Consider the following 56,678-nt stretch of genomic DNA (forward strand, 5'->3'; position numbering starts at 1 on the left):
TGTTTGCAGCTCTTCCGATTGGGCCTGCAGTTCCTCCGATTGGGTTTGAAGCTCTTCTGTTTGTGCTTGTGATTCAAGCAATAACCGCTCTACTTCCATTCTTCCTAGTATATTCATAATTCCAATACCTAAGGTTTCGAGAACATTTTCAACCAGTTTTTGATCTGAAGCGGTAAATTCCTTAACGCTTGCTATTTCCAGAACAGCGACAACCTCATCCTTCACCAAGATTGGTGCAATCAGCACAGATTTCGGTCTAACCTCACCTAATCCAGTTGAAATAAATCGGAAATCTTCAGGAATATTAGGAAGAACAACTATTTTCTTGTCACGCACCGTTTGCCCGATAATACCTTCACCAGCAGTAAATGTTTGTCTTCCTGCATCTGAATCTGCATAAGCAGCGACTTTTTTGAAAACAGGCTCTTTACCTGTATCATCCTGTACATAAAACGCTCCAAGGTTTGCATCTATTGCTGTAACAATTTTTTTAAGGAACTGTTCAGCAAGTGAGGTTACAGAAACATGGCGGCTGTAAAGCTTGATAATTTCCGCAGAATTGGATTGCACCCAGTTTTGCTCAGATATTTCTGCAACAAATTGCTTTTCTTTTACCGTGTAATTTTCAAGGGATGCCGCCATTGTATTAAATGCTCTCGCGATATCCCCAATTTCATCCTTCGTTTCCAGTTCAATGCGCGGCACAGACACTAAATTAGTAAAATCAACATCCTTAATGACATGAACGATGGAATTAATATTTCTAGTTGTGCTCCTAATAACCCACAGCATGACAGTGACAATCAGGATAAGTGCGACAGAAACAACCGAAATAAGGGCAATAACAAGCTGTTTATATGTTGCGTTTGCCTCATCGAGGGCATCACCCATCAAGGATTCTTGATAGTTTTTAAACTCATCTATTTTACTTAACAAATCCCTCCGGTTAGAAATCCCTTCATCATAAACCGCTTGAAGCTCTTGCTTTGTGCGATTATCATTGTACAAAGTGATCATTCTGCTTTCCATTTGAGAAAAATTCTCATATAAATTACTGATTTCTCTGAGAAGAACCTTTGATTTGTTCGTATTTAAGATAGATTCAAGTTCTGTTATTCTTGTATTTAGAAGCGAAATTTGTTCTGCTGACGATTCAACAAATTTCGTATTATTTTCCTCGCTGCTGCTGATCAAATTCAACATATTGCGGTCTTCTAAATAGATCTGCTGTCTGATTTCTGTTGCTTCATTTACTTTATGATAGCGGTCCTGCACAATCTCTAGCATATTGTCTCTAATGGACTGCATCATAATAAGTATGATTCCCATTAAGAGGACCATAAATAAAACGGTCAATCCTAAACCAAAATATTGCTTTCTTTTGTAGCCCACACGAGTTCCTTCTTTCTACTTGTCTATACCATCAACTATAACAAACTTTTTGCTAGTTTACTAATTTACATCTAAGTCTCTATGTATGTTAATAGGTATACTATTTAAGAGTTTCAATAATAATCTATTATCTTACTCTACTTAGTCGTTCCATCCAAGAAGTAATTATATCACAAAAATAATTGATATTACTTTCCTTCGCTAAATGAAAAAAGAACTTCCGCTGATTAATACTTGGGGATGCTTTAAATCTACCTGTCTATCCTTTTAAAATAGTCATAAACCTTTTGCAGCTTTTTGCTTTGTTTTCCCTTTTTGCTCTCCATATTTCCAAGTTCAAAGAATTTAACTCTTTTTATTCCGACAAAATTAAATAATGCCTTTTTCATTAGAATCTTATGAGCATTATTCAACCAAAGGAGCGGATAATGAGTAGGTCCTTTCATGGTAGAAACACAAACAACAGATTTTCCTTTTAAAAGCCCCTCCGGAAATAGCCCTTTTTTATCTTTATAAGCAAAATTAGAAGCAAACATTTGGTCAATATATCCTAAAAGCATGGCAGGCGGTCTGCCCCACCAAATCGGATAAACAAAAACCAACTTATCAGCCCATTTCACTTGCTGCCTATATTTTTCTAAGACCGGATCAATATGCATGTCTCGCCTGCGTTTTTGTTCATTGAACACTAATAAGGGATTAAAGCCTTCTTCATATAAATCAAGAACTTGGATTTCTTTAATGTTTTTATTTTCTTTACTCCCCTTCAGCACTTGTTGGAAGAACGCATAATTCAAGCTTTTATGATTTGGATATGTATATACTACTAACATCTTCATTCGAACACCTCTTTCTGTTATAAAACTTTGTTCAGCTTATCACGTTAAACAGTAATCCCTTTAATATTCTCACATTAACAATAAAAACCTTTTTTATCTTTTAATAAAGTGTTTATTATACAAATTTTGTTTTTCTTTTCTTAGGGCTTTGCGCCTCACCAACTATAAATAAGCAAATAAAATATAAGGATCTATACACGATAGCTGTAAAGGAGGAAGCAAATGTCTGTATATGCAGTTGAATATATAAAAGATGTTGAGGAAGGAGAAATGGCTGCAAAGTTATTCCTGTGCAGTGACGGAAATGTGTATATTGTAAAATTGATGTCAAACCCAAACGGAAAAAGATCGTTATTCAATGAATTAGTATCGTATCGATTAGGCGAGCTTCTAGGTCTCCCAATAGCGACAGGTAAAATAATTATCTTCTCAAAAAAGAAACTTAAAGATCCAAAATTATTAAAAAGAATGGCTATTGAAGAAGGACCTCATTTTGGAAGTTTACTAATTAAAAATGCAAGCTTGTATTCATCTGATAAGCTCTACCATTGTAATAATACTTTCACACTCCCTGAAATTATTATGTTCGACAATTGGATATCGAATTACGATCGAAGGGAAGAACGACAAAACATATTGCTATCCGGCAATAATCCATACCAATTGGCATTTATTGATCACGCTGACGCCTTTTATGGTCCTGAGTGGAGTATTGACAGTCTCAACTATTATACATGGAACAATCATGTCATCTGGGGGTCTACTTATGAAGAATTTGTACCCTTCATCGATAACGCCGACCCTTTCGGATTGGCATTAAATAAGCTTTATTCTATAAAAGATGAGGAGATTGCCGCTGCATTTGGTAAAGATATTCCTTCCGATTGGCAAGTCTCAAAGGAAGAAGTAAAAATGCTGCTGTTCCATCTGATAATAAAAAAACAACAAATGAAGAAGACAATTGCTGATTTAAGGAGTTACTTCCCGATTTGGAATTCTTCAAGACTCTAATACAGCTTTTATGTACAGATTCTCAAAAAGCAAAAGAAAAAAGTTCATTTTTGTAGTGTTTGTCCTAGAACAATTTTCTCCTTAAAGTAATATTTTATAGTAACTTATAAATTGGAGTTGATGAATATGCCACCTAAACCCCCAAAACCTCCAAAGCATCATAAAGGTCCCCATAAAAAACACCATCTTCCGCACAAGTTAAAAGGTCTTAAGGGAGTTACCGGATTAACTGGAATGACTGGAATGACTGGAATGACCGGGATGACTGGGATGACTGGGATGACTGGGATGACTGGAGTTGCCGGAATGACAGTTTCACAGAATCAGAATCCTATGACAAATGATCAAGATTATCAAACATGGATTGAAGATTTGTACAACCAGTATATTAATCCTGAAGACTAAACAACATGATTGTCTGCATCCTATAACAGGATGCAGATATATTTATATGGAGGAACGTATGATTTCAATTAGCTTATGCATGATTGTCAAAAATGAGGAAAACACACTCGGCAGATGTTTAGATTCCTTAAAAGATATGGTAGATGAAATCATTATTATAGATACAGGCTCGACAGACCGCACCATTGAAATTGCCCGGACATATACGAATAATATTTACCATTTTCAATGGATTGATGACTTTTCAGCTGCCAGAAATTTCGCCTTTGAACATGCGAGCAAGGAATATATATTGACTATGGATGCAGATGACATCTTTGATGATACAGAAAAGTTATCCCGTTTGAAAGAAACACTTCCATCAACCGTGGATGCAATCACAATGAAATACCAAGCCGCTTTTGATGAGGTAGGCAATGTTTTAGCAAGCCTGAGGCAATTTAGGCTTGTGAAACGCTCCAAACAATATAAATGGCACGGAGCAGTTCATGAATATCTAGATGTGAGCGGAGAAATCTATCATAGTGATTTAACCATTAGCCATAAAAGAATTCACCTTAATCATAATAGGAACTTGCTCATTTACAAGAACCTTCTAAATCAAGGAATTTCTTTTACGCCGCGCGACCTGTTCTATTATGGAAATGAACTATATGATAATGGCTTTTATGAAGAAGCGATTCCTGTCTATATGGATTTTATTCAGACTGAAGATCATTGGCTGGAGGATGAAAGAACTGCTTATCGCAAAATATCTGAATGCCATTCCCAAATGTCTAACATAGACCATGCTGTTGAGTATGCATTAAAAACATTTCAATGTGGATTTCCCCGTTCTGAAGACTGTTGTCGTCTCGGATTTCTTTTCCTGCAAAAGGATGATCCCAAAACAGCACTTCATTGGTTTCAATATGCGACAATTCTTCCCGAAGTAGATGAAGGCGGCATTATTTACCATGGCTGTTCTACATGGATTCCTCATTTACAGTTATGCGTTTGCCACTCTATGCTGGGGAATAGCAAGAAAGCATACCAGCATATTGTAATCGCTCACAAATTCAATCCTACCAACAGTTTAATCATAGAAAATAAATATTTGTTAGAAACGCATATTAAACAAACTCCTCTAAATTAATGGAGGAGTTTGTTCTTCTAAACACTTATGTTTTTATGTTATAAATTTTATAAAAGTACTCTTGCATTGTTAAAAACTCATAGCCTTTTTCTCGCAAATTTTCAATTATCCTAGGCAATGCTTGCACTGTCCTTTCCCTAGGCCCTCCTCCATCATGCATGAGAACAATTTTATTTTCTTTCCCGGCTCTGATACCTTCCATCACACGTTCTTCAATTTGGTCTTCCTGAGATAAATCCCAATCATTTGTATCAATATCCCATAATACTGGTATTAGTCCAAGTTCATGTATAGTCCGGTAAATCTCCTCATTAATCGCTCCATACGGCGGTCGAAAGAACTTTACATCTTGATTGGCAGTTTTCTTGAGCTCCAGATTAAGAATTTCAATTTCTTCTAGCAAAACATTCCTTGATATTTTAGTAATGTCTGGATGGTTCATTGTATGGTTTGCCACCGTATGCCCATCCTTCACTATCGCTTGAAGAATTCCAGGATATTTGTCTAGACTTTCACCTAGGATAAAAAAAGTTGCTTTTACTTGAAGTGTTTTAAGGATTTGAAGAATCTCCAGTGTATAGGGTGATGGTCCATCATCAAATGTTAAAGCGATAAAACGTTTAGAGTCAGCTTCCACAATTATCCCCTTTCTTTTGCAAAATAGTTTATATATAAAATATGCCAAATTGTTATCAATGTTTTTCCCATCTGTACCATATTTAAATTTATTTCATACAAGCCGTTTCATGTTTGTCCATCTTTTCATATATTAATAAAAAATTGCTGGTGGTGACTCCTTTTGAGAATACTCTTTATTGATAGTAATGAACTTTTAATGTATGGGTTAGCAGCCGGGTTCAGGGATGCGGGTCATGAAGTTTTGGTTTCAGGAAAAATAGACGAAAAGACAATTCCTAATTTAATTGCGAGCTTCCGGCCTCAGCTTATTTTTACTGAGGGATGGTCTGAAGAAAATGATAGTCCTTGGAAGCAGAAATTAATAAGTTCACAAGTGAAGGCTTCGGGAATACCACATATATATTGGGCTGTAGAGGATCCCCATTTCACACTTGACTTTACTCTTCCTCTGATCGCTAGAATGAAGCCAGACTTTATTTTCACCTTAAGTACAAGTTTAGTGGATTTCTACAAGAAACTAAAAATACCTGCTGCTCATCTTGATTTCGGCTTTGAGCCCAGCATTCATTATCCTGTTTCTAATGCTCAAAATATCTATGATATTGTAGTGGTGGCAAACGCCTATCCTCATATTCTTACAGAAGCTCCTGAGCATTATCGGAATAAATCCCTGCAAACTCTGATAAAACCATTAGTTGAGGAAGGTATCCGCATTGACTTTTGGGGAGCAGATTGGGATAAAATGGGCAATGTACTTGGCGTAAATATCCCAAATGATTGGATTCATGGTTATTTACCATATAGAGATGCTTATAAAGTGTACAATAGTGCAAAAATAATCATCGGACCGCAAAATTACAAATCACAGGTTACGCAACGTACGTATGAGATTTTAGGATCTGGAGGCTTCTTAATCACTTCTGACACTCCGGGGGTTAGAGAATTATTCACAGCCGGAAAAGATTTGGTTGTATCTTCTAACAAGCAGCAAACGCTTAGTTTAGTCGACTATTATTTGAACCATCCAGAAGAAAGAACAAAAATCAAAATACAAGGACATAAAACTGTTTCTAATCACTCCTATGAGAAAAGAGCTAAACAAGCTATCCAAACACTGATTAAAGAAGGAATAATTAAATAATCCTAACTCCCTCTTGTCGGTAGGTTTTCGCATTACAAAGACAGAATAACGCTCTCTCACTGAAATGTATGTATACACACTCCATATAGAAAGCTGTGAGGTCATGTATCTGTCCTTTTTGATTTTATTGGAATGAAATAGCTCCGTAGTAAATAGCTTTATAGCAGGAGGTGTTTCCATTGCTAAAAATCTTTAAAAAACGGTGGATACTCTTTGATCAAGCGGTCAGCCCTTATAAGCCTTATGTAACGGTTGATTATGGCGTCACTTCCGTATCACCTAGAGATATCATAGGCTTAAGCCATACACCAAAGGAGATTAAAAATGATGAGAAGCTGATTGAACTAAAGAGATCTGTTGAAACAAAAGGCTGGGATGATAAATTGCACGCTGATTTACACTTAGTCCGTCTTCCTAATGGGAAGTATGCTGCTGCCGGGGAAGGAAATCATCTATCTTACCTTTCCGATCAGTTAGATATTCCAAAAATAAAAGCCCATGTTTCGATCCTCATTCCAGAAGAATATATCCCAGAAAATATAAAAGCAGAGATGGAAGAGTACACAAATAAAGAATATTTGTTTGAAAAACGGTCTTCTACACTGCTTTCTCTTGCTAAATTTCTAAATTTACTCCCTAAGGAAGAAAAAGAGTAACCACTTTCCATTAAAAGTCTCTATAAAAAAACAGAGCATCCTGTGGCTGCTCTGTTTGATGATTTATGTTTTAAATACGCTTTGCACTGTAGTATTTAGATTTCCAATAGCTGTTGCTTAAACTTGTAATTGTTACGCCTTTAGTAGAATCTGCATGAATAAATTTATTGTCACCTATGTAAATACCGACATGGGAAGCGCCCTTTTTATAGGTTTGGAAAAATACCATATCTCCCTTTTTCAGCTTGCTTTTAGAGACTTTTTGACCTTTTTTGTATAGGTCAGCGGTAGTTCTTGGCAAGCTTTTGCCTGCTTTTTTAAACGCATAGTTAACAAAGCCTGAGCAATCAAAACCAGCTTTTGTCGTGCCGCCCCATTTATATTTTGTTCCTATTACCTTTTTGCCTTCTTTAACTGCTTTATCCTTATAGGAAGCAGAAGCAGCCTCTACCTTTCCTGAATCAAGTGGAGACGGAATAAATACTCCTGCGAGTAAACTTAAACTTGCCAATACTGCGATAATGGCCTTCTTCATGATGGTAACCTCCAAAATTATGTGTTTTCCATTGGCTATGTATCTCGACGTTTTAACTATCTTAGTATATCAATATATTCAGAAAAATATAGTGAATTCTCATTACACTTTCATTAAGAAATATTACGAGTATTACAAATATCGCTAGTTTTTGAAATGATAGAGGAATATTAAGGAAGGGTTGCCAATTCTAAAAAAATAACCGCCTAAAAAGGCGGTTATACTTTTGTAAGAAAGTAGTTTAGACTCTATTATTTAAACCTTCAAACTCGTTCATTTTCCCACAAATCTCTGATTGCGTGGAACTTACCACTTCTTGAGAGTTTTTGGTGACTTCACTAACCTTATTTACCTCTGTTGCTATATTTTCAATATTACTGTTTATTTTTTTAATAGCGTCTTCCACATTTCCAGCTAGTTTCCTTACTTCTGTTGCAACCACATTAAAACCACGTCCATGCTCGCCTGCTCGGGCAGCTTCAATTCCTGCATTTAATGCGAGTATATTGGTTTGTAAAGATATATTTTGAATGGATTTAGACAGTCCTCTAATTAAATCTGTTTGTTCCTGTAAGGATTGAATCGCCTGCATATTCTCCTTAGCGTTATCACTGACTATTTCACCTAGATCTAAGGAAAGATTCTTTAATAAGGAAACAAGCTCTAATGTTTTATTTTCACGCTCTGTAATATCTGTAGCTATTTTGAGTACTGCTGCTGCTTCCCCATTATCGTTTAATACAGGAATATAGGTGGCTTCCAGCCATAATAAATTTCCGCTTCTGCCAACTCGTTGGATTTTCTCCTGGAACTTAGTGCCTTTTCTTAAGTTTTCCCATAAAAGTGCATATTCCCTGCTGTTTTGCAATTCTTGTGTGCAAAACTGCTTATGAAGCATGTCTTTCAATGCATGCACACTATATCCAAGTGTATTTGCAAAATGTTCGTTTGCCCAAATGACCTTACCAGTCAAATTAAATTCAACAATTGCCAAATTAGATTCTAGTGCTGCTAATACAGAGTTGGCTTCTAACACTTGAGTACTTTTGTTGATTTCTCCAGTTGTGTTCAAGTTCGTTCTTCCTTTTTCTATTTAGTTTTTAATTACAATTTTTAGAGATACTACTAGTTCCGTACAGCTTTAATATTTATTAATCACAGTCTCTTCAATTTATATCGTTATTCTCCCTTCGGTAACCCAGCCATCGTAGAATTTCCTTAGACCTGTGGTTTTGCGTCCTTATCTTTCAACAAGTTTGCCTTTTTCTAGAGTTTGATTCTACTTCTAATTAATTTCCAGCTACTATTTATAACGGCTGTAATTCAATGTTTGAAATAGGAAATTACTCCTATATTTTATCCTATTAAAGGATGAGAACTTGATAATGTGGAAGTAAAACTACTAAGCAGTTTTTTTAGAGGAGTATTATTGAAGGAGGAGTAGAATGACCAGGCCTATAAAAAATGATGTGGGAACTATCTTTATCCCTGTTAGCGATATTGAAAAAGCAAAAGATTGGTACTGTGACTTTTTAGGTTTGCCTGCAAATGGTGAAATCTTGTTTGATCATCTGTATGTATTGCCAATGGAAGGAACAGGCATTGTGCTGGACAGCAAAATATACAAAGAAGGAAACATTATTAATACACCATTATTTCATTTTAATACAGAAGATATTAAGGCAGCATATGCGTACTCAGAAAAAAAACAAATTGAGTTAGTTACCACCATTCAACATGAACATTATTTCACTTTCAAAGACCCGGATGGAAATCATTTAATGGTTTGTAAATGTTAAATAAGAAGAGATCAGGTTAGCTGATCTCTTCAAACGGAGTTATTTGTAACAGGATTTGAGCTGCTTACTTTCTTTACTACAAAAACGAGGACGATAAAGCCCATGAAACATGTTGCTGTGCCAACACCCATTAAGCCTAAAACAAAGGCAGCTATACACCAAATGAATTCTTTAAAGACCCTCACCTTCCTCCTAATACTCTGGTCTTGATACATATGCTTTATCTGCGTATAATTTATAGCAAACTCCAAATATGGAATTTTTTAGAGGAAAAACAAATGACAATTAGTAAATATAGAAAGAAGTGATCTTGTGACTACTCATAAGGCATTAATCATCGATGATGATACAGAGCTTTGCAAACTGCTGCAGAATTGTCTAGCCACAGCTGGCACTGAAGCAGATGTTGCTCATACTGCTTCGAACGGCATATCCCTCTTCCTTAACGGCCATTATCATGTTGCGATACTTGACGTGATGCTCCCTGATATTAATGGCTTTAGTTTATTAGAACAGATTAGGCAAAACAGCAATATTCCCATTTTAATGTTGACAGCTAAAGGTGATGAGACAGATAAAGTGAAAGGCTTGCAGCTTGGTGCAGACGATTATTTAACAAAGCCCTTTGGTATTCGAGAGTTTCTGGCCAGAATTGAATCTTTAATCAGGAGAAATACCATTTTAAACGCTCATGATTCGAAGGCTTTTAATAGTAAATTAACCTTTCCTACTATTACTATCGATGCAGACAATCGCTCTGTTTTCATAGATAGTGAGTTTGTGAAACTGACAGCAAAGGAGTTTGACTTGCTGTATTTTTTGGCTTGTAACAAAGGCAGAATCTTCACAAAAAGCCAGTTATACAATCAAGTCTGGCATGATGAATATGCTTTTGATGATAACAATATCATGTCCTTTATTAGTAAATTACGAAAAAAAATTGAGAATCCCGCCAAAGGCCTCTTATTTATTGAAACTATTCGCGGAGTTGGTTATCGGTTTAATCATCATGGTTAATATTTTATCTATTATTTTTTCTGTTATTTTGCTGCTCATTGTTATTTTCCTATTCATTTACATACGTAGTATAAAAAAAGAGCTGAACGATATTACCCTTGTAGTCGATGAGATGGTGCAAGGAAATATGGACAGGCGTATCGTTATTGCTGAAAATTCCATTGCTGCAGAGTTAAGCTATAAAATAAACGAAGTTGTTATTAATGCGAAGAATGAAATTGTCCACCATAAACAATCTGAAAAAGCATACCGGCAGTTGGTTACAAGCTTGTCCCATGATATAAGAACTCCTTTAGCCTCTTTAACCGGCTATCTTGAAGCAATACAACTAGGTTTAGTTAATGATAGTGATAAAGACCATTATTTGAAGACATCCTTATCAAAAGCGCATGACCTCCATCATTTCATTGATACTCTGTTTGAATGGCTGAAGCTGGAATCAGGTGAACGGCTGTACCAACTGGATGAAGTGGAGATATTTGAATATATAAGAACAATAGTGGCTGACTGGATTCCTCAGCTGGAGGATGCTGGCATGGACTATGTTATTTCTATTCCAGAAGAAGTGCAGTATATGATAACAGATAAGACAGCATGGAAACGTATATTAGACAATCTCTTGCAAAATGTATTAAATCATAGTTCTGCTTCCTCTCTGTTCATACATATTTACATAAAAAACAGTAATGTCTATGCGGAAATACGAGATAATGGGATTGGAATTGCTGAATCTCATTTACCACATATTTTTGATAGGCTTTATAAAGGAAATTCTGCTCGTGGTGTGAAAGGCAACGGACTTGGTCTAGCTATCGTGAAGGAATTAGTTAAAGGAATCGGAGGAACGATAACCGTTGAGAGCGCTCTAAAGCAAGGTACAGCTTTTTTTATGTACCTGCCTTTACATCTCCCTTCAAGCAAACAAGAATAATTCAAGTTAACGGCAAGGTTTAAGCAAGGTTAGCCTGTTATTCTTGTAAGGAAAGGAGCTGAATGATTTGAGCGATTATATTATTCAAACGAAAAATCTGACAAAAAAATATGGAAACAATACAGTGGTCGACGGTGTACATATAAATGTACGGCGAGGACATGTTTACGGTCTGCTAGGAAGGAATGGTGCAGGCAAAACGACAATAATGAAAATGTTATTAGGATTATCCTCCATATCTGCTGGTGAAGTTCACTTGTTCGGGCAACCACTTAATAAGAATCAAAGTAAGCTGTACCCAAGGATTGGGTCTATTGTAGAAATTCCAGGCTTTTATCCTAATCTCACTGGAACGGAAAATCTGCAGATATTTGCTAGGTTGAGAGGAACGATAAAAAAAGACGCAGTAAAGCGTGCCCTTGAAACAGTGGACCTTCCTTATAATGACAGCAAAAAGTTTGCAGCCTATTCTTTAGGAATGAAACAGCGGCTTGGGATAGCAAACGCCCTTCTTAATGATCCGGAATTATTGATTTTAGACGAACCAACAAACGGTCTGGATCCAATTGGAATTGCAGAAATTCGTGCTTTCATCCGCAGCTTAAGTACAGAGTATGGAAAAACGATTCTTATATCCAGCCATATTCTTTCAGAAATTGCCTTAATGGCAGATGATATCGGCATTATTGACAAAGGTGTTCTACTAGAAGAAAGCACAATGGCAGAGCTTGAAAAGAAGAACAATAAGTATATTTGTGTTTGTGTTTCATCTCAATCACAGGCAGCACATGTTCTTGAACACAGCCTTGCTATTTCCGACTATTCCGTCGAAGCAGACAACTCTATTCGAATTTACGATACTACTGTAAATCCTGAAGAACTAAATAAGCGCTTAGTAACAGCTGGTGTGGGTGTTTCTACTATTCAAATATGCAATGATAATCTAGAAGAATACTTCAAAAAAATTACAGGGGGTGCAGGCATTGCTTAATGTTCTTGCTGCAGAATGCATGAAGCTTCGTCGCAATAAACTAATGCTAGTTTGCACTTGTCTCGCTCTTCTCCTGCCATGCCTGCTCATTGCAGATGACCTTTACCAGTACAAAGGCACAACACCTGATGATCCTGTTATGACTTGGCTCTTTAGCCAATCCTTATTGTGTCAGTTAATTATTTACCCAATCTTGAGCTCCTTTTTACTGACATTTCTGATTCAAAAAGAATATAGTGACCATACAATGATCAATACGATGACCGCACCTGTTAAACGCGAAAAATTTCTGGCTGGAAAGATAATTGTTTGGGCTGTGTGGCATATGATAATAACCCTGCTTTATCTTGGCATTATTCTTGCTGGAGCTTACTTCTTATATGGCAGTCAGTCTTCGAGCGAATCTGTCCCTGAAATGATAGAAATGGTGGGAAAAACCGGAGTATACAACTTTTGCACACTCACTCCTGTCATTTGGATAGCTGTTATGCAAAGGAAAACCTTCTACCCTTCTTTGCTATGTTCCCTTATTTTCAGTGCGATTGGATTTGCTGGGTTATACTGGCCGGAAACACTAAGCAGCATCGTACCGTGGTCTGCGGTTGCATTGTTAACCGCTCCAGGAGTAAACGTGTTTTTCGGTATAGCATATGCTTCTATAAGCATATGTGCAATTGTTGGCCTATTTATGTCCTTCTATTCCTTCAAGAATCAGGAGTTATAAGGTTAATTGGCGGGGAAAAAGAGCATTTCTCCGCTTTAGTTACTGACTTTCATATGAGGACATTTGCTAGAAAGGACTTTTATGAACATTTCCCTTTTCTCCGGTGAGATAAGAACAGAGCTGTATTTATCGTAGAAGATTTCAATTCGGTGTAAGGATAAGGCGGGGCTTGATAAGGGATTTCTTGTTTTCTTAAGAGATTGTATACGATGGAGCGGTATGGTCGTCTGGAATGGTCCATATTTAATTATTAAGCTGTCGTCTGTGATGACATAATAAGTAGCCAGCCAAAACCACAGCATAATTAGTGGTAAAATAATGGCGCCAAGCAAAACGATTATGAACACATATATACTGAATGGTTTTACCATAAGTCCATATATGCCACTGCCTATTGCAAAAATACATGCTCCCCAAATAATAAAGGTTAACCACCAGTCTTTTTTTGACTTAAACTTCACTGAAGTCACCTCCGAGAAAAGTTAGTTTATTTATTCTTTTAGACTGCAGAAATCGCAGTCTAAAAGAATAGGTATCACGCTTTTTCTTAAGTTGTTGTCAGCTTTGCATAAACAATAAAAAAGAATGTTAATTCCACTACTATTACTATTGACGAGACAGGAACAAGTAAATTAAAAATAAAGAACACTGCCAGCATGCCTAAAAACAAACCTAAGTGATAGATTTTTAGACGATGATGCACATGTCTGTACTGATGGAAAACAAATGTAGTCGAAAAGAAGTACAGCAGCACAGATCCGAAGGTGAAATATAAGCTAAAATGATAGTCAATCTCATGTAAAACCATCAGTCTGATGGATGCAGCAATTGCACTTAATGACATAAGTATAAATAGATGTCCATAAATGATTGTTTGACCGGCAGTTTGGATGGATTTATCTACTTTTTTCTCGACGTTATCAAAATACTGCCACCACATCGCAATAATCAGTAAAAATGCTCCAATCGCAAAACTGATTGATTCCCAATCTCCTTGAGTAGGCTGAATGACTGCCAATGTACTGACAAGTGACTCACCAAAGAGGATAATTGTAAATAAACCGAAACGCTCTAAAAGATGCCCTGTGTCTGTAGGTACTTTAACTAAATATTTACGGCCTAATATCGGCACAATTATATCGATAAGAATTCCTGCATACAGGATGGCATAACGAATCCACGACTCGAAAAACAGTGACAATAACGAAACGGCTATTCCTATCCAGAAATATCTTCCGAAAAATTGTGCTGCCAGCTTCCGGTCTCCCTCTTCAATCCGTTGCACGACCAAATATTGAACAGCTGTTACAGCTCTTAAGCCAATATACCCGATTAAGAAGGACAGATAATACGGATCAAAATCTACCGATAAGCTTGAAGTCATAAGTAACGCAAAAAACATTTGTAGAATTAAAAAGATTCGCTGATGAAACGCATCCTGTCCGAAGCGGTTAACAAACATCGTTTGTCCTACCCATGCCCACCAAATCGGCACAAATATCAGCACAAATTTAAACAAATATTCTGTATGTATATGTCCGTCTTCCACATGTAGCAAAACATGTGTAGCGACCGCAACTGATGCAACAAACAGTAAATCATAAAAAAGCTCTAACCATGTCACTTTCTTTTCATGCAATTTAGAATTCCTCCTCATTCCCCTTAAAATATAATTTTTCTTTTTTTATGTAAGATTCAGAATATTCCCCTGATATTCAGATAAAGAATGCTCTACAGCTTATTTTAACAGAATAAGCAACGTATAAATAGGTAATATATTGTTTTCACCTCCTTCCAAAACTACAAAAAAACTGCCAAAAGGCAGCCTCAGAAGTTTTACAGAAGAAGGGACTGATATTTCCTGCTTACTTCATCTGTTAATATATCTTTTTCATAAAAATATGTTAGATAGACACTTAACAGCATTTCATTTTCTTCTGTAATTTCCACTTGTAATAATAACGAATTGATTAAATCCAGATGTATTTCAGGGTTATGATAAATGGTATTCCAAGCACGAACTTGCATTTCTATACTGCCTTCTAAGATTGCTGCTTCTAATTCTTCTACTGCCAGCGGTTCATTAGACTGACTGTCCGGATCTTCATAAATATCGGTATAAAGAAAATCAGCTAGATGGTATTCAGCTAAGCTATATTGTGATTGGCTGTTTTTTGATGTGATAATGATCTTATTTTTTTCGAATTCAACCTTGCCATTTACGAGTTGAACGTTGTTTGTAAAGGACTGAATAGGTGAGAGTATGTCTTGTGTAATCAGCCAATATGAATGCTCTCCGTTCAGCTGCTTCACGAAGTCATTCCATGCTAAATCTTCCAGCTTTTCCTCCGCTCTAAATTGCGTGTAAATACTTGGGCGATAATAACATTCCGCATTTATATTCTCCATATGAATAGTCCATTCTGTTTCAGGACAGTCAAGCAGCACACGTAAAGCAAAACCATCTTTCGTTTTCTTTAACTCACTGTATAGCATATATTGTCCTGCCATAATCAGACAAGGATCTTCTTCTGCTGTAATATTTTCAAAATGGAAGTGTATATAAGAAGCTGTAGAAAAACCTCCTTCTGTATTAACAAAAAGATGCAACTCATTTCCCTTCCGTTCCAACCGCTCTACCACAAAATCATGTATTCCTGCTGCAAAAACCGCTTGTGCTGTTGAAGATAGTGATGCAGCGGCTTCAGTTGTTTGCATATAGGCAGCATCTAAAATATCTTCAAATTTCTCTTCTTGCTCCTTTATCCATTGCAAATAATCAGCACGGACTGTTGCAGGAAGATCAGGCTGATTTAATGTGCCATCTTCCAAATAAGGTAGAAACAACTTTGGCAAAACTTCCTGTAATTCTGCTTTCACATCCTCCAGTTCATCTTTTAAAGCTGTATGTATATCTTCGCCCTCTTCTTTTGCTTCCGATAACACCATTCCCCATTCCTCATCGGTTTCATTTATCGGCAGTAGATTACATTGGGTAAAAGCTTTTTTTGCCTCCAATGTAAGATTCCACATAGTTAACAACTCCTCGTTTTATTGTGTATAAGCATCCTCTAATACACTTAAGTCAATTTTTTTCATTTTCATCACAGCGTTCATTACTCGCTGTGATTTGTCCGGGTCAGGATCTGCTATCATATCATTCAAACTTACTGGGACTATTTGCCAGGATACACCAAAACGGTCCTTCAGCCACCCGCACACTTGGGCCTTCTCATCGCCGCCTTCTGACAGCTTAGTCCAATAATAATCAAGCTCCTCTTGTGTTGCACAATGAACAATAAATGAAATGGCTTCCGTGAATTTATGTGTGCTGCCACCGTTTAATGCGACGAATTCCTACCCTTCGATAGTAAAGCTTATCGTCATTACATCTCCCTCGGAAATCCCGCTGATTATTTGACGCTGTTTACCGTAACGTGTAATTTTGCCAATGGAAGAGTTGTTAAAAATCGACGTATAGTGCCTCACCGCATCTTCTGCCTCTGTATTAAACCAAAGATTTGCTGTGATTTTTTGAATAGTAGACATGAGTACGCTCCTGACAAGTTTAATTTATTGCTGTTAACTCTTCCTACGTATTTTTGCATGGCAAAGTTTCATTTCAGCAAGGAACTCAAACAAATTTATTATAATTTTATTATGTAAACAAGAATTCAAAATCTTTATTTAGCAAATCGCACTCAAAAACTTCAGCTCTATTGCTTTCTAACTTTTTCATTACTAACTAAGACAGATACTACTCTCCTATACTCTGCATCATTTTTGCACGCTTTCATGTACTGTTTTTACTTTTCTTAGTTACTATAATGTTAATTTGTTAAATTCCTCACAAATATTAGTTATAATATAAATATAAAAAATCATAATAAATAACGAAGAAATCTATCTTGAAGGAGATATATGTTAATGAACGAACAGCATCAATTAGGCCCTAAAGTGGAAAAAAGCTTTGAACTTATCGGAAAAAGATGGACGGGCTTAATTATTTATGTTTTGTTAAGCGGACCTAAGCGCTTTAGTGAGATACACAAAATCATACCGGATTTAAGCAAACGCATGCTTACGGAACGAATGAAGGAATTAGAGGATCATGGAGTAGTGATTCGGCATATTATCACCGAAAGGCCAGTGCGAGCAGAATACTTATTGACAGAAAAAGGGTTAGAATTAGGAAAGATTCTTGGTCCGATAAGCCAATGGGGTGAAAGTTGGATGAGTGACTAGTTAGCAACAAAATTGCATGCAGATGGAAAGTAAATAAATGACGAAACTTTTATCGACGAAAAAGGAGCAGAAAATGGCTAATATACTATATATCACAGCTAATCCCTATGATGAGACAACATCCTATAGTATGGCAGTAGGACGAGAATTTATCGAAGCTTATAAAGCATTACATCCAGAGGATCATATTGTTCACCTAGACTTATACGAAGCAGATATCCCCTATTTAGATAGAGATGTATTTAACGGCTGGGAAAAACTAAAAGCAGGCACCCCTTTCGAACAGCTTTCCAATATTGAAAGACTAAAAACAGGCCGTCTTGCAGAGTTAGGAGGACAATTCTTATTGGCGGATAAATATGTTTTTGTGAACCCTATGTGGAATTTCTCCATTCCTGCCGTTATGAAAACATATATCGATGCAGTGACTGTATCAGGAAAAACCTTCAAGTACACAAAAGAAGGTTCTGTAGGGCTGTTAAAAGGTAAAAAAGCATTCCATATTCAATCGAGCGGTGATATTTACACGCATGGCTCTGAAGCTAAGAATGAAATGAGCAATCGCTATTTAGAGGTTATGATGAATTTCTTCGAAGTGTCCTCTTTTGAAAGTATTATTATTGAGGGGCAGCAGCGATTTCCTGAAAAAGCAGAGGAAATTAAAGCAAAGGCTATTATTCAAGCACAAGAGGCCGCTGCCAATTTTTAAATAAGCATATAAAAAAGGCCAGATATCAACATATCTGACCTTTTCATTTATTTTTGGCTTGCTGCTACCGCTGCACGAATACCGAGCACATAGCTTTCTTCTCCGAATCCAGAAATTTGACCTGTTGCAATATCTGCAAAAACAGATGTATGACGGAATTCTTCACGTGAATGGATATTAGACATATGAATTTCTACTACAGGTACAGTCAATATAGCTAATGCATCTCTAATTGCGTAGCTGTAATGTGTCCATGCTCCTGCGTTTAACACAACACCATCTATACCATTTAGGAATGCTTCATGAATCTTTTCAACCATTTCCCCTTCATGGTTTGTTTGATATGTTTCAACTTCAATTTGCAGCTCATCTGCTAATTTTTGAATATTGCTGTTGATTTCCTCTAATGTAATTGTGCCGTATTGCTTCGGGTCACGTTTACCGAACATATTATGGTTGACGCCGTGTAACATAAGGAATTTTTTTCTCATTGTTTTTCTCTCCAATCGTTTATAATTATTGATTGTCTCCGAATAAAATTTCCTTCACTTGCTCAACAGGCATATCAACACCTGTAAACAGCTTAAACCCTAAAGCACCTTGCCATAACATCATTCCTAAACCGTTAATAGCTGTTGCGCCAGCTTCTTCTGCCTGTGCCAATAATTTAGATTTTTGCGGGTTGTAAACAACATCTGTTACGACTAAGTCCTTACGTAGCACATCTAAAGTGTCGTCAATAATACTTAAATGATCTAGCGGCTTCATGCCAAGGCTTGTACCATTAGCAAGAATTGCACTCTCTGCTACTTCACGACGGAATGCTTCTTTATCTTCTAGTGGAAACAGATTAGCTTTTACGCCGAATTGCTTCATTTCCTTATTAATGTAATCTACATTTTCCTCAGCTTGCACGAAGAAAGCATCATTACGAGCGAAAATGCTGATTTCTCTTATACCTGATTGTACTAACTGGATTGCAATTGGAGTCGCCGCACCGCCTGAACCAACTAGTGTTACTTTTTGGCCTTCAAGGCTCACACCATGTTCGATTAAGTTCTTCACATAGCCTTGTCCGTCTGTATTGTATCCAATTAATTTTCCGTCACGGTTCACTACTGTATTGCTGGCACGAGCATATTTTGCCGAATCATCCAGTTCATCCAAATACTCTAACACTTTCATTTTGTTCGGCATAGATACATTGAAGCCTGCTGCCCCTGCTGCTTTTAGGCCTTTAACTGTTGCTTCAAGCTCATCATTACCAACTTCAAAAGCAAGATAAGCATAGTTTAAATCTGTTAAAGTGTATGCTAGATTATGCATACGTGGTGAAAGACTGTGCCCGATTGGTGTAGCAAGTAAGCCTACTAATTTTGTTTTTCCATCAATATTTTTTTCGTGTACGTTTGACATATTAGTAATCTCCCTTATTTCATAAATTTGTATTTTTATATTTAAATATTAAGCAAAAATCTTTTTGAATCTGCTTAATACGTATACAGCAAGAAGAACACTGACTACTGCGATGACCATATCGAATACTAATGTCATCGATATTCCCGCCGAACCTACTAAACTGCTAGTAATGATTGGAACAAGTATAAAGGATGCACTTGAAGCAATATTTACATACGAAGATGCAGTTGCTTTATTTGCTGGGAACAGCTTCATCATAATACTTAATGCTAATTGCAGAATTCCTGATGTAAACAGCCCCATTAAGAAGGTACAAACCAAAACAATTCCATAAGAGTTGACCATAAATAAGACAAGCATGGATACAAAAGCACCGATTGGATAAACGATTGCCACCATAATTGGCGAGATGAATTTATCTAACACAACAGCGAGTAACAATACGGAAACAAGTGCGCCAATACTAAAGTAAGAAAGCAATTGCACTGCTTGGCTTGAATCAAGTCCTATAAATTGTTTACCTAGCTGCGGCAGCCATGTTTGCCATACAACAAATAACGCTGTTGAGGTGAAGCCCATTAAAATAACGGCAATTCCTTCCCCAGCAAACTTTGGCTGTGCTTTAAACACAGTTTCAGCAGCACCATCTGCTTTTGTAAGATTTTTATGATTTGGGAAAGGCATAAACATTAAGTAAATACCAGTTAGTAGATATAACACTCCAAGTCCAAAGAATGTCCAGCCCCAGAAAATACCGTTAGCTACTAAGATTGCCATGATAAATGGAAGCAATGTAGCACCGATTGATACAGATGCTTTCACTAACACAGAAGCTGAGCTTGCTTTCTTCAGGAATGACTCTGTTAAAGCTGGATACGTCCCTGAATCAAGCAGTGAATTGGCGATACCAGCAGATATGGCAAAGATAAATGCTACGATATAATTGGTTGTCGTTGGAACACCAATTAAGAATACAAGATAGAGGAAATTAGCCGTTATAATGACTGGCTTTCTTCCTAATTTGTCAGAAAGACGGCCAACAAAAAACAAGGCTATTAATTTCCCAATTCCAATCGCAGAAACGAGCAGGCTTATTTGTCCAACAGAAACTGCGTAACGTTCCGAAAGATTATCCATATTGGAGGCGATAATAATATTGATCATGCCGAGCATAAAGTAGTTCATATACATTCCAAATGATGACTTGATAAAAGGATTTTTCATTTTTACACTCCTAAATACAAAAGCTTTTTTAAATAAGAAATTATTTCTCTAAAATTAATTCGCTGTGCTTGTTCCTTTTGCGCATATATATAAACAGAGCAAGAATCGTGCTTATAAAAGCAATAACAAGGTCTAACACAAACACAGAGGAAACTCCTAAATATTTGATAAATAGCCCCGTAATGAAAGGGATTACAATAAAGGCGATACTCGCAGCAGCACTTATATACGAAACGCTTACTCCTTTGTTATGTGGAAATAGTTCAATCATGACCGTAACAGTTAACTGAAATATCCCTGACATAAACAATCCTAGACAGAAGGCATTCACAGCAATCAATGTCGGATTTTTATTAATGATTAACAACAATAATGCAAGGAACGCAAATGCTGGTAGAATAACTATGGCCGTAATCGGTTTTATCGTTCTTTTTAACAGGACAGCAAGCAATAGAATGGAAATAAGCCCGCCTGTACTGTAAAAGCTCAGTAATCCAATTGATTTCATCTTGTCTAAATGAAGAACCTCTTGTCCGTATGTTGGCAGCCATGTTTGTACGACCGTAAATAAAGATACAGAGCTAAATCCTAATAATATAAGTGCAGCACCTTCTTTCCAAAGCTTTGGTCCAGTCGAAGATGCAGTCTCTGATCTAGTTTCTTGAGACACCTTTTCTTCCTTGATTTTTGGAAAGCTAACCTTCATTAACAACAGCCCATTGCATAAGAACAGTAAGGCAGGAACAAAAAATACTAATCCATAGAACAGTTCATGCACGATAAAAAAGTTAATCATTATTGGAAGCAATGATGCACCAAAGGATATAAAGGCTTTTAAAAGAACGGTTGCTGTTCCGGCAGCTTCATTAAAGGCTTCATTTAGTGCAGGGTACGTACCTGAATCGAGCAAAGAATTGCAGATACCTGCGACAAAGGCCAGTCCCATTGCAATTTGATAATGCGATGTCAGTGGGATTCCTATTAGGAAAACCATATACAGCAAGGCAGCAGCCACCACTAGCGGCTTTCTTCCATACCGATCGGAAAATCGGCCTGAAATATTAATAGATAGTAAGTGCCCCACCCCGACGACTGATATTAACAAACTGATATCGGTTTTTTCCACATTTAGTTGCTCAGATAAAAAACTCATATTGGAAGCTAAGATAATATTGACCATTCCTAACAGGAAATAACTCAAATACAAGCCTAGCGCCATGTTTAAATGTTTATGTTTCATTTGATACTCCTAATTTTAGGTTAAACGCTTACAACCATTACTATTTGTTTTCAACTTGTTTTTATACGTTAAATCACCGTTTTACAAGCTGATTACTTCATTAGCTTTATTAACCTATTTAGTACATCGTTCTACTAAATTTATTAGAATAAATTCCTTATCTTATAACAATTTAAAATTCTATCACCTCTCTTTTAGTATATCGTTCTACTAAATAGATAAAAAATATCTCCTTGCACCTATAAATTAATCTTGTACGTATTTTAGTACATCGTTCTACTAAAATACTTTTTATAGATACAAAAGAATCTAATAAAAAAAGTTATTTTTAGTAACCTCGGTTACTTTACGTACCTATAATAATCCTAAAATTACTTAGAGTCAAGAATTAAATTTTGTATTAACAAGGTGTCAAAGTGTGAAACTAGCTCCAAACCGCACTATATGAGGATGCAGAAGATAACAAAGCAGCAAAAAACTTTAATTTGGATACTCCGCTTCATTATCTTCATTAGTATTATGTAGATGTTTCTCTAATAACTAGTTCTGGATTTAAGATAATTCGTTGTTGAATTGGATCGTCCTGTTCCAGTTTATTATATAAAATCGTCGCCGCTTTAACTCCTATCGTACGAGGAAAGGAGGAGACTGTTGTTAACGGAGGATGATATATTTCCGCTTCAGGAATGTTATCAAAGCCTACAATATCAATATCTTTGCCTGGAGTCATTCCCTTCATTCCTAAACCTTGCAGTACACCAAATGCAACAAGATCACTAAAACAAAAAATAGCTGTTGGCGGATCGGGGTTTTTAAGCACCTCTAAAACTGTTTGAACGCCGCCTTCACTCGTCGGCAGACCATCGATTATGAGTGATTTATCCACTTCTAAACCAGCCATAGAATGTGCTTCCTGAAAGCCTTTCATCCGGTCTTTCCATGTGGTTGACATCTTTATGCCTCCAAGAAAAGCAATCCGCTTATGTCCCTTTTTTAAAAGATGCTCTACAGCAAGGAAAGTTCCCTTTATGTAATCAATCCCAACATAATCACAATTCGCATGATCTACTTCTCTGTTTGCAAGCACGACTGGCAATTCTAAATGATTCAATTGACTTACTGTGCTTTTGTTGCTTTTTGATGCTGGATTAATAATCAGACCATCCACTCTATGTTCAACCATAGTAGAAATTAACCGTTCTTGTTTTAACACAGAATCAAAGGTTGTTCCCAGTAATACGGTATAATCCATCTTCTCAAGTGTTTGTTGAACACCTATTAAAAATTCGGAAATAAATTTATTCGATATATCCGTCACTATCACTCCTATAATTTTAGAGCTTTGTGACCTTAATTTAGCTGCGACTCGATCGTATACATATCCTAGTTCTTCAATAGAATCTAATACTTTTTTTCGAGTAGCATCTGAAATTCGAGGATTGTTGCGAATGACTAAAGAAGCAGTCGAAGTCGAAACACCGGCATGTTTAGCAACATCTTGCAAAGTAATCCTCCGTTTTCTTTGTTTCAACAAAATCACCATCTAATCTTTATAAGTTATCTATTATTATAATCGATATTCTGCTGTTTGCATCATTTGTTGTATTAATTTAACTATTTTAAGCTTTTCATACACGAAAAAAAGTCCGATAAGATGACTTATCAGACTTAATTCGGGAAAAACGCTTAAAAGACTTTTTTATACCAGCGAGATGCAGCCTCTGCTTCTGTTGCTGTCAAGGAATGGCCGCGGCTTTCCCAATGCATTTCAACGTCGGCATTTGCTTTTTGCAGCAGTGACTCGAGTTCACCAGACTCCAATGGGGAGCAGATTGGATCATTCGTTCCAGCTGTGATGAAGACAGATTTCCCCGAGAGATCTGGCAAATCAATGCCTCTTCTTGGCACCATCGGATGATGAAGAATAGCACCTTTTAATGCGTCTTTATAGTGAAATAATAAGCTTGCTGCAATATTAGCTCCGTTAGAGTAGCCGATTGCGACAATATTTTGGCGGTCGAACCCATATTTAACTGCTGCCTCATCCAGAAATGCATTCAATTCATTTGTTCTGAATACTAAATCTTCTTCATCAAAAACACCTTCTGCCAGTCTTCGGAAGAATCTTGGCATGCCATTTTCCGATACATTTCCACGAACACTTAATACAGATGCCTGATCATCCATTAAACCGGCAAGCGGAAGCAAATCTAATTCTGTTCCTCCAGTGCCATGCAGCATTAATAATGTTGGTCTTTCAGGACTGGTTCCTTTATTAAATATATGCTTCATTATTTATCTCCTCCTAAAGAACGTATCTCTATTTTTGGTAATGTCTGTTCCAATTCTTCTCTTTTAGCTTCCAGCCATTCTGGCAGCATCAGCTTGCTTCCGAGCGTGTCAATAGGTTCATCTGCTGTAAAGCCTGGCGGATTTGTTGCTATTTCAAAAAGAATGCCGCCTTCTTCATGAAAATACAATGCTTTAAAGTAATTACGGTCCCGTAATTCTGTTGGGTAATAGCCCTTTTCCTCTAGTAGAGCTCTCCATTCTAACAGTTCTGCTTCATCCTTCGCTCTCCAAGCAATATGATGAACTGTACCTGCACCCATTAAACCGCGTATAGATGGATGGAGCTGAATATCAATAATATTCCCAAGGTCCCCTGCTGATCTGAATCTTAGAATTTCTTCCTGCTGGCCGACGAATTCTAAGCCTAATATATCTTCAAGCACTGCCTTTGTTTTATGAGGCTGAGCAGAATATAACACCGCTCCGCCAAAGCCCTTTATTGCATTTTCAGTTGCTATTTCATCAGTACTCCAAGTATTTACTGGTCCTTCACTTCTTTCGACAAGCTCCAGCTGCAGTCCATCTGGATCACTGAACTTGATTGTTTTCTCTCCAAAGAGTACAAATGAAGTGAATTCGACTTCGAAGCTGCTTAACCGATTTTCCCAAAAGGCACTTGACCCGGTTGGAATAATATATTTAGTGACACCGACTTGACCTGTTCCTATTCTGCCTTTGAGCTGCTGTTCCCAAGGAAAAAACGTAATAACTGTACCAGGGTCTCCTGTCTCATTGCCGAAATAAAGATGATAAACCTCTGGTCTGTCAAAATTGACTGTTTTCTTAATAAGTCTTAAACCGAGCACGCCTGCATAAAAATCTATATTCCTTTGAGCATCATTTACCATTGCTGTTATATGGTGAATACCTAATGTTTTCAACATTGTCTTTTTCCGCCTTCCACAATTTATTGGTTTTTAGGCTTTTATGTTAAAATCCAGGAAGTCTTAAAATATCTCGAATTCGAGATATTAATTTAAAAAAATATTTCGAATTAAATTATCTTGAACACAAGATAATAATAAGCTATATTTCCATAAGTGTCAATATAAAATAAAAAAGATTTTTGCCATTCCTTTACAGATTACTCCTTCTCTGTAAAGGAAATAATTTCGGCAATGCCCATAAAATTATTGCTGCGAAACCCCCATAAGTCATCATTTCCAATAAAGTGATAATTAAGCTGCTTCAATAATGCCTCTAAACTCTCTTTATTATCTGTTATATGCAGCTTATGCTCCTCAATCAGCCGTTCTTCTTCCCCGCTTACCTCATAATAACTGAATAATATGGAATAAAACACTTACACTTTCCCCCTGTTTATATACATTATTTTATTTGTGTTTCTACTATATCCTTGGAAAGTAAACTCAATATAAACTTAGTGTAGGAATAAATTGATTTTCAGTTTACATTTCTTCGTTAAAATTATTTATGTCATAATAGTGATATGGAGGCGCTAAGGTTATGTTTAAAATATTAGTTGTAGAAGATGACCAAAATACAAGAAAGCTGATGTGTGCTGTACTTAAGCAGTATGGGTTTGACGCATACGCTGCAGAAGATGGCATTGCAGCACTTCGCTTTATGGATAAACAGCATGTTGATTTAGTGGTGCTTGATTTAATGATGCCAAATATGGACGGTTATGAATTAACAAAACAGCTTAGAGCTGCATGGGAGCATTTGCCGATTTTAATGGTAACAGCAAAGCAGGAGCCAAACGATAAAAAGCAAGGGTTTCTTGCCGGCACAGATGATTATATGACAAAGCCAGTTGATGAGGAGGAGATGATTCTCCGCATTAAAGCCTTGCTTAGAAGAGCACAAATTGCGAGTGAACATAAGCTCGCAGTCGGAGAGGTTATTCTTGATTATGATGCATTGACCGTTTCCAGAAGGGCTGAAGTAATCACACTGCCACCTAAGGAGTTTTATCTTTTATTTAAGCTGTTGTCCTATCCGAATATGATTTTCACTCGCATGCAGCTGATGGATGAAATTTGGGGAATGGAGTCAGACACAGATGACCGCACTCTTAATGTACATATTAACCGCCTGAGGGACAGGTTTAAGGAATGGACAGAGTTTGATATTATCACCGTAAGGGGCCTTGGCTACAAGGCAGTGAAAAAAGCATGAAGGATTTTTTCACGAAACGGTTAAGCCTTGCGATTACATTAGTAATTTTTGTCTTTTTCGTATTTTTAGCAACGTTTGTTATAGCATTGGCGATTACGATTTTTTTAAACTATATCGGCTATGTAAAACATAGTGATATGACAAAAGCACTTCCTTTCTTTGGATTTGTAGGGTTTTGCATCCTCCTTGGAACCTCCCTAACTGCTTTTCTCAGTAAAAAAGCATTAAATCCAATCCGGAAGGTCATTGATGCGACCCATAAGGTTGCTGGCGGTGATTTCTCCGTAAAGGTTAATTTAAAAGGGATTGGTGAATTAGAGGAACTGTCACAAAGCTTCAATAAAATGACCTATGAGCTTTCCAGTATCGAAACTTTGAGAAGTGATTTCGTCAATAATTTCTCTCATGAGTTCAAAACCCCGATTGTATCCATTCGCGGCTTTGCCAAGCTCTTGAAAGAAAATAATTTGCCCGAAGAGGAGCGGCAAGAATACCTTGATATTATCATGACCGAATCAGAGCGGTTAGCAGCTTTGTCTACGAATGTTCTTACATTGTCTAAATATGAAAATCTCGAAATTATTTCTGATAAAGAGCCGTTTAGACTGGATGAACAAATAAGAAAAGCTATCGTTTTAATGGAACCAAAATGGTCTAGTAAAGACATCAGCATAAATGTGGAATTGGATGAAGTAACATATTGCGGCAACGAAGATTTAACACAGCAGATTTGGGTTAACCTGCTTGATAACGCCATTAAGTTCTCCCATAACGGCAGCTTTATACATGTTATGCTGGCTATCAAGGCGGACAAAATCGAGTTCTCCATTCAAGACGAAGGAGTCGGCATGGACGAAGAAACGAAAGCACGCCTTTTCGATAAATTTTATCAAGGTGACATCTCTCATTCAAAGCTAGGAAATGGACTTGGATTATCACTTGTAAAGAGGATTATCCAGCTTTGCCGCGGTGACATCTCTGTCGAAAGTGAAATAAATGAAGGCAGTAAATTCACAGTAAGCCTGCCAAAATGTTAAACAGAAAAGCCGATAATTTCAAATATGAAAATTATCGGCTTTATTTCATTTTTGAGGCTGAGGCTGCATATGCTTATCGTCAATCTTCTTATAAATTAGCTCCACTGATTTACGATCCTCTAAAATCATTTTTTATTTTCATTCACTAGTTCTTTAAAGGTCTTCTTTCTCACCGCTTCTTCCTCCCCATATGTATCATATACTCATTTTCCAATTCACTAAGACTAAGCTCATATAGCTGGACATTTTCTTTCTTATAAATACCGATGTTTAATAATTGATCTATAATAAAAGCCTTTCTGACTTCAACTGCGTTATTCCATATAGACAAAGGAAACATCCTCCTCTAATTGATAATAATTTTCATTCTCATTATCATCATACTGGATAGATGAAAAAAATTCAACTTTTACACCGTAAATTTATAAAATTCTTACAATTCTAGTTAAATAAAAAAGCTGCACATGGCAGCTCTAGAATGAAGGCTTATACTTATGAGTTAGGTGCTTAAACAACCGGTTCTCTTCCCTTAGAAATGAGGATCATAGTTTTACTATTTTCGTTCCGTGTACTTCTTCCACCTGCAAAGCGTCTAATACACCTTCTACGTTTTGATAATTTATGCCTGCACCTGGTAAAATGATGATTCGATTTGCTGCATATTCGATTAACTTTTTAAGATGAGGAAAGTTTTCTTCTATTGTTTGTTCAGGGCTGCCGCCATGTGTCAAAATTCTAGCAACCTTTCTTGCCGCAAGCCAATCAATAGCTCTAAATTGGTCCTCTTCTGCCAGTTCATCAAATGCCATATGAAAAGTAATTTCCATACCTGCTGATAAATCAATTAAACGAGCAGTCAACTCTTCATCAATCCAACCATTCTTCAAACAGCCAAAAACGACTCCATCCGAACCAAGTTGCAAACAGACTTGAATATCAGCAGCCATCATCTCTTCCTCTGCACTACTATATTCAAAATTCCCACCTCGAGGTCTGATCATTGTCATAACCTTAACACCAGCATGATGAGCGAGCTCAACCGTTTTTTTAATTACCCCATAAGAAGGAGTAGTCCCGCCAACAGCTAAGTTATCACAAAGCTCAATCCTCTTTGCTCCCGCTTTAATAGCAGCAGGAATATTCGTTAAGTTCTCAGCACAAAACTCCTTAATCACTTCTTTCACCTTTTATTCCTCCTAAATTGCTTGACCACATCACTTACATTATACCTAAAGCTTTCAAAATAATTGCTAAAACAATAATAGACAGAATCGCTCTAGTAGAGTTGAAGTATTTTTTGCCTAACAACCAGTAAATGACACCAACTAAAAGGGCAGGAACCATCATCGGCATAATTTGGTCCATTGTTTCTTGAATATTTAATTCTACATCACCTGTTTTAAAAATATCCATTCCAAGTATAACTTCAACTTCACCCATATGGAGTATCGTATTAAAACCATCAGCGGCTACTATCATCGGTATTATAGGGTCTGTTCTATCCATTATTTTGTTCTTCATCGGCTTTAAGTGTATAAGAGGCTTTGAAGGTGCTGCATACGGAATCACTGCTATTCCTTTCTTTATTCTTGCAGTCATCTCCATTTTTCTTAAAAACTCTAACACTAGTACTATTCAACATGAATAGCACAGCCAACAAAAAAACAAGCCAGAAGCAAATTCCGGCTTGTCCCCTTATATTTCCTCGTTCTTTAACCTGTTGATAAGCTCTTCCATCCAATGAATGGTGTGTTCTGTTCTTGTTGAGTAATATCCGCTGATAAAATTCAACAGTTTTTCTTTATCTGGGTAGAACTCGACATTATCAAATGTCTTAATTTCTTCCCAGCGCGTTGTGAAGCTGACGAGCTTCTTTTCTAAAATCGAAATGATTTTATCTCGTTCTACGTATTTCAAATTCGATAAACCTACAAGCATATCGGTAATGGCATCGGCATTTTCAAAGAGCTTGTAAATTTTCTTCGGCAATTCTTCCCGACCTTTATCTGTTATACCGAAGACTTGTTTATCTGGTCTGTGTTCCTCTTTAATAATTTCAACTATCTCAATTAATCCTTGCTTAACCAGCGATTCGAAATGATAGTAAAGCTTGCTTTCTGTCAATCCGACAAGCTGATCAAGGGGAATAGGTGCTGACAGCTGTTTTTTGATTTTATAAGGATAATTATTACCCTCCATCAATCTGCTTAAGATAAATATTTGAATGGACATTATTTAAGCTCCTTAAAGGCTAATTATCCTTATTCTAGCAAACTTAAGCTGTAATTTCAGCCCCATTTTTTGATGCTGCTTCTGTTTCTTGAGCTTCAAGTGGTACAGGTTTGTGAACAAATGCGACGATAGCAATATTAATTAGCATTGCTGCTGCCCCAATTACTGCCATTGACCAAATATATGGACTTGGACTGATGCTTCCATACATATTTGCAAAGTATGCCTGCACTGAGTAATACATTGGTGAAATATGACTCATCCATTCATATGGCAAGTACATCATGTCACGTGGTATTGTGGCACCATTTGCTAGTGTTTGGACTAAAAGAATTGGCAAGTTGAGAATCATCCCGCCTTCTCCTACTAAGAAAATTAAAATCGCTGTGAAGTTGAAGCAAACCATATAGTTTAAAATTTGTTGTCCTAATAAACCAAAGAATAAGTCACCGCTAGGCTGGTTCACTAAATAAGCGATTCCTGCTGCGACTAGTGAAGAAACTACGGCAATTAATAATGCAGTAGATTGTACATAAGCAAATAACCTCGTTTTGCTTGCTTTACCACGGCTCGCTTTAAAAGCAGCTACAAGCTGCATCGCACCAATCATTGCCCCAACATAGCCTGCCATTGTTAAAAACATCGGCAGCATATTATTGTTCATCCCGTCTGGAATTTCATTTATCGAGACAACATTCCCTGTATAAGCTGTTTCGATTTTATTCGCTAATTCTGCTGCCTGGTCTTCTGGAACATTAAAGTTCATTAGTACTCCTTGAGCTGTTTGCTGAGAGAATTGTGTGCTTAGTTGATTATTGATTTGAGTAACTACTGAGTTCATCGTTGACGATACAGTTGTTGCTCCTGCTTCATTAATTGTGAAATCAATGCTTGATGAAACTTCCCCTTTTTGTAAATCAGCAGAGAATGTTTCTGGTATATGAACAACTAATGCTAAGTCATTTTTCTCTAAGTCCTCTAATGCCTGACTGTTAGACAAGTCTGTTTCAATTTCTTTAAATGGCAGATTTTCCTCTAGCTGACTTGCAATCTGTGCACCATATTCGCCGGCATCTTCATTAACAATAGCAATCGGCAATTTATCTACATTTCCTGGGATTGCTGAATACCCTGGCAAAAAGATACCAAGCATCGCAATCGCATAGAAAATCCCCATGAATATTGCGGCAATTGCTCCCCTTGTTTTTAAAAATTGCTTAAATTTCATAGATTACATCCCCTTATAAAAATTGAAGTACTCAAATTTGAGTACTTTTAATAAAGTATTTCATCATTTTATGGTATTATTCATTTGCTGTCAACTAAGAAATTCTTGTAAGATGACAAGCTTTTTAAAAGCATATAAAAAAGAGGCTAGTAGTTTTAGCCTCTTTAACTAGTTTATTTGTTTAGCTTCATCTCTCGTTATAATCCGATAATCGATTTTCAAAAAAGGAACACCAAACAGCTTCATTTTATGAATCGCTGTAAGTTCTCTTTTTGTTGTTTGTTCAATTACAAAGTTTTCAGATAGCGGTAGCCTAAACAGCCATGTACCAATTGCCAAATATATACCCGGATCTTCGCCCCCTGTGCTTGATAACTCAAGAGTGTCTGTAATGCAATCGAGCTTTAATATGCCTATCATGGTTGAGAACGGAAGAGGGAGCGCTATATTCATATAGGCTCTTCCTTGCGTTTTATGGCTGGAGTATATAGCAGTGAAAACAGTACGGCCATTGACTTTACGTATCCATGCCCTCGGAGAGTTTCTGCCATCTAAAGCTTCATTTACGCTTAGAATTGTCCCATTCATTTCCACTACTTGTTTCGATACAGGAAGATTTAACTGCTGAATTAATCTACTGACAGGCTTATAGATTAATAGTAGCGGCTTGAACCAGCCTGCCCAATGGACTGCTGCAAACAACCGGTATTTGTCTGTATGCTCATAAAAATCAACAATCATCGGCGGTAATCTTCTTATGTCCACAAACATGCTTAAATCATCGACGAGCCCAGACTTGGCTGTATTTTCTGGGGTTAATTGTCCCCTTATGTTGCTGACTGGAAAGCTCCAAGCAGGCTGTTTCGTTTTCGGCAGGTGAATTGCCCAGCCAATTATTCCTAGCAGTCCAAATAACAGGCAGTTCACTAAACCATGAAAAATGAGCATAAAATCCAATGTCACATACCACTTTCCAAAGGCTCGCCCTACTGAATAGATAAGAGAAAATAGAATAGTAACACCAAGTGAGCTATAAGAAATACGAATGAGTAATCCTTGCAGAAAGGCAGGGAATTTTGTTTTCATCGCTAAATAAATTAATCCATAAATGCCAAAAATATAGAAAATAACAGATATAAATTCAAGCAGCGGCCAAAACGTAATACCGACAGCTACTAACATAGGTGCAGCTAATATTATCGGCACGAGGATATTATAAAGTTTGGATGTATGAATTCGGCCAAATAAACCGATCGATACTGGCAGTATAAATGCAGAATAATGAAAGTGTATTGCTGTCAGCCAGTTGAGCATGTGACTAAAACCAGTATTAATCCCGTTTATATGAATGAAAAACCAAATTCCCCCCATAAACAGATACATCATTCCTATATCAATTGAAATCTCCGCCCAGTTTACAAAACCGCGTTTTAAAAAACGACGTAGACCTGACAATGCTACTGTAAGCGTAAATAGTAAGTAAATTATAGATAATATCATTTGTCCAGTATGTATAGTGATAACTTGCAGTAAAAGTACAGAAAAAAGCCCTGTCCAGATAAAAATAATCTGCTTCTTGTTTAGTTCCATTATCAACTGAAGTGTCATTGGTACAAGGATTTGCTGTGCTGCAGTCAATAACAAAATATACGGCTCAGTTGTCAAAAAACAGTTTGTCAGAAATAAAATAACTCCACCAACTATTAAAGTGTTAGAGCTGTTCAGATGTGAACCCGCCTTCATAAGCCATCAACCTTCCTATAATCGGATTGTGGATACGAACTTGAATCGTATAAACGTCGTTGATATCATCATACCCCTCCATAACCGTTACTTTTCCTTCAAAAAGCTTAGGTATAGGAATTTCCCATTTTCCAAGCAGAAGGCGCTGAGCTCCAGATTGAATCTGTAAGCTCCCCTCTTGGGTAACAATGAATTTTAAATCAGAGTAAAACAAGTTCGGTTCTCCTAAATAATCTTTTACAATCCTTCGTTTTGCATCAATCGTCATAAACGCGTTAAATTGTCTAGTAACATGTTGAAAATAAAAGGTCCGCTCCCAATAGATTTCTTGTTCTCCATTTGGAAGCTGTTTTGCAGTGTTTCGTATCGTAAATGGAATATTGCTTCCCTCTTCTGGGAAAAGAAACTTCCAACGCACGGCCAATTTTAAAAAGGGCTTGAGCCAGCTTTTTCCGCTGATGATGGACAGCATTGTTCCCCTGCCATGAAACGGATGTTGTAGTGAAATCGAATAGCGTTCTTGCAGTTTTGGATGCAGCCTGTTGAACTCTTCACCTAAAATTTCTTTATAAATCATTGACTAACCCTTCCTTCTAGTACGGATACAGTTAGCAGCTGTCGGCAAATCTTTTCCAAGCTGAAAACCTACAAATGATAAAATCCACAGACTCAAGTTAAATGTTAGCGGGTTAAAGGGATGTGTCATAATCGACGGGTCTGCAATCACTGCAGACATTGTTAATATAGGGAAAATAATTAATTGAAGTGCATGCAATACAGTCTTTTTGCGGTATACTAGCCAAACTACACCAAACATTATTTCAGCAGCTCCAATGAGCCGCAATAGCAGTCGAACCTTTTCTCCTTCGATAGAAGTTAAGTGGGATAGTATTGTCAGCTCTGCAGAATGCATCGCTAATAGCTTTGGCACTAGACCTTGATAAACCCAAACTAGAAAGAATAGTGCTGTAATAAGTGCACTGCAGCAAAACCGTAAGTATTGGAGCCTTGGCAATTCTCCCTTTTCGAGCCACCGCTTTAATACGTCAAAACTTAAGGCAGTCCCCCAGCCAATTAGCGGTCGAAAAAAGAAATCAACCATCCTTCCAAACAGTCCTTTTTGACGTATTTCATAATCATATTGTGTTAAGAATATCATCCCTTCATCGGTGGGTAGGTATTGCCAGTATCCCTTTCCTTCCTTAATGGGAGAAATTTTTTGGTTTGTACCAAAATGAAGGGAGGATGTTCTTGTACCGTCCTGTTTATTATGATCCCCAACGCTTTTTCCCCACCCTGCCACTTTTACACCAAAGCCAATTTTCCTTTCATATAGAAAGAACTGCGGTTCTTCTTCGGTATCTTTCGGCAAATATGAAATGGAAGAAAACCGAATATCCCATTGCTCATGCAGTTCAGGTGTTTGTGTTTTCTTCCATACCTCTTTTAGGTCGGCTTTAATTGGAAGCTCTACATATATTGGTTTATGTTTCATAACACTACCTCTAGTTTATGTGATTTATTTCACAAAATATATTAACAAAAATCTTCCTCCGTTATAATGCCATTATATCAGCTTTCACTATTTTATAAAGGACTTCTTGAAATTTTTTCCTCTTTCATCAGAAACAAGCTGCCTGTTAGACAGCTTGTTATCATAAATAAGAGTGCTTCCTTTTCATATCTGTTACTAAGTGGGGATTGTCTCGCTTCATTTTTGCAACAAGCTCAGCTGCTCTCGCATGATCCTCTTTCAGTACCTCTAATTCTTTTTCAGTTATTCCCACCAATTGAAGAAAATCCGCCCTGCCATGAACAGTGTCCATCCCAACCGCTTCTGTGTCTTGTACGACTAATAATGCTGTAATATCGGATTCTACTCCGATATGAATGGAAGTTCCATTCCCAGCAATATATTGGAGCGGTTCAAAAAAACGCTGTTGTGTAAATGTATAGCGAGCTAGATTGGAGAGCATATCAAGTGACCACATACAATCATCAAGAGTGTCTTCGTTTAATTTCATCGTCATTTCATAGCCCCATTTACTCCACTCCCCTCCAAAGGCCTCTGTGTCTGTATACAGCTCTGTCATGCCGTATGTAACGATATGTTTGTATCCATGAGACGATTCGTAAATACTATAACCGTCCAAATATTGATCACCGCCAAAAATCGCTCTTGCGTGCAGGTCTGTACCAAAATGCGAGGGTTCCTGATTGGGATACAGGTTCTCAAATACAGCATCAATAGCATCCCACCCTGGTGCCCAATCTTCTTGTTCAGCTGCCAATCTTTTATATTCTTGTTTATCCATTGTATTTAAACTCCTTCCTGGGATTCCCTCATTTTATTAAGCCATATTCTCGATAATACTTGTGAAAATTTCCGTATAGGTTTTTTGTAAATAATGTCCTGCTGGGATCCAGTTTTACAAAGCTTCCTCTCAGATACTAAAACCGTAACAAGCATTTCCTCAGAACAATTGATTTCATATTATGCAATTGTTAACTCCAGTCCCAAGCAAGCAAAGGATGACACCCACCCGTCTGTTTGCGCGCGAATACAGGCTTCGTAAACCCTTCTATGCGTTAATAATCTGGAGAAATCCATGAATCATAAAAAAGGAATGCCACTTCAACAAGTTCGTAATAAATACTAGCTTTGTTAACATTACTATGGCATAAACTCCCTCCCAAACGAATATTATTTTAATCTGTACTTACCATTTTAGCATTTACATCCAATATATGGATATAAAAAAATTCTAGATTCATATTTTCAAAGATTTTTTTAAAGATTCCGAGCTGAATATTCTTTGTTCAGCTTGGGAAAACTAACTATATCGCTTGTTCAGAGCCCTTTTGATAAGTTATGCTTTACTTTAGACAAGCAAAATCTATGCTTGAACTTATTGAGTTTAATCAGTCATTTTTTATTAAGAGTATCATAGTATATAAAAAGCAAAGCACATTCGTTGGCGCGAATGTGCGTTAAAGAAATAATTGGTTATTTGCTTTTTTTATTTTGTTTATTTCGGTATTCGTCTAACCAACGAAATAAGCGTTCCTTGTCTGCGGCTTCGGCTTTTTTCTTTCTTTCTGTATTGGCGTGCAGAAAATAAAGGATAAGCCCAACAACAGCCCAGATTGCTAACCACTTGTATGCCCAGTCGTCCATTAAGAATTGAACCATATCCAAAATTGGCGTTTTGGAGAATGAAACAGTTCCGTCTACAAACCCATCGCGAATCCGCTTAAAATTTTCAAACATGGCAGTCAATACAAACCCGCCGTAGAGAAAATTAGAAATGGACAGAAGCACCTTCTTCATGTTTAAATCACCTCCGTGACAACGAAGAGTGTCCTAAAGTTTCCTTGGCGTAAGTGCGAATAGACGACTCGGGCTAAGCTTTATTTTTTCCTGCAACACATCCCCCCTTTCAATACCACAAAAAGGAAAAACCACATAATATCCTTATCAGAATTAAATATATTAATTAATTGGCGAAAATATTCCTATTCTATTTGAACTTTATTAGGCTTTTTAGGAGTGCTGCAAATTTTATTGGGATTTGTATTTTGGAGGGGTTATTAGCTTTGTTTACAGTATTGCCAGTTCCCTTCCCTGGCTATTCACTACTGCTTGTCCCTATTTTAAATTGAGACTTTCTTCGCGTCTCTTCATACCTACATCTATTTTTTTGCATCATTGTGCTTGCTGCTTTCCATACATATGCGAATAAATTCCTTTACTACGGGAGGAAGATTCTCGCCTTTGCGTGTACAAATGGCAATAATATTCTTTATTGGCGCTACTTCAACAAACACCCTCGCAAGCTGTCCTGTCTTCACATACTCCTTAACAACTAGCGAGGACACAAAGTTAACGCCATAGCCTGTCATAACAGAACGGACAGCCTCATTTAAGCCTGTAAACTGCAAAGCAATTTTTGGCGGCGTTACCCGATGTGTTTGACATAAGGAAAAGAGTCTTTCCCTTGTTGAGCTCCCTGCTTCTCTCATGATAAAAGGCTCTTTCATAACATCCTCAAGTGATACCGTACAGTTCGCAAGCCTATGCTGCGGGGAAACGACGAACCAAATCTCATCCTGAAAAAGCTCCCGCAACTCTACTTCCTCCATTTGCTCTTCCCTTCCGCCTGCATACATGGCTATATCCGCCTTATAATGAATCAATTCACCAAAAGCATCCTGTGAATTTCTCGTCGTAATACTAATCTCTACCTCTTCATTATCTGCTTTGAATGCTGCTGCCCATTGCGGGATTAAGAAGTTAGCAGGCAGATAGGTTGCAGCAATGTGAAGCCGTCCTTTTTTCGCTGTTTTATAGTCTTGCACAAATTGTTCTAGTTGTTTTTCATGAGCAAAAAACAACGCTGCTTTTTGCGCTAACGTTTCTCCAAACGGGGTTATCGTAAACTTTTTTCCATTCTTATGAAACAAAGGAATTCCTAGTTCACTTTCAAATTGCTTTATTTGGCTAGAAACAGCTGGCTGACTGATCCGCAGAATTTCAGCAGCTTTAGTAAAGCTGCCAACACTAGCTACATGATGAAACAGCCTTAATCCGTGAAGGTTCATTTTAACTCCTCCTTATAAGTTTTATTTATATAAATATAAAAAACATATATTTTATTTATGTAAAATTATAACTTACAATGGATATATAATCCAAAAGGAGTTGGTTACAATGAAAATTGATAAAACTTGGAGTTCCGTTGACCACTATTTTACGGAGCGGCTTCAGCCAGAAAGTAAAGAATTGGAGTATGTTAGAGACAATAATCAAAAGAATGGACTTCCCGAAATTGATGTCACTCCAACACAAGGAAAATTTCTCGCCATGCTCGCACAGCTTAAAGGAGCCAAAAACATTTTAGAAATCGGCACTCTCGGCGGCTACAGCACCATTTGGCTGGCCCGCACACTCCCCCAAGACGGCAAACTAGTCACCCTAGAAACAGACCCCAACCATGTAACAACAGCTCAAGAAAATATAAACTCAGCAGGATTAACAGATAAAGTTACTATTATTGAAGGTGACGCACTAAACACATTGCCTACATTACAAAACACAGGCTTCGGTGAGTTTGATTTTATTTTCATCGATGCAGACAAACCAAATAATCCCCACTATATAAAATGGGCAATCCAATTGGCTGCAAAAGGCGCAGTGATTGTTTCCGATAATGTGGTTCGCGACGGAGAAGTGATAAATAAGAACAGCTCCGATGAAAAAGTAATTGGAGTCAGGAAATTTATCGACATCCTTGCAGAAGATGAACGAGTTGATTCTGTTGGTATCCAGACAGTAGGAGAAAAAGGATATGACGGATTTGTATTAACATTGGTTCATTAATGAAAAAACGGAAGAGCATTGCTCTTCCGTTTCTCACATCATAGGGTTGTTTCCTCTTTAGATCGAGGCTTCCGTTCTTCCTTGTATCCTCCCTTAGGATGATCGCCATTTGAGAAGATAATAAAAAGAATCGAAAAGAAAACAAACAGATTTTTCAACTTAAAAACGCTTCTTTCTAGATTAATAGATATAAAAACATAACAATTATATACCGTCCATCCTGAAAAGACAATTGTCCTAATTACCCTTTTTCCCTATCCCTGCAGCAAGGGCAAGGAAAATGTATGGATACGCCAACAGGTTCAGCTCAAGAAAACCAAACCCTAAAAAATATGTATATATCAGAATTATAGCCGTCAGAATAATAACCAGATCCCATCATGTATGCACCAACTAACAAATACGTAAAAATAGAAATTCCCAGCAAGCTTTTTCCTATCCAGTTATACTTCACTTTGGCGAAACTGATAAAAACAATCAGTATATATAATAGCCCTAAAGCTACTAAGAAATAAGGAATATAAAAAGGTTCATAGAAAAACTCACTCTCCCCTTGAATTAACCTATTTTCAACAGACATTGTTTACCTCCAAGTTGTTAAAGTTGAACCTATTATTCTATAAGGTTAGAATTCCTATTAATACCATTGCTAAAGGTATGAGAGAAAGTCCAATCCATCGTTTTTGCTTTTTCCATAAACCTTTTACTAACATTATTATCCCTATTACTAATACTACTGCTGTCGATCCTATCATGTGATTCCCCTTCACTAAATCAATTTTAATAATGCAATAAGATTATTTACACCATGTGCAATTATAGAAGTTTCCAATCTTCCTGTCTTAACGTAAACGAATCCAAACAACAAGCCCATCACCGTATAAGCAATAAAAGCCTGCAAGGTGAAACCTGCTATAACATGTACGCCCCCAAATAGAAGTCCGCTTACAATAATACCTATATATTTATGCCTAAAAAATAAATGCCCAACAATAATCTTTCTAAAAAAGAATTCTTCGATAATTGGAGCCAAAATTATAATAGTAATGACAGAAAGGCCAGTCATTTGTATAAACTCTTCTGCTTTCTGTTGATTTTTAGGAACTGTGAAGTCTGGATCTTTTCCTAATAGAAAAAGCAGCCCTATTAACAGTGCAGTAAGAATAAATTTTAGAAACAGCAACAATATAGCCCATCCTAAATCAGCCCATTTAATTTCTAGCTGTCTTTTAACGAACAAGCCTGACCATCTATATAGAACTATTATGCAAAAAAGTATTGCTAGTAGTTTAAAAAAAGTAATATAGTACTGAATTGGTTTATTAACTTCCAGATATCCATCAAAAGTAGTCGACTCAATTCCAACACCCATCCAGTAAAACGGATATAACACCAGATATGGAATGAATTTCATACAGCACAAATATAAAATAAAAATCCATAAATAATAATTAAGTATGTATTTCTTCATTGCCCACTCCTAAATATTCACGTAATTAAAAAGAAATAGATTCCAAGGGAACCTATTTCTAAATTTAGTATATAAAACCATATTATCCCACAAATGATTATATAGTACTTTTATATTTTTTTAAATGGTTTTATTTATTCAGCACAGTAATCCTTTTTTATACTTCTCAACAAGTCTAGTAAGTATTAACTAGCAATAATTTATGAAAAAAATAAAAACAGATTTCACTTATTAACGTTGCTAACAACTAAAGCCCTCCTCAACAAGTATAAGCAATAGTCCCCTTTGCCTTAAGCCTATTCCCTATCAATTACAAAAGCTGCTTTGCCCTCATCTAAATAGTCTTCTAGTTCCTTAAAACCAAAATAGGTAACTCCTTGTGTTTTTGATACACATATAATCATATTGTTTACATCATCCATTTCTTTAATGGAGAATCTACAACCATCGAAGATGAATTGCAATCCTAACGGAGGATTCTCATGATTGCCATTGCAGCTATGCTCCCTTTTTTCCTCAACGACTTTCATACTTTCACCTCTATATAATTTTAAATATCATCTGGCCGGTACTCTAAAATGTCTCCAGGTTGGCAATCCAGAGCCTTACAAATTGCTTCCAAAGTAGCAATCCGTATTGCTTTTGCTTTACCGTTTTTCAAGATGGAGAGGTTCGCCATGGTGATGCCGACTTTCTCCGAGAGCTCTGTCACGCTCATTTTTCGTTTCGCTAACATCACATCTATATTTATTACAATTGCCATGTTATACACCTCAAATCGTATGCTCGTTTTCATCTTTAATTACAATTGCCTCTTTTAGTAGCTTTTGAAGGACAGCAGCAAACACTGCAACGACGATTGCTGCAAAAATAGGAACCATACCAAAAAGGACAAGTCCGGGAGCATCGTCTAGTTGTGCTACAAAAAATACGAATGGCAGCATAATAACATACAAGCAACTAATTGAAATGGCACAGTATTTTATCCATTTCAAAGCAACCACTGATTCTTCAGAAAATGCATGGTTATGATCAATATAATTTAAAAGTCGGAATGCTTGAAACAACGCATAAAAATAAGGTGCTGCTGATGCATACATTATAGTAACTATAGGATATAAAGCTTCAGCATAGTCTGGATTTGCAGTATGTGAAGGCAACCAAGTTAAACCTAAAATCCCTAGAGCTAAAACTGGAATCCCTAAAAGAAAAACAGCTAACTTTAAAAAGGAAGTGGAACCTCGTTTCATTTAAAAACACCTCGCTATAATAATTCACAAAATGAATTTACCATATATTTTATCGTATTACAATAAATAATTATTGCTTTGTATTAGTTTATTATTGAAATACATACTTCTTACCTAACGTACTAATTATAAAATGAACCTACCTTTAGTAGAGAGCTTGAGTCATTTTTATCGTAATTTTCTCTCGTAGATTCAAAAGATGCCAATAAAGGTACTGCACCTTGCCTGTAAACCCATTTCCTTTAACTGAAAAATACTTTAAATGTATCCTTAAGTTTCTTGAATGGTGTGTGAATTTTGCACGCCATAATAAGGCTCTAATGGAAGGACTCCTTGTATTTTCATAGGAAGTAATACAGATGGCTATAATCTTATCCACTTTTTCTAATTGACTACTCAACTTCGCGATTAAACAAAAAACCATTCATATTCACTTGACCATTTATTATTTATAATAAATTCAAAAAAATTTTGGGGTTACCTCGAAATCAGTATAAAAATTTTATTAAAGTATTAGACCTAGTCAATTAACACTAGAGTAACGCAGGTATAAATTGTGCAAAACTTGGAAAAACAAGGTAAATATGTACATATTATGACACTTATTAATTTTAGACAAATTTCGACATATTTCTTCAAAAAATCCGATAAACTTTATATGAACCGGTTCAGTTTAAATGAAGTCAGTTTTACATATAACACACAGAATGTGTTGATTTTAAACAGTTTCACTTCTGAAATTTCAGGAGGAGACAAAGTTCTACTAAGAGGAATAAATGGTTCCGGTAAAGAGCACGTTCATAAAATTTATTAACAGGTTTGAATTCACCTACAGCCGGTCACATCTTAATTAATGGTCAAGATTGATAACTATATCCCATCAAAAAGAAGGACTTAATTTCGTAAATAAAGTAATAGATTTAGAACTTAATGATCTTTGAGTACAAACTGAAAAAGACCCGTTTTTTGTTCCGTAATGTTAAAAAGAGTTATTACCCTTTCTGGTATTGCGATTCCAGTGTTATAAGGAGGACAAAAATGAAAAGTATTTTAGAATTAAATAAAGTGAGTAAAAATTTAATGGACTTTTCTTTGCAAGAAATAAGTTTTACTTTAAACAAAGGTACTATTATGGGTTTTGTTGGGCCAAACGGTGCAGGGAAAAGTACTACTATCCGATGTATCATGGATTTAATCCACATTGATAGCGGCAGTATTAAGCTTTTTGAAATTGATACAAGCAAGGAATTGAAAAAGTTAAAGCAACGTATCGGGTTTGTCTATGATCAGGATGTGTACTTTGAAGATTTAAGTGTGAAAAAAAACAAAAATATTATTTCGAGATTTTATGAGCATTGGAATGATGATATTTTCCATCAATATATCCATGAGTTTGGGGTTCCACTAAAAAAATCAGTAAAACACTTATCAAAGGGAACAAAAATGAAATTTGCACTCGCTATAGCGTTATCTCATCATGCGGAACTTATCATTATGGACGAACCGACTACTGGCCTTGATCCAGTCTTTAGAAAAGAACTCTTGGATATATTATTAAAGGTTATTCAGGATACAGATACATCCATATTCTTTTCTACACATATTACTACTGATTTAGAACAAGTTGCTGATTATATTACATTCATTCTTGATGGGAAAATTATTTTTTGTAAAAAAACTAATGAATTACTAGAAAAATATTCATTAATAAATGGACCGAAAAAACTTATAGAGTTGGTCAAATCTGCAAACCCCATTTCGTTGAAAGAAACAGAACTAGCATTTCAGGCATTTTTCGAAAGTAAGGAAATTAATAAATTTAAATTAAACACCGAACTAACCATCCAAAAACCTACACTCGAAGAAATAATCTACTATCTAGTGAAACAATAAACTTAATTTAGAAAGCAGGGATTACATGCTGAACTTGATTATAAAGGATATTTATATCCAAAAAAAGTATGTTTTTTTTTACCAATAATATTAGTAGTTTATTTTGTAACTATTGGTAGTATATTTAATTCTCTTGTATTTAGTTTGTGTGTTGCCTTTTTTGCTTTTTTAATGACAATCTATCCAACCTTTAATACAGGTCAAAGTGAAAACAATCAATACAAACTTATATTAAGTTTACCTGTTAGTAGGCTTTCAGTTATAAATGCAAAATACTTAATAATTATTTTATGGTGGTTAAATGCCTATATATCTACTACAGTAATTCTTATTATTTTAAAAAGTATAGTGGATATTAACATACCTTCTATCCTGGATATTAAAATAATATTACTTTCTTTAAGTTTAACCTATATTTTAACTTCTATTTTCTATCCACTTTACTTTAAGTTTGGATTTCAAATTGCTAGTACAACAGTAACTGTAATATTTTTCATTTTGACAAGTGGGTTAGGAAAATTATTATCCTTAGAGCTAAAAATGATTACTATTTTAATAGAACATCCGATTATTTCTGTTTCTTTTATTACAGTAATTTTTGTTTTAGCATCTTATCTTTTCACTGCTTATAGCTTTATCAAAAAAATCTTATAAAAGGAGGTTAAGCTTTGAAAATCCCCAAAGTCAGAGCATTAGTACTAGGTGTTTTTCTACTGTTTCTGGGTGTTGCCCAAGCTTTAGAAAAAAATTTTTTAGCAATAGCCCCTTTCTTTTGTGGTGTTTATCTTCTATTTATAGGTCTTAAACCTAAAAAATAAACTTAAAAATATATCTGTGAAAAATAGCAGTTTACAAATTTAATAATCTGAAAACTGCTATTTTTTGTATTGATTAGTATAATGAGTTCAATGTCTAACTTATAACTGGTTTAATTCTTATCTTAATCAGTGAAAAAATTGCTAATATATAAGAATCTTCAATAAATTCATTTACTTCTTCTTCAATGTCTTCTATCAGCCGTAACTTTTAGATTGGATGATAACTTATTCACCATAAAGCTTACTAAACCCTTCTATATGACAAATGTCATATAGCGTATATGACATGTATGTCTGCAATTATGTTTGGTTTATAATTATACTGGAGATATCCATTAATAGAAGGGAATCTAATAATGAATATAAAAAACTTAAAACAATTGAGAACGGCTGTAGCGCCCTTTGAGAAATCCACTATGAAAGCAAGTATCTGGCAGCTTGCCAATACTATTCTGCCCTTTGTTTTACTCTGGTACTTAGCCTACAAAAGCTTGAGTATTTCTTATATTTTAACCTTTGTCATTTCAATTGCTGCGGCAGGATTTTTGGTAAGAATTTTTATCATTTTCCATGATTGCTGCCACTTTTCTTTCTTTAAGAATCGTAAGGCTAATAAGATTTTAGGGACAATTACAGGAATCCTGACTTTATTTCCTTACAGCAAATGGCAGCATAGCCACTCTATTCACCATGCAACAAGCAGCAACCTGGATAAGCGTGGTGTCGGTGATTTATGGATGATGACGATTGATGAGTATGAAAATGCCTCTTTTTTTGTAAAGATACAATATCGTTTGTATCGCAATCCATTCATTATGTTTATCTTAGGACCTATTTATGAATTCCTTTTAGCTAATCGCTTTAACCGTAAAGGTGCTAGATGGAAAGAACGGCTAAATACGTACGCAACTAATATTTCCATTGTGTTATTAGTTATTCTCCTTGGCAGTACGCTTGGCTGGTCCTCTTTCTTGCTTGTACAGCTGCCTATTTTTCTTATTTCTGGCTCTGTTGGAGTTTGGTTATTTTATGTGCAGCATACTTTTGAAGATACTTACTTTGAGGAAGATGAAAATTGGGATTATGTAAAGGCTGCTGTAGAAGGAAGCTCCTACTATCACCTGCCTAAATGGATGCAATGGCTGACTGGCAATATTGGCTATCATCATGTGCACCATTTAAGTCCAAGGGTTCCTAATTACAATCTAGAGCTTGTTCATAACCAGACCGAGCCCCTGAGAAATGTGCCAACTGTCACACTGGCAAGCAGTCTTCGTTCTTTAAAATTCCGGTTGTGGGATGAAAAAGACAAAAAGTTTATCAGTTTCCATGAATGGAAAAAACAAAAGAAGTCCCTTGACTTGTCTGCCGGATCAGAAATCCAATAATACAAACAAACTTTAAGAGCAGCAATTATAAGGTTTTATGCCATTTAATTGCTGCTATATTATGTTAAAATGGACGAATGACAGCTAATAAATAATGAGGTTAGAAACTGATGATAAAAAGATTAGAGGTTTTAAAAAAAAGCACCGGTATTTCTCCTTATATTTGGACATTACTTACTATTTTGCCCTTTTATTTTATATTCCACGCCTCTTCAGCAGTTGATGTGATATCTGGTATTATCCTTACTATTTTATTTTTTCTATTTTACAGATTTGCTTACCTTTCAAAAGGTTGGACGATATATTTATGGCCGTCCCTTTTAATCGGGATATCCACTTTTGCTATTTATGCATACAGCTATGTATATTTTTCTTTTTTCCTATCCTATTTTATCGGAAATATAAAGAAACAGATTCCTTATTTCATCTTATATTTTATACACCTGGCAGTTACAACATTCGCCATTTACTTCAAGGTGATAATTGGTGATCCCTTGCTGTTAAAGCAGCTTCCCTTTGTGTTAATCATCTGGTTTGGCGTTATTTTATTGCCATTGACCATCCATAACCGCAAAGAGAGAGGCCAGCTGCAGGAAAAGCTGGAAGATGCGAATAAGCGTATATCCAATTTAGTTAAACTAGAGGAAAGACAGCGAATAGCAAGAGATCTTCATGATACACTTGGTCAAAAGCTATCCCTTATTGGCTTAAAGAGTGATTTAGCAAGAAAATTAGTCTATAAGGACCCAGAACAAGCGCGCTTGGAGCTTAAAGATATTCAGCATACTTCAAGAACTGCATTAAATGAAGTCAGAAAAATGGTCTCTGAAATGCGCGGTATAAAATTAAAAGACGAGCTCCTCCTTGTAAAAAAAATATTAGAAGCAGCCGAAATAAGCCTAATTAGTGATATAGCTTCCAATCTTAAAATTTCTTCAATTGCAGAAAACATTATGAGTATGTGTTTAAAAGAAGCTGTTACTAATGTAGTTCGGCATAGCAATGCCACCTCTTGCTACATAAGCATCAGCCAAAACAAAAAAGAAACAATTATGAAAATCAAAGATAATGGCACCAGTCCTTTTAAGGAAGAAGATGCTCATAAAGGAAACGGATTAGCAGGCATGAGAGAAAGATTGGATTTTATCAACGGTACTATCGAGATTACCGCTAAAGAAGGAACGATATTACATATATCTGTTCCACATGATGGAAAAATAATGGAACGGGAGGACTTACTATGATCAGGATTGTCATTGCCGAAGACCAGCGCCTTCTTTTAGGTGCATTGGGTTCATTGCTTGATTTAGAAGATGATATCACGGTTGTCGGCAAAGCAAACAATGGGGAAGAAGCAATCCAGCTAGTCAAGGAAAAAAATCCTGATATTTGTATAATGGATATAGAGATGCCTGCCAAAACAGGCTTGGAAGCAGCGGAAGAACTCATGAGCCATCCATGCAAAGTCATTATTTTAACTACCTTTGCCAGGTCAGGCTATTTCCAGCGTGCATTGAAAGCGGGCGTATCAGCCTATTTGCTCAAGGATAGTCCAAGTGATGATTTGGCAAAAAGCATCCGCAGTGTGATGGAAGGAAAAAGAATATACGCACCAGAATTAATTGATGATGTATACAAAGAAGAAAATCCCCTTACAGAGCGGGAAAAAGAAGTTCTTATGCTGGTTGCAAATGGAAAAAACACAAAAGAAATTGCCCAAGAGCTATCCATTAAGACAGGAACAGTGCGAAATTATATCAGCATGATACTGGATAAACTGGAAGTTAAAAATCGCATAGAAGCCATCACCAGATTTAAGGAAAAAGGATGGTTCAAGTAAAAAGGACTGGCACCCCAGTCCTTTTTACTTCTCTTTCATTTAATTATCTTTTGTAACTAATTTAAGCGGTGCAGCGATAATTTCCTCTACCTTTTTACCTTGTAAAACATCTCTTGCAGCATCCACAGCAAGCTTACCAATTAACTCAGGTTGTTGAGCAACTGTCGCTTCCATGTCTCCTGATTTAATCGCATTTAATGCGTCGTCATTTCCGTCAAATCCAATGACCATAACATCCTTACCAGAGCTATTAATTGCCTCAATTGCTCCTAATGCCATTTCATCGTTATGAGCAAATACTGCTTTAACATCTGGGTTTGCTTGCAGAAGATTCTCCATAACAGTTAATCCTTTTGTCCGATCAAAATCTGCTGCCTGTTTAGCAATGATAGTCAATTTTTCATCTGCTATATTATGAAAGCCCTGACCTCTTTCCCTTGTAGCTGATGCCCCTGGAACTCCTTCTAATTCAATAACTTGTGCTTTTTCTCCTAACTTTTCTATCATATAGTTTGCGGCCATTTCTCCACCTTTTATATTATCTGAAGCTACTAATGCTTCTACTATTCCTTTATCTGCAGAACGATCCAAAGTAACTACTGGTATGCCAATATTATTTGCTGATTGAACTGCTGTTGAAATAGATGCCGAATCGGTTGGGTTTATAAGCAAAGCATCTACCCCTTGCTGAATTAAATCCTCCACATCGTTAACTTGTTTGGCAGAATCATTTTGTGCATCGACGATAATAACTTCCATCCCTAAGCTTTTCGCTTCTTTAACCACACCATCTCTTAAAGAAACAAAGAATGGGTTGTTTAATGTAGAAACCGATAAGCCAATTTTAATATCTTCTAAATCCTTCTTTTTATCTGGTTTTGCCCAGCTAGGCGGTTGCATGGAACACGCACTTAGAAGCATAAGTGTTAGTGATAAACATAAAACGATTAATTTTTTCATCATGATCTCTCCCTATACTACTTTTTACGATCAAGTAATACTGCAATTAATATAACGATTCCTTTAACTACCATTTGGTAAAAGGATGAAACTCCAAGAAGATTCAAGCCGTTATTTAAGGTACCGATGATTAACGCACCGATAAGTGTCCCGAAAATTCTTCCTTTTCCTCCTGAAAGGCTTGTCCCACCTAATACAACTGCTGCAATCGCATCAAGTTCATAGGAAGTGCCAGCTGTAGGCTGTGCTGAATTTAAGCGTGAAGTAAGAATTGCACCAGCCAAAGCTGCAAGCATTCCGGACAGACTATAAATCATGATTTTTACTTTTGGTACTTTAATACCTGATATTAAAGCTGCTTTTTCATTTCCACCAATCGCATATGTTTTGCGACCAAATGGGGTTTTGTGCAGAAGAATGAATAAGAAAGCAAATGCAAGAATCATCGTAATAGCTGGAACAGGTATACCTAGGAAATAACCACGACCAAATAACTGAAACAGGTAGTTATCACCAAGACCAGTTATCGGATTTCCACCAGTATAAACAAGTGTTAATCCTCTGAAAATCGTCATTGTTGCTAGTGTTGCAATAAAAGGAGCCATTTTTCCCTTTGTTATAAATAGTCCGTTTACCATTCCCATCAAAGCACCAAGAATACAGCCAACTAAGATTGCCACAATCGGATCTACACCAGCTACCATCATCCCTGCTGTCAACGCACTAGATAAAGCAAGAATAGCTCCGACAGATAAATCAATTCCTCCAGTTAAAATCACAAAGGTCATCCCAAAAGCAATAAGTGCATTAATCGCAACCTGTCTTAAAAGATTTAAGAGATTCAATGGTTCTAGAAAACTAGGATTTAAAATGGACACAATAATAACTAATATTATTAAACCTAGTAATGGTCCTAACTTTTGTGTAATTGCATTCATCATATTCGTCTTGCTAGGTTGTGTTACTGTATTAATAGGATTCATTTTATTGACCTCCTGTTGCCAATGTCATAATTTTTTCTTGGGTCGCATTTTCTTTCAATAATTCTCCATTTATTTTTCCTTCATGAATGACGAGGATTCGATCACTCATGCCAAGAATCTCTGGTAATTCTGAGGATACCATGATAATTGCTACACCTCGTTCTGTTAATTCATTCATAAGTTGATAAATTTCTCTCTTTGCCCCAACGTCTACTCCTCTAGTTGGTTCATCCAATATGAGCAGCTTTGGTCCAATTCCTACCCACTTGGCAATGACGACTTTTTGCTGATTTCCGCCTGAAAGCTTTCCAACAGCAATGTCTTTCGATTCCGTTTTTACTGTCAAGCGTTTGATAAGCATATTAACAAAGTCTGTCTCATTTTTTTCCTGGATAATTCCTTTTGGTGCGAAGCTTGCAAGTGTTGGCAACACAATATTATCCCTTATGGAGAAATCAAGAATTAACCCCTCATCCTTGCGATCCTCTGTAATGAAACCAATACCTAACTTTACAGCCTGTTCTGGTGTCTTAATACTCACTTTCTTACCTTCCAGCCAAATTTCACCGCCATCCATTCCATCAAGACCAAAAATTGCTCGCATGATTTCGGTTCGGCCAGCTCCCATTAAGCCTGAAACCCCAACTATTTCTCCAGCACGAACAGAAAAGTTTATATCTTCAAATTGTCCTGATTTTGTTAAACCCTTTACTTGTAGAACCGTTTCACCCAGTTGAGGCTCTCGGTTAGGAAACCGGTCTGTTAATTCCCTGCCAACCATTTTTCTAACAACCTCATCGAAATTTGTTTCTGGAATGGCCTTCGTATCAACGGTTTTCCCATCACGCATAACGGTAATTCTGTCACAAATCGAGAAAATCTCCTCCATTCGGTGAGAAATGTACACGATTGATACCCCTTCCTTTTTTAAAGAAGTAATCACATCAAACAGTTTGTTGATTTCTCTTTCTGTCAGTGCAGCAGTAGGTTCATCCATGATAATCACTTTTGCTTCTGTCATTAATGCCTTCGCGATTTCAATCATTTGCTGTTCTCCAACAGAACAGCTTCCCGCTTCTTTATCTAACGGAATGGATACTGCTAATCTATCAAATTGCTTTTTTGCTAACGCTTTCATTTCGGCGGTTTTTAAAAAACCAAAGGAATTCTTTCGTTCCTTGCCAATAAATAAATTTTCAAGAACTGTCATTTCAGGCCAAATATTTAATTCCTGATGGATAAAGGTGACTCCATTTTGCTCTGCTTCTTTTGGATTCTTAAAGTAGATTTCTTCTCCATCAATTGTGATTTTTCCGTTATCACGGGCATGGAGTCCTGTAAGTACGTTCATCATCGTTGATTTTCCTGCCCCATTTTCCCCCATTAGGGCATGTACTTCCCCATCTAGCAAATCGAAATCAACACCTGTTAAAACTTGATTGGTTCCAAATGCTTTATGGATGTTTTCCATTGTAATTCGCATAATTACCACCTCATCTATTTAAAAAATACGCCTGATTGTAAAATACAGTTTGCATATGGTGTAATCTCACCTGTTCGGATGACTGCTTTAGCTTGTTTCGTTAATTGTTTAAATTCTTCATGAGAAACGTTTTCAATTTCAGCATCAGCGAATTTTCCCTTTAAGTAGTCAGCATGCTCTGGATTTCCTGCTTCTATTTCAGAGGCGATTATCACTTTTTCGATAATCATATCCTCTTCAACAGCATTCACTACATCAATAAATGTTGGAAAACCAGCCTTAATCGCTAAATCTATCTTTTTAACACCATCGGGAATTGGCAAACCAGCATCTGCGATTACAATATAATCGGTATGACCTAGGTCAGCTAAAACTTGTGCAATGTGACTGTTTAAAATTCCATAACGTTTCATTATTACAAACTCCCTTCTACTTCTTCTCTTGTTGGCATTCCGCCTTGTGCACCAAATTTTGTTACAGACAAGGAGGCAGCCCGATTCGCAAAACGAATGCTATCTTCCATGCTTTTCCCTTCAGCTACAGCAACGGCAAAAGCCGCATTAAAGGTATCTCCTGCACCTGTTGTGTCAACTGCCTCAACAGAATAAGCGGGGATAACTATTTCATTGATTCCATCATAATAACGAACTCCATTTTTACCTTCAGTAACCAGCAATTTATTTGGAAACTCTTTTAATACTTCATGGATATCCTTGTCCTCAAAAAGAATAGCAGCTTCCGATTCATTTGGTGTAAGATAAGTAGCCTTTTCAATGACCGTTTTACTAATAGGTCTTGCTGGCGCTGGGTTTAGTAATAAAGGCACATTATTTGCAAAGCAAATTTCTGCTACATATTCTACTGTTTCCTCAGGAATTTCTTGCTGGATTAGGACAACATCTGATTCAGAGATAACATTCAATGCTTTTTCAACTAGATCAGGTGTGACATAATCATTAGCACCTTTCACGACGATAATGCTGTTATCACCTTCTGCTAAGGTAATATGCGCTGTACCTGTTTCCGAATGTGTAACCCGTTCCACATAGGTTGTATTAACACCATTAGCAGTGAAATTGTTAACGATCGTTTCACCGAAATTATCTTCTCCTACACAACCGACCATAAATACTTCAGCACCAAGTCTGGCAGCTGCGACAGCCTGGTTAGCTCCTTTGCCACCAGGGACTGTCTTAAAGCTTTCTCCTATAATCGTTTCCCCTTGATTTGGTCGTTTGGAAGTTGTTACAACTAAATCTATAGAAGAACTACCAATAATCGTCATTTTAATCATTTTTCTCAACCTTTCTTGTTGTTTGCCTTTCAATAAAGGTAACAGGCATTTGGATATTCTTATTCACTAACGGCTTATTATCGATTAGATTTATTAATAGTTTTGCTGCTTCTCTTCCCATATCATAAGCAGGCTGTCTAATAGTAGAAAGGGACGGGAACAGCAGCTTGCTAAGCGGTATATCATCATATCCGATAATTTGTAAGTCATCGGGAATAGATCTTCCTATTCGCAACGCCTCATGTAGAATAGCTGCTGCACTAAGGTCGTTGCTTGCAATTACCCCGTCTGTTTCAGGAAATTTCTCAAATAGAGTTTTAGCCATTTTTTCAGCATCGTGAAAGCCAAACGATGAAGTAATTACCTGAAAGTCTACATTAGCATTACATAGCTCATCAACAGCACCCTTGAATCTGTCTTGTGCTGTCCTTAGTTCAATCGGTCCTCGAAGTAAAGCAATTCGCTTACTGCCTCTTCTAACCATTTCTTGTGCTGCTTTTTTCCCTCCAGCCAATCCATCTGCATACACAGAAGGATAAGTGCCTGTTATTCGATCCAGTAAGACGACAGGAAAAGACAGGTTTTCGTAAAGTTTTGTTTCCGCCTGATTTGTTGCTGAAATAATTCCTATTACATTATTTTGGTTAAAAGTCTGTATGTAATCTATTTCTTTTTCTAATTTTTCATCAGCATTCCCAATAATTAAATGAAGTCCCTGCTCCTGCATTTCGTCCTCTACCCCTCGAGCTAACTCAGGAAAGAAGGGATTTCTGATATCGGGAAGCAATAATCCAATTAATCGTGACTTTTTTTTATAAAGAGATCTTGCCACTTCATTTGGTTTGTAATTTAATTCTTTAATTGCCTCGTTTACTAGCTTCCTAGTATCTTCATGTGCATACCCTTTATTGTTTAATACTCTTGAGACGGTCGCCACAGATACTCCAGCTCTTTTCGCAACATCCCGTATAGTAGCCATGAATTCACCTCTCTTGTGTAACCGGTTACACACATAATATCATAGTATTATTTCCTATGCAACATTAAATATTATGGCCAGCCGGTTTAATCCATAAAAAAAAGCAGCAATCAGAAAACAGCTACTACAGAAACGCTTTTATTCTCTGTCTGCAATTCGTTGCTTATCCTTTACAGCATCTAGATTGCTGCTTCCCCGACCAATAAAGAGGATTTCTGTTTCCTCACTAAGCTGAAATTGTTCTTCCATTCTTTCTATTAGAATATCTAGAACACCTAGTGGTTTTAGTATTAATTCTCCGTTATCAATTGTTCTAGAAACTCGGAAATTTCGCTTTTGGAGTGGACAGCAAGATCGATACATCTATAATTCCCAGCACCTTTAAACAAAATCAATTGCTTCTTAGTCCACCCGATTCCTTTCTCGTAACAGCTTGCCTTGTCAACAGTTTCTCCATATAATCAGTTTCCTGAAGTAAGTCCGATGGTTACTTTGTTGTTCGCTTCTTGGATTTGTTCTATTCTATTTTTGAAGCTAACTACTTCTCCAACAACTATCATAGCTGGGTTCTTTATTTTCGCCTTTTGAGCAAGGCTTACAATACTTCCAATTGTACCTGTTATTGTCTTCTGTTCAGGCGTGGTACCTTCTTGAATAATGGCGACAGGTGTATCTTTGCACTTACCATGCTTGACTAATTGTTCACATATATATGGTAAATTCCCTACTCCCATATAAATAGCTAATGTATCAACCGCTTTGACAAGACTTTCCCACTTGATGTCTGCTGGTTCTCCGTTTTTGCAATGACCTGTAATGATTGCGAATGAATTGCCAAGTTCTCGGTGTGTGATGGGAATTCCGGCATAAGCTGGGGCTGCAATCCCAGCTGTTACACCTGGTACGACTTCGTAAGCAATATTGTTCTTTACCAATTCCTCAATCTCTTCCGCCCCTCTGCCAAACACAAAGGGGTCTCCCCCTTTAAGTCTAGTAACCACTTTTCCTAAGCGAGCATAATGGACTAATAGCTGATTAATCATTTCTTGTGGCATGGTATGAAATTTCGGCTGTTTTCCACAATAAATGAATTCTGCATGAGGTTTTGCTTCCCGTAACAATTCTCTATTGACTAAACGATCATATACAATAACATCAGCCTGCTGTATACATCTCAATCCTTTAATTGTAAGTAAGTCCAAATTACCAGGGCCCGCTCCAACTATATATACTTTTCCCATCATCTTCCCCCCTTAAATCACATGTTATGTTTCAGCAATATAGTCTTCCTTCTTTGAAACAACCATTTCTTTTTTCTTTTTCACTTTATGATGAGTAAAGTATAATGCTAAACCTGTAAATATAACCCCACTTACCAAATTCCCAAATAGCACAGGGAGCTGATTCCAAAGCCACCAATCTGCTAAAGAAACATCCGCACCTAACATCATCCCTGCAGGAATCACAAACATATTTACGACAGCATGTTCAAAGCCTTGTGCAAAAAAGATTAATATCGGCAACCACATGGCAACAATTTTCCCGATTGTGTTTGTCGATGTCATCGCCATGACTGCCCCTAATGTTACCATCCAATTACATAGTAATGCTTTCACAAACACGACGATTAAACCATCACTGCCTAGATTTGCATACAATAGCGTTTTTGCTTCTGCAACTGCGATAATTTTTGCTGCAATAGCATTATCAGTAACATGACTAAGTTGTGTAATTGCAATCACATATAAAAAAGCATACAGCCCTGCTCCTATTAAATGACCAATAATGACCCAAAACCAGTTGGAGAGCATTTGGGATATAGAAACCCTTTTCTCTAAAACCGCTAAAGGTATGAGCGCAAAACTCCCTGTTACTAGTTCAAGCCCAAGCAGTATGACTAATACAAAGCAAGCTGGAAATAAGATTGCTCCCAAAATCCCCATTCCTGTTTGAATTTCAGCGGTAAATGCCAATGTTGTCCCAAACCCAAGGAGGGCACCTGCCAGCCCTCCTCTAATTAACATATCTATAATAGATAATTTTGCTTTTGCTTCACCAGCCTCAATCATGCCCTGCACTACTTGATCTGTCTTTACGAATGACATAATACCCCTCCTTTAGTAAAATCAGATGACAATGTATACAAGGTTCTCTTCCACTTCCACTTTATATGCTTTAACACAACCACGATCTGGCGCTTGAGCCTGACCGTCACACACATTAATTTTCCAATCATGCATCGGACAAAATACATGGTCTCCGCTAACCATTCCCTCCGCAAGCACTCCCCCTTTATGGGGGCATCGATTCTCAATGGCACGAACATCCCCATTTGCCAGCTTGAATAAGGCAATTTCTTCTTTTCCAATATAAGCTGTTTTCCCTAGGCGGTCTGGCAAATCCGTATATTTTCCGATTAATACTCTTCCTATTGTATTTTCCATAATTACTCCCCCTATCTATCATTTAGAAGTTACTGGAACATTAACTGTTTCATAAAGTCTTTTTACTAAACTTTCATCCTTAAGTGTTTCACTCCATGGTTCTTGCACCGTTTCTAAAGTTATATCCATGCGTTTATTTAATTCATCGCGCAAGCCTTTATCTTCAAGTTTTTCTTTCACCTTATCAATCCCGAGACGGCCAACCCATACAGATGTTCTTTCTAAGTAATTCGCTGTTTCTCTATAGTACTGTAAAAAGGCTCCAGTCCATTCCAGTACCTCGGCTTTCGTTTTAACCTTAACGAGTAAGTCACCTTCCCTAAGATCTGTACCTGCATTGCCGCCTACATAGAGCTCCCAAACTCCATCTAAACCAACGACTCCAACATCCTTAATACCACTTTCAGCACAGTTTCTTGGACAAGCTGATACGGCCATTTTTATTTTATGCGGTCCATTCAACCCTTCAAATTTTTTCTCTAAATCAATCCCCATCCCTACTGAATCTTGAGTACCAAAGCGACAGAAGTCAGCACCAACACAAGTTTTTACTGTACGCAGTCCCTTAGAATATGCATGTCCTGACGGCATACCAAGTTCTGCCCAAATATTTGGTAAGTCTTGCTTTTGTACACCAAGCAAATTAATACGTTGTCCACCAGTTAATTTAATCATTTTTACCTTATATTTATCTGCTACATCAGCAATCTTTCTAAGATCATCTGCATTTGTAACACCGCCATACATTCTTGGAATGACACTAAAGGTACCATTATTTTGAATATTCGCATGCAATCTTTCATTAACAAAACGAGATTCCCGTTCGTCCTTATATTCTGTTGGATTAAGCATGCCTAAATAATAATTTAATGCTGGTCTGCATTTAGAGCATCCTTCATCATTTTTCCATCCTAATACATTCATAACTTCCCTTGTATGTGTAAGCTGCTTTTCCTTTATTTCATTAACAACTTCATCCCTCGATAAAGTGGTACAAGCACAGATCGATTCCTTTTGATCTTCACTATATTTATCACCGAGTGTAAATTCCAATAGATCAGCCACTAATGACTTACATGAACCACAGGAACGTGATGCGTTCGTACACCCCTTCACTTGTTCAACTGTTGTAAGTCCATCATTTTTTATTGCCGAGACAATATGCCCCTTCGTTACCCCATTACATCCACATACCACTTCATCATCTGTCATTTGGGCTACTAAGCTACTTCCTGTTTCCTCCGTCTGATTAGATTCAATGTATTCCTCTATAGATGCACCATTCTTGATTAAATTTAATAACCGATTACCTTCCTTCGTTTCGCCAAACAGGACTGCTCCAGCTATTTTCCCTTGCTCGATAATGATTTTTTTATAAGTTCCATTCCAATCATCTAACATTTTAATCGCCTTAGTATTCTCATCCTCTAGGATTTTTCCAGTTGAGAAGACATCTACACCAGACACTTTTAATTGTGAAGAAAGAACGGACCCTTTGTATCCCTCACTGTATACACTGCAAATTCGTTTAGCTAACACTTCCCCCTGTTGATAAAGCGGGGCAACTAAGCCGTAAACCATTCCCCTGTGCTCTGCACATTCTCCGACAGCAAATATATTAGGAATTTCTGTTTCCATAAAATCATTTACGACGATCCCCCGATTAACAGGAATGCCAGTTTTTTTAGCTAATTCAACATTAGGTTTTA

The 56,678-nt window shown here is 36.7% G+C and carries 66 protein-coding genes, 1 pseudogene and 1 riboswitch (2 of these 68 only partly in view); of the genes and pseudogenes, 22 read left to right on the plus strand and 45 right to left on the minus strand.

The features are described from left to right. Nucleotides 1-1,392, minus strand: the 5' portion of a protein-coding gene (locus ACLIJJ_RS14805; RefSeq protein ID WP_411411173.1) for a sensor histidine kinase. It extends 1,368 nt beyond the left edge of the window; 1,392 of the gene's 2,760 nt are visible here — the first part of the coding sequence; its start codon is at nt 1,390-1,392; its stop codon lies off the left edge, out of view. A gap of 251 nt (nt 1,393-1,643) precedes the next feature. Next, complete coding sequence (locus tag ACLIJJ_RS14810) at nt 1,644-2,231, minus strand: NAD(P)H-dependent oxidoreductase (protein WP_411411174.1); 588 nt, start codon at nt 2,229-2,231, stop codon at nt 1,644-1,646. Between the two features lie 222 nt (nt 2,232-2,453). On the opposite strand from ACLIJJ_RS14810, the gene ACLIJJ_RS14815 reads away from it, so the two are divergent. The 3 genes from ACLIJJ_RS14815 to ACLIJJ_RS14825 all read left to right on the plus strand — a co-directional run bounded on the left by ACLIJJ_RS14815 (nt 2,454) and on the right by ACLIJJ_RS14825 (nt 4,782). After that, nucleotides 2,454-3,242 carry a HipA family kinase gene (locus tag ACLIJJ_RS14815; RefSeq protein ID WP_411411175.1) on the plus strand — a complete coding sequence of 263 codons (789 nt, stop codon included), beginning with the start codon at nt 2,454-2,456 and terminating at the stop codon, nt 3,240-3,242. A 126-nt stretch (nt 3,243-3,368) separates the two neighbouring features. Beyond that, on the plus strand, nt 3,369-3,647 hold the full coding sequence (locus ACLIJJ_RS14820) for a hypothetical protein (RefSeq protein WP_233315035.1): 279 nt from the start codon (nt 3,369-3,371) through the stop codon (nt 3,645-3,647). A gap of 58 nt (nt 3,648-3,705) precedes the next feature. Further along, entirely contained in the window at nt 3,706-4,782 is a 1,077-nt protein-coding gene (locus ACLIJJ_RS14825; RefSeq protein ID WP_411411176.1) for a tetratricopeptide repeat-containing glycosyltransferase family 2 protein, read from the plus strand. 25 nt (nt 4,783-4,807) lie between these two features. Here ACLIJJ_RS14825 and ACLIJJ_RS14830 read toward each other — a convergent pair whose 3' ends face one another. Then, nucleotides 4,808-5,419: a polysaccharide deacetylase family protein gene (locus ACLIJJ_RS14830; protein WP_233315033.1), complete on the minus strand. Its 612-nt coding sequence runs from the start codon at nt 5,417-5,419 to the stop codon at nt 4,808-4,810. Between the two features lie 162 nt (nt 5,420-5,581). Between ACLIJJ_RS14830 and ACLIJJ_RS14835 the strand changes: the two genes are divergently transcribed. Both ACLIJJ_RS14835 and ACLIJJ_RS14840 read left to right on the plus strand, forming a co-directional pair. After that, entirely contained in the window at nt 5,582-6,562 is a 981-nt protein-coding gene (locus ACLIJJ_RS14835) for a CgeB family protein (RefSeq protein ID WP_233315032.1), read from the plus strand. Nucleotides 6,563-6,741: 179 nt separating this feature from the next. Continuing rightward, nucleotides 6,742-7,218: a hypothetical protein gene (locus ACLIJJ_RS14840; RefSeq protein WP_411411177.1), complete on the plus strand. Its 477-nt coding sequence runs from the start codon at nt 6,742-6,744 to the stop codon at nt 7,216-7,218. Between the two features lie 70 nt (nt 7,219-7,288). On the opposite strand, the gene ACLIJJ_RS14845 is transcribed toward ACLIJJ_RS14840, so the two are convergent. Further along, on the minus strand, nt 7,289-7,753 hold the full coding sequence (locus ACLIJJ_RS14845; RefSeq protein WP_233315030.1) for a C40 family peptidase: 465 nt from the start codon (nt 7,751-7,753) through the stop codon (nt 7,289-7,291). Nucleotides 7,754-7,994: 241 nt separating this feature from the next. Then, complete coding sequence (locus ACLIJJ_RS14850; protein ID WP_411411178.1) at nt 7,995-8,825, minus strand: methyl-accepting chemotaxis protein; 831 nt, start codon at nt 8,823-8,825, stop codon at nt 7,995-7,997. Between the two features lie 117 nt (nt 8,826-8,942). Further along, a riboswitch (cyclic di-GMP riboswitch) is annotated at nt 8,943-9,024 on the minus strand. A gap of 174 nt (nt 9,025-9,198) precedes the next feature. Between ACLIJJ_RS14850 and ACLIJJ_RS14855 the strand changes: the two genes are divergently transcribed. Then, on the plus strand, nt 9,199-9,552 hold the full coding sequence (locus ACLIJJ_RS14855) for a VOC family protein (RefSeq protein WP_411411179.1): 354 nt from the start codon (nt 9,199-9,201) through the stop codon (nt 9,550-9,552). Nucleotides 9,553-9,581: 29 nt separating this feature from the next. On the opposite strand, the gene ACLIJJ_RS14860 is transcribed toward ACLIJJ_RS14855, so the two are convergent. Further along, a complete protein-coding gene (locus ACLIJJ_RS14860; protein ID WP_251647488.1) occupies nt 9,582-9,737 on the minus strand; it encodes a hypothetical protein in 156 nt (51 codons plus the stop codon). A gap of 127 nt (nt 9,738-9,864) precedes the next feature. Between ACLIJJ_RS14860 and ACLIJJ_RS14865 the strand changes: the two genes are divergently transcribed. The 4 genes from ACLIJJ_RS14865 to ACLIJJ_RS14880 all read left to right on the plus strand — a co-directional run bounded on the left by ACLIJJ_RS14865 (nt 9,865) and on the right by ACLIJJ_RS14880 (nt 13,215). Then, nucleotides 9,865-10,569, plus strand: coding sequence for a response regulator transcription factor (locus tag ACLIJJ_RS14865; protein WP_411411180.1), 705 nt, complete (start codon nt 9,865-9,867; stop codon nt 10,567-10,569). Then, the gene (locus ACLIJJ_RS14870; protein ID WP_411411181.1) at nt 10,523-11,500 is read left to right on the plus strand and encodes a sensor histidine kinase; all 978 of its coding nucleotides are present in this window, start codon (nt 10,523-10,525) and stop codon (nt 11,498-11,500) included. The genes ACLIJJ_RS14865 and ACLIJJ_RS14870 overlap by 47 nt, the downstream gene beginning before the upstream one ends. 67 nt (nt 11,501-11,567) lie before the next feature. Further along, nucleotides 11,568-12,491 carry an ABC transporter ATP-binding protein gene (locus ACLIJJ_RS14875; RefSeq protein WP_411411182.1) on the plus strand — a complete coding sequence of 308 codons (924 nt, stop codon included), beginning with the start codon at nt 11,568-11,570 and terminating at the stop codon, nt 12,489-12,491. Next, nucleotides 12,484-13,215 carry an ABC transporter permease gene (locus tag ACLIJJ_RS14880; protein WP_233315023.1) on the plus strand — a complete coding sequence of 244 codons (732 nt, stop codon included), beginning with the start codon at nt 12,484-12,486 and terminating at the stop codon, nt 13,213-13,215. Before ACLIJJ_RS14875 ends, ACLIJJ_RS14880 begins: the two co-directional genes overlap by 8 nt. Before the next feature lie 35 nt (nt 13,216-13,250). On the opposite strand, the gene ACLIJJ_RS14885 is transcribed toward ACLIJJ_RS14880, so the two are convergent. From ACLIJJ_RS14885 to ACLIJJ_RS14900, 4 genes and pseudogenes are all read right to left on the minus strand, one after another. Continuing rightward, nucleotides 13,251-13,676, minus strand: a complete 426-nt coding sequence (locus ACLIJJ_RS14885; RefSeq protein ID WP_411411183.1) for a PH domain-containing protein — start codon at nt 13,674-13,676, stop codon at nt 13,251-13,253. 86 nt (nt 13,677-13,762) lie between these two features. After that, a complete protein-coding gene (locus ACLIJJ_RS14890) occupies nt 13,763-14,854 on the minus strand; it encodes a low temperature requirement protein A (protein WP_233315021.1) in 1,092 nt (363 codons plus the stop codon). Between the two features lie 197 nt (nt 14,855-15,051). Beyond that, nucleotides 15,052-16,248 carry a DUF4085 family protein gene (locus ACLIJJ_RS14895; protein ID WP_411411184.1) on the minus strand — a complete coding sequence of 399 codons (1,197 nt, stop codon included), beginning with the start codon at nt 16,246-16,248 and terminating at the stop codon, nt 15,052-15,054. Nucleotides 16,249-16,266: 18 nt separating this feature from the next. Continuing rightward, nucleotides 16,267-16,764, minus strand: a pseudogene (locus ACLIJJ_RS14900) (VOC family protein). A 378-nt stretch (nt 16,765-17,142) separates the two neighbouring features. Here ACLIJJ_RS14900 and ACLIJJ_RS14905 point away from each other — a divergent pair. Both ACLIJJ_RS14905 and ACLIJJ_RS14910 read left to right on the plus strand, forming a co-directional pair. Beyond that, on the plus strand, nt 17,143-17,460 hold the full coding sequence (locus ACLIJJ_RS14905; protein WP_233315019.1) for a winged helix-turn-helix transcriptional regulator: 318 nt from the start codon (nt 17,143-17,145) through the stop codon (nt 17,458-17,460). Nucleotides 17,461-17,533: 73 nt separating this feature from the next. After that, on the plus strand, nt 17,534-18,169 hold the full coding sequence (locus ACLIJJ_RS14910; RefSeq protein WP_233315018.1) for an NAD(P)H-dependent oxidoreductase: 636 nt from the start codon (nt 17,534-17,536) through the stop codon (nt 18,167-18,169). Between the two features lie 47 nt (nt 18,170-18,216). Here the strand turns inward: ACLIJJ_RS14910 and aroQ are convergent, their stop codons facing one another. The 8 genes from aroQ to ACLIJJ_RS14950 all read right to left on the minus strand — a co-directional run bounded on the left by aroQ (nt 18,217) and on the right by ACLIJJ_RS14950 (nt 25,707). Continuing rightward, a complete protein-coding gene (gene aroQ / locus ACLIJJ_RS14915) occupies nt 18,217-18,660 on the minus strand; it encodes a type II 3-dehydroquinate dehydratase (protein ID WP_411411185.1) in 444 nt (147 codons plus the stop codon). Nucleotides 18,661-18,685: 25 nt separating this feature from the next. Next, nucleotides 18,686-19,585 (minus strand): quinate/shikimate dehydrogenase, encoded by a 900-nt coding sequence (locus tag ACLIJJ_RS14920; RefSeq protein WP_233315016.1) that lies wholly within the window; start codon nt 19,583-19,585, stop codon nt 18,686-18,688. 48 nt (nt 19,586-19,633) lie between these two features. Then, on the minus strand, nt 19,634-20,812 hold the full coding sequence (locus ACLIJJ_RS14925) for an MFS transporter (RefSeq protein ID WP_411411186.1): 1,179 nt from the start codon (nt 20,810-20,812) through the stop codon (nt 19,634-19,636). A 40-nt stretch (nt 20,813-20,852) separates the two neighbouring features. Beyond that, nucleotides 20,853-22,052, minus strand: a complete 1,200-nt coding sequence (locus tag ACLIJJ_RS14930; protein ID WP_411411187.1) for an MFS transporter — start codon at nt 22,050-22,052, stop codon at nt 20,853-20,855. Between the two features lie 517 nt (nt 22,053-22,569). After that, a complete protein-coding gene (locus ACLIJJ_RS14935; protein ID WP_233315013.1) occupies nt 22,570-23,586 on the minus strand; it encodes a LacI family DNA-binding transcriptional regulator in 1,017 nt (338 codons plus the stop codon). A 152-nt stretch (nt 23,587-23,738) separates the two neighbouring features. Then, a complete protein-coding gene (locus ACLIJJ_RS14940; RefSeq protein ID WP_233315012.1) occupies nt 23,739-24,344 on the minus strand; it encodes an alpha/beta hydrolase in 606 nt (201 codons plus the stop codon). Continuing rightward, entirely contained in the window at nt 24,344-25,288 is a 945-nt protein-coding gene (locus ACLIJJ_RS14945) for a ring-cleaving dioxygenase (protein WP_233315011.1), read from the minus strand. Before ACLIJJ_RS14945 ends, ACLIJJ_RS14940 begins: the two co-directional genes overlap by 1 nt. 200 nt (nt 25,289-25,488) lie before the next feature. Beyond that, on the minus strand, nt 25,489-25,707 hold the full coding sequence (locus ACLIJJ_RS14950) for a hypothetical protein (protein ID WP_411411188.1): 219 nt from the start codon (nt 25,705-25,707) through the stop codon (nt 25,489-25,491). Between the two features lie 164 nt (nt 25,708-25,871). Between ACLIJJ_RS14950 and ACLIJJ_RS14955 the strand changes: the two genes are divergently transcribed. Further along, nucleotides 25,872-26,546, plus strand: a complete 675-nt coding sequence (locus ACLIJJ_RS14955; RefSeq protein WP_233315009.1) for a response regulator transcription factor — start codon at nt 25,872-25,874, stop codon at nt 26,544-26,546. Beyond that, nucleotides 26,543-27,583 (plus strand): HAMP domain-containing sensor histidine kinase, encoded by a 1,041-nt coding sequence (locus tag ACLIJJ_RS14960; RefSeq protein WP_233315008.1) that lies wholly within the window; start codon nt 26,543-26,545, stop codon nt 27,581-27,583. Before ACLIJJ_RS14955 ends, ACLIJJ_RS14960 begins: the two co-directional genes overlap by 4 nt. A 169-nt stretch (nt 27,584-27,752) precedes the next feature. On the opposite strand, the gene ACLIJJ_RS14965 is transcribed toward ACLIJJ_RS14960, so the two are convergent. From ACLIJJ_RS14965 to ACLIJJ_RS14975, 3 genes are all read right to left on the minus strand, one after another. Continuing rightward, the gene (locus ACLIJJ_RS14965) at nt 27,753-27,914 is read right to left on the minus strand and encodes a Fur-regulated basic protein FbpA (RefSeq protein WP_233315006.1); all 162 of its coding nucleotides are present in this window, start codon (nt 27,912-27,914) and stop codon (nt 27,753-27,755) included. A 211-nt stretch (nt 27,915-28,125) separates the two neighbouring features. Beyond that, nucleotides 28,126-28,767, minus strand: a complete 642-nt coding sequence (locus tag ACLIJJ_RS14970) for a copper homeostasis protein CutC (protein WP_411411189.1) — start codon at nt 28,765-28,767, stop codon at nt 28,126-28,128. A 34-nt stretch (nt 28,768-28,801) separates the two neighbouring features. Beyond that, the gene (locus tag ACLIJJ_RS14975; RefSeq protein WP_489685867.1) at nt 28,802-29,104 is read right to left on the minus strand and encodes a PTS system mannose/fructose/sorbose family transporter subunit IID; all 303 of its coding nucleotides are present in this window, start codon (nt 29,102-29,104) and stop codon (nt 28,802-28,804) included. Between ACLIJJ_RS14975 and ACLIJJ_RS26940 the strand changes: the two genes are divergently transcribed. Further along, the gene (locus tag ACLIJJ_RS26940) at nt 29,094-29,231 is read left to right on the plus strand and encodes a hypothetical protein (protein ID WP_489685868.1); all 138 of its coding nucleotides are present in this window, start codon (nt 29,094-29,096) and stop codon (nt 29,229-29,231) included. The genes ACLIJJ_RS14975 and ACLIJJ_RS26940 overlap by 11 nt on opposite strands. 47 nt (nt 29,232-29,278) lie before the next feature. Here ACLIJJ_RS26940 and ACLIJJ_RS14980 read toward each other — a convergent pair whose 3' ends face one another. The 8 genes from ACLIJJ_RS14980 to ACLIJJ_RS15015 all read right to left on the minus strand — a co-directional run bounded on the left by ACLIJJ_RS14980 (nt 29,279) and on the right by ACLIJJ_RS15015 (nt 37,388). Further along, nucleotides 29,279-29,815, minus strand: a complete 537-nt coding sequence (locus tag ACLIJJ_RS14980) for a PadR family transcriptional regulator (protein ID WP_411228887.1) — start codon at nt 29,813-29,815, stop codon at nt 29,279-29,281. Between the two features lie 43 nt (nt 29,816-29,858). Beyond that, the gene (locus ACLIJJ_RS14985; RefSeq protein WP_233315003.1) at nt 29,859-31,043 is read right to left on the minus strand and encodes a YhgE/Pip domain-containing protein; all 1,185 of its coding nucleotides are present in this window, start codon (nt 31,041-31,043) and stop codon (nt 29,859-29,861) included. 168 nt (nt 31,044-31,211) lie between these two features. Beyond that, nucleotides 31,212-32,786 (minus strand): YndJ family protein, encoded by a 1,575-nt coding sequence (locus ACLIJJ_RS14990; protein WP_233315002.1) that lies wholly within the window; start codon nt 32,784-32,786, stop codon nt 31,212-31,214. Continuing rightward, entirely contained in the window at nt 32,755-33,363 is a 609-nt protein-coding gene (locus ACLIJJ_RS14995) for a DUF4166 domain-containing protein (protein WP_233315001.1), read from the minus strand. Before ACLIJJ_RS14995 ends, ACLIJJ_RS14990 begins: the two co-directional genes overlap by 32 nt. 3 nt (nt 33,364-33,366) lie before the next feature. Next, nucleotides 33,367-34,281 (minus strand): DoxX-like family protein, encoded by a 915-nt coding sequence (locus ACLIJJ_RS15000; RefSeq protein WP_237942986.1) that lies wholly within the window; start codon nt 34,279-34,281, stop codon nt 33,367-33,369. A 160-nt stretch (nt 34,282-34,441) separates the two neighbouring features. Next, a complete protein-coding gene (locus tag ACLIJJ_RS15005) occupies nt 34,442-35,101 on the minus strand; it encodes a suppressor of fused domain protein (protein WP_233314999.1) in 660 nt (219 codons plus the stop codon). 692 nt (nt 35,102-35,793) lie between these two features. Beyond that, nucleotides 35,794-36,117, minus strand: coding sequence for a hypothetical protein (locus ACLIJJ_RS15010; RefSeq protein ID WP_233314998.1), 324 nt, complete (start codon nt 36,115-36,117; stop codon nt 35,794-35,796). A gap of 362 nt (nt 36,118-36,479) precedes the next feature. Next, nucleotides 36,480-37,388: a LysR family transcriptional regulator gene (locus ACLIJJ_RS15015; protein WP_411411191.1), complete on the minus strand. Its 909-nt coding sequence runs from the start codon at nt 37,386-37,388 to the stop codon at nt 36,480-36,482. Between the two features lie 109 nt (nt 37,389-37,497). Here ACLIJJ_RS15015 and ACLIJJ_RS15020 point away from each other — a divergent pair, with 109 nt between their 5' ends. Then, nucleotides 37,498-38,166 carry an O-methyltransferase gene (locus ACLIJJ_RS15020; protein ID WP_237942990.1) on the plus strand — a complete coding sequence of 223 codons (669 nt, stop codon included), beginning with the start codon at nt 37,498-37,500 and terminating at the stop codon, nt 38,164-38,166. 307 nt (nt 38,167-38,473) lie between these two features. On the opposite strand, the gene ACLIJJ_RS15025 is transcribed toward ACLIJJ_RS15020, so the two are convergent. The 5 genes from ACLIJJ_RS15025 to ACLIJJ_RS15045 form a co-directional block, all read right to left on the minus strand. Then, nucleotides 38,474-38,746, minus strand: coding sequence for a hypothetical protein (locus tag ACLIJJ_RS15025; RefSeq protein WP_411411192.1), 273 nt, complete (start codon nt 38,744-38,746; stop codon nt 38,474-38,476). Between the two features lie 189 nt (nt 38,747-38,935). Further along, nucleotides 38,936-39,637, minus strand: a complete 702-nt coding sequence (locus ACLIJJ_RS15030) for a CPBP family intramembrane glutamic endopeptidase (RefSeq protein WP_411411193.1) — start codon at nt 39,635-39,637, stop codon at nt 38,936-38,938. A gap of 296 nt (nt 39,638-39,933) precedes the next feature. Continuing rightward, nucleotides 39,934-40,167, minus strand: coding sequence for a hypothetical protein (locus tag ACLIJJ_RS15035; RefSeq protein ID WP_251647451.1), 234 nt, complete (start codon nt 40,165-40,167; stop codon nt 39,934-39,936). A 20-nt stretch (nt 40,168-40,187) separates the two neighbouring features. Next, on the minus strand, nt 40,188-40,400 hold the full coding sequence (locus tag ACLIJJ_RS15040; RefSeq protein WP_237942998.1) for a helix-turn-helix domain-containing protein: 213 nt from the start codon (nt 40,398-40,400) through the stop codon (nt 40,188-40,190). A gap of 10 nt (nt 40,401-40,410) precedes the next feature. Beyond that, on the minus strand, nt 40,411-40,887 hold the full coding sequence (locus ACLIJJ_RS15045) for a DUF2975 domain-containing protein (RefSeq protein ID WP_341081363.1): 477 nt from the start codon (nt 40,885-40,887) through the stop codon (nt 40,411-40,413). Nucleotides 40,888-41,925: 1,038 nt separating this feature from the next. Between ACLIJJ_RS15045 and ACLIJJ_RS15050 the strand changes: the two genes are divergently transcribed. From ACLIJJ_RS15050 to ACLIJJ_RS15075, 6 genes are all read left to right on the plus strand, one after another. Then, nucleotides 41,926-42,780: an ABC transporter ATP-binding protein gene (locus tag ACLIJJ_RS15050; RefSeq protein ID WP_411411194.1), complete on the plus strand. Its 855-nt coding sequence runs from the start codon at nt 41,926-41,928 to the stop codon at nt 42,778-42,780. Between the two features lie 120 nt (nt 42,781-42,900). Then, nucleotides 42,901-43,434, plus strand: a complete 534-nt coding sequence (locus tag ACLIJJ_RS15055) for an ABC-2 transporter permease (protein WP_237944153.1) — start codon at nt 42,901-42,903, stop codon at nt 43,432-43,434. A gap of 14 nt (nt 43,435-43,448) precedes the next feature. Then, the gene (locus tag ACLIJJ_RS15060) at nt 43,449-43,598 is read left to right on the plus strand and encodes a hypothetical protein (RefSeq protein ID WP_341081368.1); all 150 of its coding nucleotides are present in this window, start codon (nt 43,449-43,451) and stop codon (nt 43,596-43,598) included. Nucleotides 43,599-43,954: 356 nt separating this feature from the next. After that, the gene (desA, locus tag ACLIJJ_RS15065; RefSeq protein ID WP_411411195.1) at nt 43,955-44,986 is read left to right on the plus strand and encodes a Delta(5) desaturase DesA; all 1,032 of its coding nucleotides are present in this window, start codon (nt 43,955-43,957) and stop codon (nt 44,984-44,986) included. 110 nt (nt 44,987-45,096) lie between these two features. Then, nucleotides 45,097-46,230, plus strand: coding sequence for a sensor histidine kinase (locus ACLIJJ_RS15070; protein ID WP_233314989.1), 1,134 nt, complete (start codon nt 45,097-45,099; stop codon nt 46,228-46,230). Then, entirely contained in the window at nt 46,227-46,826 is a 600-nt protein-coding gene (locus ACLIJJ_RS15075; protein ID WP_233314988.1) for a response regulator transcription factor, read from the plus strand. The genes ACLIJJ_RS15070 and ACLIJJ_RS15075 overlap by 4 nt, the downstream gene beginning before the upstream one ends. Before the next feature lie 39 nt (nt 46,827-46,865). Here the strand turns inward: ACLIJJ_RS15075 and rbsB are convergent, their stop codons facing one another. The 11 genes from rbsB to nirB form a co-directional block, all read right to left on the minus strand. Beyond that, nucleotides 46,866-47,786 (minus strand): ribose ABC transporter substrate-binding protein RbsB, encoded by a 921-nt coding sequence (gene rbsB, locus ACLIJJ_RS15080; protein WP_233315629.1) that lies wholly within the window; start codon nt 47,784-47,786, stop codon nt 46,866-46,868. 17 nt (nt 47,787-47,803) lie between these two features. Beyond that, the gene (gene rbsC / locus ACLIJJ_RS15085) at nt 47,804-48,769 is read right to left on the minus strand and encodes a ribose ABC transporter permease RbsC (protein WP_396953833.1); all 966 of its coding nucleotides are present in this window, start codon (nt 48,767-48,769) and stop codon (nt 47,804-47,806) included. 1 nt (nt 48,770) lies between these two features. Beyond that, nucleotides 48,771-50,252 (minus strand): sugar ABC transporter ATP-binding protein, encoded by a 1,482-nt coding sequence (locus ACLIJJ_RS15090; protein WP_411411196.1) that lies wholly within the window; start codon nt 50,250-50,252, stop codon nt 48,771-48,773. A 14-nt stretch (nt 50,253-50,266) separates the two neighbouring features. Continuing rightward, the gene (gene rbsD, locus ACLIJJ_RS15095) at nt 50,267-50,665 is read right to left on the minus strand and encodes a D-ribose pyranase (RefSeq protein WP_233314986.1); all 399 of its coding nucleotides are present in this window, start codon (nt 50,663-50,665) and stop codon (nt 50,267-50,269) included. A gap of 2 nt (nt 50,666-50,667) precedes the next feature. Continuing rightward, nucleotides 50,668-51,546 (minus strand): ribokinase, encoded by an 879-nt coding sequence (gene rbsK, locus ACLIJJ_RS15100; RefSeq protein ID WP_233314985.1) that lies wholly within the window; start codon nt 51,544-51,546, stop codon nt 50,668-50,670. After that, nucleotides 51,539-52,525, minus strand: coding sequence for a LacI family DNA-binding transcriptional regulator (locus ACLIJJ_RS15105; protein WP_233314984.1), 987 nt, complete (start codon nt 52,523-52,525; stop codon nt 51,539-51,541). Before ACLIJJ_RS15105 ends, rbsK begins: the two co-directional genes overlap by 8 nt. Before the next feature lie 138 nt (nt 52,526-52,663). Then, complete coding sequence (locus tag ACLIJJ_RS15110; RefSeq protein ID WP_341081374.1) at nt 52,664-52,888, minus strand: sirohydrochlorin chelatase family protein; 225 nt, start codon at nt 52,886-52,888, stop codon at nt 52,664-52,666. A gap of 98 nt (nt 52,889-52,986) precedes the next feature. Beyond that, a complete protein-coding gene (cobA, locus tag ACLIJJ_RS15115) occupies nt 52,987-53,766 on the minus strand; it encodes a uroporphyrinogen-III C-methyltransferase (protein ID WP_233315627.1) in 780 nt (259 codons plus the stop codon). 24 nt (nt 53,767-53,790) lie between these two features. After that, nucleotides 53,791-54,630 carry a formate/nitrite transporter family protein gene (locus ACLIJJ_RS15120; RefSeq protein ID WP_233314983.1) on the minus strand — a complete coding sequence of 280 codons (840 nt, stop codon included), beginning with the start codon at nt 54,628-54,630 and terminating at the stop codon, nt 53,791-53,793. Between the two features lie 21 nt (nt 54,631-54,651). Next, entirely contained in the window at nt 54,652-54,972 is a 321-nt protein-coding gene (gene nirD / locus ACLIJJ_RS15125) for a nitrite reductase small subunit NirD (protein WP_411411223.1), read from the minus strand. Between the two features lie 15 nt (nt 54,973-54,987). Beyond that, nucleotides 54,988-56,678, minus strand: partial view of a nitrite reductase large subunit NirB gene (gene nirB, locus ACLIJJ_RS15130; protein WP_411411197.1) — the 3' portion only. 721 nt of this gene lie beyond the right edge of the window; only the last 1,691 of its 2,412 coding nucleotides appear in the window; its start codon lies beyond the right edge, outside the window — the gene reads right to left on this strand; it ends in the stop codon at nt 54,988-54,990.

Origin of the sequence: Niallia laureatilytica (assembly GCF_046613985.1) — a bacterium.
Classification (GTDB): Bacteria; Bacillota; Bacilli; order Bacillales; family Cytobacillaceae; genus Niallia.

Bases quoted from the DNA above. Each gene is read 5' to 3' on its own strand.
- rbsK (WP_233314985.1), bottom strand. From the start codon at position 51,546: ATGATTAAAATGACGATTATTGGTAGTTCTTCTATAGATTTAGTTGTA.
- ACLIJJ_RS15075 (WP_233314988.1), top strand. From the start codon at position 46,227: ATGATCAGGATTGTCATTGCCGAAGACCAGCGCCTTCTTTTAGGTGCA.
- ACLIJJ_RS14810 (WP_411411174.1), bottom strand. From the start codon at position 2,231: ATGAAGATGTTAGTAGTATATACATATCCAAATCATAAAAGCTTGAAT.
- ACLIJJ_RS15025 (WP_411411192.1), bottom strand. From the start codon at position 38,746: ATGTCTGTTGAAAATAGGTTAATTCAAGGGGAGAGTGAGTTTTTCTAT.
- ACLIJJ_RS15120 (WP_233314983.1), bottom strand. From the start codon at position 54,630: ATGTCATTCGTAAAGACAGATCAAGTAGTGCAGGGCATGATTGAGGCT.
- ACLIJJ_RS14980 (WP_411228887.1), bottom strand. From the start codon at position 29,815: ATGTCCATTCAAATATTTATCTTAAGCAGATTGATGGAGGGTAATAAT.
- desA (WP_411411195.1), top strand. From the start codon at position 43,955: ATGAATATAAAAAACTTAAAACAATTGAGAACGGCTGTAGCGCCCTTT.
- ACLIJJ_RS14960 (WP_233315008.1), top strand. From the start codon at position 26,543: ATGAAGGATTTTTTCACGAAACGGTTAAGCCTTGCGATTACATTAGTA.
- ACLIJJ_RS14985 (WP_233315003.1), bottom strand. From the start codon at position 31,043: ATGAAATTTAAGCAATTTTTAAAAACAAGGGGAGCAATTGCCGCAATA.
- ACLIJJ_RS15010 (WP_233314998.1), bottom strand. From the start codon at position 36,117: ATGAAGAAGGTGCTTCTGTCCATTTCTAATTTTCTCTACGGCGGGTTT.
- ACLIJJ_RS15015 (WP_411411191.1), bottom strand. From the start codon at position 37,388: ATGAACCTTCACGGATTAAGGCTGTTTCATCATGTAGCTAGTGTTGGC.
- ACLIJJ_RS14825 (WP_411411176.1), top strand. From the start codon at position 3,706: ATGATTTCAATTAGCTTATGCATGATTGTCAAAAATGAGGAAAACACA.
- ACLIJJ_RS15005 (WP_233314999.1), bottom strand. From the start codon at position 35,101: ATGGATAAACAAGAATATAAAAGATTGGCAGCTGAACAAGAAGATTGG.
- ACLIJJ_RS14905 (WP_233315019.1), top strand. From the start codon at position 17,143: ATGAACGAACAGCATCAATTAGGCCCTAAAGTGGAAAAAAGCTTTGAA.
- ACLIJJ_RS14990 (WP_233315002.1), bottom strand. From the start codon at position 32,786: ATGAAGGCGGGTTCACATCTGAACAGCTCTAACACTTTAATAGTTGGT.
- ACLIJJ_RS15035 (WP_251647451.1), bottom strand. From the start codon at position 40,167: ATGAAAGTCGTTGAGGAAAAAAGGGAGCATAGCTGCAATGGCAATCAT.
- ACLIJJ_RS15020 (WP_237942990.1), top strand. From the start codon at position 37,498: ATGAAAATTGATAAAACTTGGAGTTCCGTTGACCACTATTTTACGGAG.
- ACLIJJ_RS14930 (WP_411411187.1), bottom strand. From the start codon at position 22,052: ATGAAACATAAACATTTAAACATGGCGCTAGGCTTGTATTTGAGTTAT.
- ACLIJJ_RS15090 (WP_411411196.1), bottom strand. From the start codon at position 50,252: ATGCGAATTACAATGGAAAACATCCATAAAGCATTTGGAACCAATCAA.
- ACLIJJ_RS14910 (WP_233315018.1), top strand. From the start codon at position 17,534: ATGGCTAATATACTATATATCACAGCTAATCCCTATGATGAGACAACA.
- ACLIJJ_RS14845 (WP_233315030.1), bottom strand. From the start codon at position 7,753: ATGAAGAAGGCCATTATCGCAGTATTGGCAAGTTTAAGTTTACTCGCA.
- ACLIJJ_RS14995 (WP_233315001.1), bottom strand. From the start codon at position 33,363: ATGATTTATAAAGAAATTTTAGGTGAAGAGTTCAACAGGCTGCATCCA.
- ACLIJJ_RS14820 (WP_233315035.1), top strand. From the start codon at position 3,369: ATGCCACCTAAACCCCCAAAACCTCCAAAGCATCATAAAGGTCCCCAT.
- rbsD (WP_233314986.1), bottom strand. From the start codon at position 50,665: ATGAAACGTTATGGAATTTTAAACAGTCACATTGCACAAGTTTTAGCT.
- ACLIJJ_RS14855 (WP_411411179.1), top strand. From the start codon at position 9,199: ATGACCAGGCCTATAAAAAATGATGTGGGAACTATCTTTATCCCTGTT.
- ACLIJJ_RS14815 (WP_411411175.1), top strand. From the start codon at position 2,454: ATGTCTGTATATGCAGTTGAATATATAAAAGATGTTGAGGAAGGAGAA.
- ACLIJJ_RS15110 (WP_341081374.1), bottom strand. From the start codon at position 52,888: ATGTATCGATCTTGCTGTCCACTCCAAAAGCGAAATTTCCGAGTTTCT.
- ACLIJJ_RS14925 (WP_411411186.1), bottom strand. From the start codon at position 20,812: ATGAAAAATCCTTTTATCAAGTCATCATTTGGAATGTATATGAACTAC.
- ACLIJJ_RS15040 (WP_237942998.1), bottom strand. From the start codon at position 40,400: ATGGCAATTGTAATAAATATAGATGTGATGTTAGCGAAACGAAAAATG.
- ACLIJJ_RS15045 (WP_341081363.1), bottom strand. From the start codon at position 40,887: ATGAAACGAGGTTCCACTTCCTTTTTAAAGTTAGCTGTTTTTCTTTTA.
- aroQ (WP_411411185.1), bottom strand. From the start codon at position 18,660: ATGAGAAAAAAATTCCTTATGTTACACGGCGTCAACCATAATATGTTC.
- ACLIJJ_RS14940 (WP_233315012.1), bottom strand. From the start codon at position 24,344: ATGAAGCATATATTTAATAAAGGAACCAGTCCTGAAAGACCAACATTA.
- ACLIJJ_RS14955 (WP_233315009.1), top strand. From the start codon at position 25,872: ATGTTTAAAATATTAGTTGTAGAAGATGACCAAAATACAAGAAAGCTG.
- rbsC (WP_396953833.1), bottom strand. From the start codon at position 48,769: ATGAATCCTATTAATACAGTAACACAACCTAGCAAGACGAATATGATG.
- ACLIJJ_RS15050 (WP_411411194.1), top strand. From the start codon at position 41,926: ATGAAAAGTATTTTAGAATTAAATAAAGTGAGTAAAAATTTAATGGAC.
- ACLIJJ_RS15070 (WP_233314989.1), top strand. From the start codon at position 45,097: ATGATAAAAAGATTAGAGGTTTTAAAAAAAAGCACCGGTATTTCTCCT.
- ACLIJJ_RS15030 (WP_411411193.1), bottom strand. From the start codon at position 39,637: ATGAAGAAATACATACTTAATTATTATTTATGGATTTTTATTTTATAT.
- cobA (WP_233315627.1), bottom strand. From the start codon at position 53,766: ATGGGAAAAGTATATATAGTTGGAGCGGGCCCTGGTAATTTGGACTTA.
- ACLIJJ_RS14975 (WP_489685867.1), bottom strand. From the start codon at position 29,104: ATGAAGAACAAAATAATGGATAGAACAGACCCTATAATACCGATGATA.
- ACLIJJ_RS14895 (WP_411411184.1), bottom strand. From the start codon at position 16,248: ATGTGGAATCTTACATTGGAGGCAAAAAAAGCTTTTACCCAATGTAAT.
- ACLIJJ_RS15000 (WP_237942986.1), bottom strand. From the start codon at position 34,281: ATGAAACATAAACCAATATATGTAGAGCTTCCAATTAAAGCCGACCTA.
- rbsB (WP_233315629.1), bottom strand. From the start codon at position 47,786: ATGAAAAAATTAATCGTTTTATGTTTATCACTAACACTTATGCTTCTA.
- ACLIJJ_RS15105 (WP_233314984.1), bottom strand. From the start codon at position 52,525: ATGGCTACTATACGGGATGTTGCGAAAAGAGCTGGAGTATCTGTGGCG.
- ACLIJJ_RS14920 (WP_233315016.1), bottom strand. From the start codon at position 19,585: ATGTCAAACGTACACGAAAAAAATATTGATGGAAAAACAAAATTAGTA.
- ACLIJJ_RS14945 (WP_233315011.1), bottom strand. From the start codon at position 25,288: ATGTTGAAAACATTAGGTATTCACCATATAACAGCAATGGTAAATGAT.